The 56,020-nt window shown below is 68.1% G+C and carries 50 protein-coding genes (2 of these 50 cut by a window edge); 24 read left to right on the top strand and 26 right to left on the bottom strand.

The genetic code is table 11. The annotated features are described in order from the left end of the window. A protein-coding gene (locus Q8N10_RS08100; RefSeq protein ID WP_304782239.1) for a methylated-DNA--[protein]-cysteine S-methyltransferase crosses the window boundary here: on the bottom strand, nucleotides 1-239 show its 5' end (the start). Its footprint begins 310 nt before the window's first position; only the first 239 of its 549 coding nucleotides appear in the window; the start codon lies at nucleotides 237-239; its stop codon lies beyond the left edge, outside the window. A gap of 104 nt (nucleotides 240-343) precedes the next feature. On the opposite strand from Q8N10_RS08100, the gene Q8N10_RS08105 reads away from it, so the two are divergent. The 4 genes from Q8N10_RS08105 to Q8N10_RS08120 all read left to right on the top strand — a co-directional run bounded on the left by Q8N10_RS08105 (nucleotide 344) and on the right by Q8N10_RS08120 (nucleotide 3,932). Then, the gene (locus Q8N10_RS08105) at nucleotides 344-712 is read left to right on the top strand and encodes a BlaI/MecI/CopY family transcriptional regulator (protein WP_304782236.1); all 369 of its coding nucleotides are present in this window, start codon (nucleotides 344-346) and stop codon (nucleotides 710-712) included. Then, on the top strand, nucleotides 705-1,655 hold the full coding sequence (locus Q8N10_RS08110) for a M56 family metallopeptidase (protein ID WP_304782233.1): 951 nt from the start codon (nucleotides 705-707) through the stop codon (nucleotides 1,653-1,655). The genes Q8N10_RS08105 and Q8N10_RS08110 overlap by 8 nt, the downstream gene beginning before the upstream one ends. A gap of 139 nt (nucleotides 1,656-1,794) precedes the next feature. Next, complete coding sequence (locus Q8N10_RS08115) at nucleotides 1,795-2,757, top strand: bifunctional enoyl-CoA hydratase/phosphate acetyltransferase (protein ID WP_304782600.1); 963 nt, start codon at nucleotides 1,795-1,797, stop codon at nucleotides 2,755-2,757. After that, entirely contained in the window at nucleotides 2,754-3,932 is a 1,179-nt protein-coding gene (locus Q8N10_RS08120; protein ID WP_304782230.1) for an acetate/propionate family kinase, read from the top strand. Before Q8N10_RS08115 ends, Q8N10_RS08120 begins: the two co-directional genes overlap by 4 nt. Nucleotides 3,933-4,137: 205 nt before the next feature. Here Q8N10_RS08120 and Q8N10_RS08125 read toward each other — a convergent pair whose 3' ends face one another. The 4 genes from Q8N10_RS08125 to Q8N10_RS08140 all read right to left on the bottom strand — a co-directional run bounded on the left by Q8N10_RS08125 (nucleotide 4,138) and on the right by Q8N10_RS08140 (nucleotide 10,298). Beyond that, complete coding sequence (locus Q8N10_RS08125) at nucleotides 4,138-4,860, bottom strand: endonuclease/exonuclease/phosphatase family protein (protein ID WP_305663889.1); 723 nt, start codon at nucleotides 4,858-4,860, stop codon at nucleotides 4,138-4,140. A 26-nt stretch (nucleotides 4,861-4,886) separates the two neighbouring features. Further along, nucleotides 4,887-6,251, bottom strand: coding sequence for a phospholipase D-like domain-containing protein (locus Q8N10_RS08130; protein WP_304782223.1), 1,365 nt, complete (start codon nucleotides 6,249-6,251; stop codon nucleotides 4,887-4,889). 100 nt (nucleotides 6,252-6,351) lie between these two features. Continuing rightward, nucleotides 6,352-8,676, bottom strand: coding sequence for an acylase (locus Q8N10_RS08135; RefSeq protein WP_304782219.1), 2,325 nt, complete (start codon nucleotides 8,674-8,676; stop codon nucleotides 6,352-6,354). A 125-nt stretch (nucleotides 8,677-8,801) separates the two neighbouring features. Continuing rightward, nucleotides 8,802-10,298, bottom strand: a complete 1,497-nt coding sequence (locus Q8N10_RS08140; RefSeq protein ID WP_304782217.1) for a globin-coupled sensor protein — start codon at nucleotides 10,296-10,298, stop codon at nucleotides 8,802-8,804. Nucleotides 10,299-10,521: 223 nt separating this feature from the next. Between Q8N10_RS08140 and purL the strand changes: the two genes are divergently transcribed. After that, nucleotides 10,522-12,720 (top strand): phosphoribosylformylglycinamidine synthase subunit PurL, encoded by a 2,199-nt coding sequence (purL, locus tag Q8N10_RS08145; protein WP_304782213.1) that lies wholly within the window; start codon nucleotides 10,522-10,524, stop codon nucleotides 12,718-12,720. 1 nt (nucleotide 12,721) lies between these two features. Here purL and Q8N10_RS08150 read toward each other — a convergent pair whose 3' ends face one another. Next, nucleotides 12,722-13,204 carry a CinA family protein gene (locus tag Q8N10_RS08150; RefSeq protein WP_304782209.1) on the bottom strand — a complete coding sequence of 161 codons (483 nt, stop codon included), beginning with the start codon at nucleotides 13,202-13,204 and terminating at the stop codon, nucleotides 12,722-12,724. 160 nt (nucleotides 13,205-13,364) lie between these two features. On the opposite strand from Q8N10_RS08150, the gene Q8N10_RS08155 reads away from it, so the two are divergent. Further along, entirely contained in the window at nucleotides 13,365-14,597 is a 1,233-nt protein-coding gene (locus tag Q8N10_RS08155) for a serine hydrolase (protein ID WP_304782206.1), read from the top strand. A gap of 27 nt (nucleotides 14,598-14,624) precedes the next feature. Here the strand turns inward: Q8N10_RS08155 and Q8N10_RS08160 are convergent, their stop codons facing one another. Beyond that, nucleotides 14,625-15,263, bottom strand: coding sequence for a hypothetical protein (locus tag Q8N10_RS08160; protein ID WP_304782203.1), 639 nt, complete (start codon nucleotides 15,261-15,263; stop codon nucleotides 14,625-14,627). Nucleotides 15,264-15,335: 72 nt separating this feature from the next. Here Q8N10_RS08160 and Q8N10_RS08165 point away from each other — a divergent pair, with 72 nt between their 5' ends. The 4 genes from Q8N10_RS08165 (at nucleotide 15,336) to Q8N10_RS08180 (ending at nucleotide 17,323) form a co-directional block, all read left to right on the top strand. Further along, nucleotides 15,336-15,569, top strand: coding sequence for a BolA family protein (locus Q8N10_RS08165; RefSeq protein WP_304782200.1), 234 nt, complete (start codon nucleotides 15,336-15,338; stop codon nucleotides 15,567-15,569). A 6-nt stretch (nucleotides 15,570-15,575) separates the two neighbouring features. Further along, nucleotides 15,576-16,466, top strand: coding sequence for an aldo/keto reductase (locus Q8N10_RS08170; RefSeq protein WP_304782197.1), 891 nt, complete (start codon nucleotides 15,576-15,578; stop codon nucleotides 16,464-16,466). 86 nt (nucleotides 16,467-16,552) lie between these two features. Then, nucleotides 16,553-16,897 (top strand): Grx4 family monothiol glutaredoxin, encoded by a 345-nt coding sequence (gene grxD, locus Q8N10_RS08175; protein ID WP_304782194.1) that lies wholly within the window; start codon nucleotides 16,553-16,555, stop codon nucleotides 16,895-16,897. A gap of 6 nt (nucleotides 16,898-16,903) precedes the next feature. Next, entirely contained in the window at nucleotides 16,904-17,323 is a 420-nt protein-coding gene (locus Q8N10_RS08180) for a thioesterase family protein (protein WP_304782192.1), read from the top strand. Nucleotides 17,324-17,326: 3 nt separating this feature from the next. Here Q8N10_RS08180 and Q8N10_RS08185 read toward each other — a convergent pair whose 3' ends face one another. The 6 genes from Q8N10_RS08185 to Q8N10_RS08210 form a co-directional block, all read right to left on the bottom strand. Further along, nucleotides 17,327-17,704, bottom strand: coding sequence for a hypothetical protein (locus tag Q8N10_RS08185; RefSeq protein ID WP_304782189.1), 378 nt, complete (start codon nucleotides 17,702-17,704; stop codon nucleotides 17,327-17,329). Between the two features lie 85 nt (nucleotides 17,705-17,789). Beyond that, on the bottom strand, nucleotides 17,790-18,407 hold the full coding sequence (gene rpsD, locus Q8N10_RS08190; RefSeq protein ID WP_304782186.1) for a 30S ribosomal protein S4: 618 nt from the start codon (nucleotides 18,405-18,407) through the stop codon (nucleotides 17,790-17,792). A gap of 285 nt (nucleotides 18,408-18,692) precedes the next feature. Continuing rightward, nucleotides 18,693-19,361, bottom strand: coding sequence for a M48 family metallopeptidase (locus Q8N10_RS08195; protein ID WP_304782183.1), 669 nt, complete (start codon nucleotides 19,359-19,361; stop codon nucleotides 18,693-18,695). A 168-nt stretch (nucleotides 19,362-19,529) separates the two neighbouring features. Then, entirely contained in the window at nucleotides 19,530-20,780 is a 1,251-nt protein-coding gene (locus Q8N10_RS08200; protein WP_304782180.1) for a DUF1254 domain-containing protein, read from the bottom strand. 15 nt (nucleotides 20,781-20,795) lie between these two features. Next, on the bottom strand, nucleotides 20,796-21,869 hold the full coding sequence (locus tag Q8N10_RS08205; RefSeq protein WP_304782176.1) for a nitronate monooxygenase family protein: 1,074 nt from the start codon (nucleotides 21,867-21,869) through the stop codon (nucleotides 20,796-20,798). Between the two features lie 5 nt (nucleotides 21,870-21,874). Next, nucleotides 21,875-22,654, bottom strand: coding sequence for an RNA methyltransferase (locus Q8N10_RS08210; protein ID WP_304782173.1), 780 nt, complete (start codon nucleotides 22,652-22,654; stop codon nucleotides 21,875-21,877). Between the two features lie 59 nt (nucleotides 22,655-22,713). On the opposite strand from Q8N10_RS08210, the gene bla reads away from it, so the two are divergent. Together bla and Q8N10_RS08220 are read left to right on the top strand one after the other, a co-directional pair. Continuing rightward, nucleotides 22,714-23,730 carry a class A beta-lactamase gene (bla, locus tag Q8N10_RS08215; RefSeq protein WP_304782170.1) on the top strand — a complete coding sequence of 339 codons (1,017 nt, stop codon included), beginning with the start codon at nucleotides 22,714-22,716 and terminating at the stop codon, nucleotides 23,728-23,730. A gap of 124 nt (nucleotides 23,731-23,854) precedes the next feature. After that, nucleotides 23,855-25,075, top strand: a complete 1,221-nt coding sequence (locus Q8N10_RS08220; protein WP_304782167.1) for an NADP-dependent isocitrate dehydrogenase — start codon at nucleotides 23,855-23,857, stop codon at nucleotides 25,073-25,075. A gap of 46 nt (nucleotides 25,076-25,121) precedes the next feature. Here Q8N10_RS08220 and Q8N10_RS08225 read toward each other — a convergent pair whose 3' ends face one another. From Q8N10_RS08225 to Q8N10_RS08235, 3 genes are all read right to left on the bottom strand, one after another. Next, complete coding sequence (locus Q8N10_RS08225) at nucleotides 25,122-25,943, bottom strand: flagellin (RefSeq protein ID WP_304782164.1); 822 nt, start codon at nucleotides 25,941-25,943, stop codon at nucleotides 25,122-25,124. Nucleotides 25,944-26,327: 384 nt separating this feature from the next. Further along, on the bottom strand, nucleotides 26,328-27,131 hold the full coding sequence (locus tag Q8N10_RS08230) for a pseudouridine synthase (RefSeq protein ID WP_304782161.1): 804 nt from the start codon (nucleotides 27,129-27,131) through the stop codon (nucleotides 26,328-26,330). 94 nt (nucleotides 27,132-27,225) lie between these two features. After that, complete coding sequence (locus Q8N10_RS08235) at nucleotides 27,226-30,204, bottom strand: TonB-dependent receptor (protein ID WP_304782158.1); 2,979 nt, start codon at nucleotides 30,202-30,204, stop codon at nucleotides 27,226-27,228. A gap of 129 nt (nucleotides 30,205-30,333) precedes the next feature. Here Q8N10_RS08235 and Q8N10_RS08240 point away from each other — a divergent pair, with 129 nt between their 5' ends. After that, complete coding sequence (locus tag Q8N10_RS08240) at nucleotides 30,334-31,113, top strand: IclR family transcriptional regulator (RefSeq protein ID WP_304782154.1); 780 nt, start codon at nucleotides 30,334-30,336, stop codon at nucleotides 31,111-31,113. A 157-nt stretch (nucleotides 31,114-31,270) separates the two neighbouring features. Further along, nucleotides 31,271-32,089 (top strand): thioesterase family protein, encoded by an 819-nt coding sequence (locus Q8N10_RS08245; protein ID WP_304782151.1) that lies wholly within the window; start codon nucleotides 31,271-31,273, stop codon nucleotides 32,087-32,089. Between the two features lie 11 nt (nucleotides 32,090-32,100). Here the strand turns inward: Q8N10_RS08245 and Q8N10_RS08250 are convergent, their stop codons facing one another. The 3 genes from Q8N10_RS08250 to Q8N10_RS08260 all read right to left on the bottom strand — a co-directional run bounded on the left by Q8N10_RS08250 (nucleotide 32,101) and on the right by Q8N10_RS08260 (nucleotide 36,099). After that, nucleotides 32,101-34,284 (bottom strand): S9 family peptidase, encoded by a 2,184-nt coding sequence (locus tag Q8N10_RS08250; protein WP_304782148.1) that lies wholly within the window; start codon nucleotides 34,282-34,284, stop codon nucleotides 32,101-32,103. Between the two features lie 100 nt (nucleotides 34,285-34,384). Then, nucleotides 34,385-35,158, bottom strand: a complete 774-nt coding sequence (locus Q8N10_RS08255) for a GNAT family N-acetyltransferase (RefSeq protein ID WP_304782144.1) — start codon at nucleotides 35,156-35,158, stop codon at nucleotides 34,385-34,387. A 125-nt stretch (nucleotides 35,159-35,283) separates the two neighbouring features. Beyond that, nucleotides 35,284-36,099, bottom strand: coding sequence for an SDR family NAD(P)-dependent oxidoreductase (locus Q8N10_RS08260; protein ID WP_304782141.1), 816 nt, complete (start codon nucleotides 36,097-36,099; stop codon nucleotides 35,284-35,286). Between the two features lie 173 nt (nucleotides 36,100-36,272). On the opposite strand from Q8N10_RS08260, the gene Q8N10_RS08265 reads away from it, so the two are divergent. Genes Q8N10_RS08265 through Q8N10_RS08275 form a run of 3 tightly spaced genes read left to right on the top strand, consistent with a single transcriptional unit; the run spans nucleotide 36,273 to nucleotide 38,273 of the window. Beyond that, on the top strand, nucleotides 36,273-36,848 hold the full coding sequence (locus Q8N10_RS08265) for a DUF2939 domain-containing protein (RefSeq protein ID WP_304782138.1): 576 nt from the start codon (nucleotides 36,273-36,275) through the stop codon (nucleotides 36,846-36,848). A 58-nt stretch (nucleotides 36,849-36,906) separates the two neighbouring features. Further along, entirely contained in the window at nucleotides 36,907-37,287 is a 381-nt protein-coding gene (locus tag Q8N10_RS08270; protein ID WP_304782135.1) for a VOC family protein, read from the top strand. A 59-nt stretch (nucleotides 37,288-37,346) separates the two neighbouring features. After that, on the top strand, nucleotides 37,347-38,273 hold the full coding sequence (locus Q8N10_RS08275; protein WP_304782132.1) for a hypothetical protein: 927 nt from the start codon (nucleotides 37,347-37,349) through the stop codon (nucleotides 38,271-38,273). 236 nt (nucleotides 38,274-38,509) lie between these two features. Here Q8N10_RS08275 and Q8N10_RS08280 read toward each other — a convergent pair whose 3' ends face one another. Beyond that, nucleotides 38,510-40,096, bottom strand: coding sequence for a winged helix-turn-helix domain-containing protein (locus tag Q8N10_RS08280; protein ID WP_304782129.1), 1,587 nt, complete (start codon nucleotides 40,094-40,096; stop codon nucleotides 38,510-38,512). Between the two features lie 102 nt (nucleotides 40,097-40,198). Here Q8N10_RS08280 and Q8N10_RS08285 point away from each other — a divergent pair, with 102 nt between their 5' ends. Together Q8N10_RS08285 and Q8N10_RS08290 are read left to right on the top strand one after the other, a co-directional pair. Beyond that, nucleotides 40,199-40,672, top strand: coding sequence for a cupin domain-containing protein (locus Q8N10_RS08285; RefSeq protein ID WP_304782126.1), 474 nt, complete (start codon nucleotides 40,199-40,201; stop codon nucleotides 40,670-40,672). Then, nucleotides 40,669-41,481 (top strand): class I SAM-dependent methyltransferase, encoded by an 813-nt coding sequence (locus tag Q8N10_RS08290; RefSeq protein WP_304782122.1) that lies wholly within the window; start codon nucleotides 40,669-40,671, stop codon nucleotides 41,479-41,481. The genes Q8N10_RS08285 and Q8N10_RS08290 overlap by 4 nt, the downstream gene beginning before the upstream one ends. Before the next feature lie 277 nt (nucleotides 41,482-41,758). Here the strand turns inward: Q8N10_RS08290 and alaS are convergent, their stop codons facing one another. Continuing rightward, nucleotides 41,759-44,398 (bottom strand): alanine--tRNA ligase, encoded by a 2,640-nt coding sequence (gene alaS, locus Q8N10_RS08295; protein WP_304782119.1) that lies wholly within the window; start codon nucleotides 44,396-44,398, stop codon nucleotides 41,759-41,761. A gap of 274 nt (nucleotides 44,399-44,672) precedes the next feature. Then, on the bottom strand, nucleotides 44,673-45,743 hold the full coding sequence (recA, locus tag Q8N10_RS08300) for a recombinase RecA (protein WP_305663890.1): 1,071 nt from the start codon (nucleotides 45,741-45,743) through the stop codon (nucleotides 44,673-44,675). 232 nt (nucleotides 45,744-45,975) lie between these two features. Here recA and Q8N10_RS08305 point away from each other — a divergent pair, with 232 nt between their 5' ends. After that, complete coding sequence (locus Q8N10_RS08305; RefSeq protein WP_293494368.1) at nucleotides 45,976-46,227, top strand: hypothetical protein; 252 nt, start codon at nucleotides 45,976-45,978, stop codon at nucleotides 46,225-46,227. 2 nt (nucleotides 46,228-46,229) lie between these two features. Next, the gene (locus tag Q8N10_RS08310) at nucleotides 46,230-46,631 is read left to right on the top strand and encodes a GFA family protein (protein WP_304782110.1); all 402 of its coding nucleotides are present in this window, start codon (nucleotides 46,230-46,232) and stop codon (nucleotides 46,629-46,631) included. On the opposite strand, the gene Q8N10_RS08315 is transcribed toward Q8N10_RS08310, so the two are convergent. Next, nucleotides 46,632-47,732 carry a phosphatidylinositol-specific phospholipase C1-like protein gene (locus Q8N10_RS08315; RefSeq protein WP_304782106.1) on the bottom strand — a complete coding sequence of 367 codons (1,101 nt, stop codon included), beginning with the start codon at nucleotides 47,730-47,732 and terminating at the stop codon, nucleotides 46,632-46,634. 160 nt (nucleotides 47,733-47,892) lie between these two features. Here Q8N10_RS08315 and Q8N10_RS08320 point away from each other — a divergent pair, with 160 nt between their 5' ends. Then, nucleotides 47,893-49,404 carry an ATP-binding protein gene (locus tag Q8N10_RS08320; protein WP_304782104.1) on the top strand — a complete coding sequence of 504 codons (1,512 nt, stop codon included), beginning with the start codon at nucleotides 47,893-47,895 and terminating at the stop codon, nucleotides 49,402-49,404. Here the strand turns inward: Q8N10_RS08320 and Q8N10_RS08325 are convergent. Then, a complete protein-coding gene (locus Q8N10_RS08325) occupies nucleotides 49,401-49,886 on the bottom strand; it encodes an NUDIX hydrolase (protein ID WP_304782101.1) in 486 nt (161 codons plus the stop codon). The genes Q8N10_RS08320 and Q8N10_RS08325 overlap by 4 nt on opposite strands. 236 nt (nucleotides 49,887-50,122) lie before the next feature. On the opposite strand from Q8N10_RS08325, the gene Q8N10_RS08330 reads away from it, so the two are divergent. Next, entirely contained in the window at nucleotides 50,123-51,745 is a 1,623-nt protein-coding gene (locus tag Q8N10_RS08330) for an EAL domain-containing protein (RefSeq protein WP_304782099.1), read from the top strand. 34 nt (nucleotides 51,746-51,779) lie between these two features. Here the strand turns inward: Q8N10_RS08330 and Q8N10_RS08335 are convergent, their stop codons facing one another. Both Q8N10_RS08335 and Q8N10_RS08340 read right to left on the bottom strand, forming a co-directional pair. Beyond that, a complete protein-coding gene (locus Q8N10_RS08335; protein WP_304782096.1) occupies nucleotides 51,780-53,603 on the bottom strand; it encodes a DUF885 family protein in 1,824 nt (607 codons plus the stop codon). Nucleotides 53,604-53,607: 4 nt separating this feature from the next. Beyond that, nucleotides 53,608-55,461: a DUF885 family protein gene (locus Q8N10_RS08340; protein ID WP_304782093.1), complete on the bottom strand. Its 1,854-nt coding sequence runs from the start codon at nucleotides 55,459-55,461 to the stop codon at nucleotides 53,608-53,610. 151 nt (nucleotides 55,462-55,612) lie between these two features. On the opposite strand from Q8N10_RS08340, the gene Q8N10_RS08345 reads away from it, so the two are divergent. After that, on the top strand, nucleotides 55,613-56,020 hold the 5' portion of the coding sequence (locus tag Q8N10_RS08345) for an SOS response-associated peptidase family protein (protein WP_304782090.1). It continues 282 nt past the right edge of the window; only the first 408 of its 690 coding nucleotides appear in the window; it begins with the start codon at nucleotides 55,613-55,615; its stop codon lies off the right edge, out of view.

The raw sequence follows: 56,020 nt of genomic DNA on the forward strand, positions 1-56,020 counted from the left end.
ACGATGTCGGCCAGGTCGTCCTTGGCGCCGGTGAGCAGACCTCGGATGCGGTCGATGGCGCTGGCGATGTCCGGCGTCGGAGCGCGCGCCTCGATCCCGGGAAAGCGCTGCTCGAAGCGCGCCTGCGCCTTTTCGTCGGAGGCGTCCGGCAGGCGGACGGCGACGATGCCGGCCTCGCCCCAGGCCAGGCCGCAGCGGCCGATGGCGGTGTCGAACAGGGTGTAGCCAAGCTTTGACATAACCGCAGTCTACCAGACCCGGAGAGTCGCGCTGGCGGGATTCGGCCCTGCTTGACTTGGGACGGCAGGGGCGTAGCCTCAGCTCAAATTACAAGCGTAGTCCGATGAACATCACCGAGGCCGAAAGTCAGATCATGCAGGCGTTGTGGCGCAAGACGCCGCTGACCGCCGACGAGATCGTGGCCGATGTCCGCGCCCGCCAGCCCTGGGCCGAAGCGACGGTGAAGACCCTCATCAACCGGTTGCTGAAGAAGAAGGCCATCAAGTCCGAGCGTGTCGATGGCCGCCACCAGTACGTGCCCCTCGTGGACCGCGCCAACTACGTCCAGGACGAGAGCCAGGGCCTGCTGGACCGCCTGTTCGAGGGCCAGTTGGCCCCCCTGGTGGCGCACTTCGCCCAGAACCGGAAGCTGAAACGCGAAGAGATCGCGCGCCTCAAGAAGCTGATCGCGGAGCTGGACGACGATGACTGACCTGATCGCCGACCTGTTGCGCGCCAACCTCGCCGCCAGCCTTGCCATCCTCCTGGTGTTCGCCGTCCGCCTGCCGGCGCGGCGAATGTTCGGCGCCGAGATCGCCTACCGCTTGTGGCTGGTCGTGCCCCTGGCGTTCGGCGCGAGCCTGGTCCCGGCGGCCGAGGCGCCTGCTGGCGCGCCCGGCCCCTCCCTCCCCCTGCCGGTGGCGTTGATGCAGCCGGATGCGGGGCCGGGCGCCGCGCTGATCTGGGCCGCCGGGGCGCTGGCGATCCTGGCGCTGATGAGCCTTGGCCAGTGGCGGTTCCTGCGCCGGGCCAAGGCCGGCGCGGCGGGGCCCGCGGTGGTGGGCGTGATCGCGCCCCGCATCGTCACCCCCGCTGACCATGAGGCGCGCTTCAGCCCCGAGGAACGCGCCCTGGTCCGCGCCCACGAGCGAGCCCACATCGACCGCGGGGATCCAAAGACCAACGCCTGGGTCGCTGTGTTTCAGGGCCTGAACTGGTTCAACCCCCTGGTCCATATCGCCGCCTATCACCTGCGCCTGGATCAGGAGCTGGCCTGCGACGCCACGGTGATGGCGCGGCGGCCGGGCGATCGGCGGCTCTACGCCCAGACCATGCTGAAGACCCAGCTCGCCGCCACGCCCCTGCCCTTCGGCTGCTACTGGCCCGCGCCCTCGCGGCATCCGCTGGAGGCCCGGGTGGCCATGCTGAAACAGGCGCAGCCCTCGCACACACGCGCCATGGCCGGCTTCTGGACCGTCGCGGCGCTGTCGTGCGCGACGGGCCTGGGGGCCTGGGCCGCCCAACCCCCGTCCCCGCCCCATGTGCGCTGGCTCGATCTGCCCGACCAGGCGGCCAAGCGGCAGACGCGCGCCACCGTGGTGGTGATCTCCATGACCTCTGACCAGGTCGCGGCCTTGACCCGGGCGGCACGCTGACGCGGCGCTCGTGAAGGACATTGTCCGGCCTCCACGCGGGATGATGCCAATCAGAGTAAAAGTGTGGAGGCCACCGCTCTGCTGCTAAGTGGTCAGTGGTGGCTACAACCTGTCATCAACTCGATGGAGCAAAGAAGTGGTGATCCGTGAGCCAGACTCGGGCCCCAATGAGCCATCCGCCGGGACGCAGCTGGAGCGCCTCCTGCGGATGGCTGAGGTTCAACCCCCGCTCCGGACGGCCGTGGTTCATCCCGTCGATGCGCTCTCGCTCGCGGGCGCAGTAGAAGCTGCTCGCCGAGGCCTGATCGCGCCGATCTTGATCGGGCCGATAGCGCGGATGCGAGCGACCGCAGAGGCGGCAGGTCTGGACCTCACCGACCTGCCATTGATTGATGTGCAACACAGCCACGAGGCGGCGGCGCGGGCGTGCGAACTAGCTGCGAAGGGCGAGGCGGCGGCGATCATGAAAGGCGCGCTGCACACTGACGAGTTGCTCGATGCTGTCGTTTCGAGCGCTTCCGGCCTTCGAACCGACCGGCGCATGAGTCATGTGTTCGTCTTGGACGTGCCAAGCTACCCGCGGCCGTTGCTGGTCAGCGACGCGGCGCTCAACATCGCACCAGACCTCGAAACCAAGCGGGACATCGTTCAGAACGCCATCGACTGCGCCCACGCGATGGACATTCCCGAGCCAAAGGTCGCCATCCTCTCCGCTGTGGAGACCGTGAATCCGAAGATGATCTCCACCATCGATGCGGCGGCGCTTTGCAAGATGGCGGAGCGCGGCCAGATCGTGGGCGGAAAGCTCGATGGACCGCTCGCTTTCGACAACGCCATCTCCCCGGAATCAGCAAAGACGAAGGGCATAAACTCCATCGTCGCCGGGCAAGCTGACATCCTTATCGTGCCGGACATCGAGTCCGGCAACATGCTCGCCAAGCAACTCTTCTATCTATCCAACGCCCAGTCAGCAGGGATCGTCATGGGGGCCCGCGTCCCCATTATCCTGACCAGCCGGTCTGACCCGGAGGCCTCCCGTCTGGCATCCTGTGCGCTTGCCATCCTGGTGAGCCAGCTCAAGCCCAGCAAGTACGTTCGGTGACGGCGCCTCGAGTCCTGACACTTAACGCCGGGTCATCCAGCCTGAAGTTCGCCATCTACGAGGCCACTGCGGACCTGCCGCTTCGGCTTGTCGGGCAAGTCTCAAAGCTTGGAGCCACGCCCCATCTGCGGGTTCGCGCAGGTACGGATGTGCTCGCCGATGAGACCTGGGCGGACACGCAAGGGTTGGACGCTGTGCTCGAGCGAACGTTTCGCTGGCTAGAGGAGGCCGGGTGGACCGAGGGCGTCTCGGCGGTAGGCCATCGCGTTGTCCACGGCGGGCTCGAGTTCCGGGCCCCGACGATCTTGAACACCGCAGCTCTGCATCGCCTCGAGGTGCTGGCGCCCCTCGCCCCGCTGCATCAGCCTTTCAACCTGCGCGGCGTCGCCATGGCGGCTGCGCATTTCCCGTCGGCGCTACAGGCTGGGGTCTTCGACACGGCGTTCCACGCCAACCAGCCGCAAGTCGCTCGCCTATACGCCCTTCCTCGCGATCTCATCACGGACGGTGTTCTGTCCTATGGCTTTCACGGGCTGTCCTACGAGTACATCGCCAGTGCGCTTCGGGCGCAGGAGGGGCCAGGCGCGGGCGGCCGGACAGTCGTGCTTCACCTGGGCAGCGGGGTCTCTCTTTGCGCCATGTGGGAGGGGCGAAGCGTTGCGACGACCATGGGGTTTTCCGCCCTTGACGGGCCGCCCATGAGCACGCGCAGCGGCGCACTAGACCCCGGCGTGGTCCTGTACCTCTTGCAGGCAAGGGGCATGAGCGTCGATGAGGTGAGCGATCTGCTCTATCACCGGTCAGGTCTCCTGGGACTCTCCGGCCTCAGCGGCGACATGGTGACCCTGCTGGCGAGTTCCGAGCCTTGGGCCCGGGAGGCGCTTGAGGTCTATGTCTATCGGATTGCGCGCGAGATCGGCTCGCTGGCTGCCGCTCTGGGCGGCCTCGACACGATGGTGTTCACCGCCGGCGTCGGCGAGCATGCCGCATCCATCCGCGCACGCATCGCCGAGCTTTGTGGTTGGCTGGGCGTTCGGCTGGATCCAGAGGCCAATCGTGCAGGAGCTCGCCTGATCAGTCGGGCCGAAAGCCCCATTAAGGTGCTCGTGATCCCGACGGACGAGGAAGGCGTCATCGCCCGCGGCGTCGCCGGGCTGATGAGCGCGCGAACCTGACCCATCCGAAGCGCCTCCGTAGCAGCACCTAGGGACGCCTCCGAAGTACCGGGGCCTACCTTCAGGAGATCATCCCACTGATTGGCGAACAGGTCGTCGGCGCGCGCGCTGGCCGCCCGTGTTGTCGGCCAGGGCGATGAGCCAGACGCCGTTCACTCCTGAAGGGTGCGCCACCCAAGGGTCGCTGACAGCCACGCGCCGTCGGTCAGATTGTCACTTCGGCGGACACCGCACGATGATCAGAAAAGGTCGCAGGCTCGCAGGCGTAGTGCGTGACCGAGAGGTCGCCACCGGAGACGATGTGATCGAAGTCCCAGCGTGGTCGCCACGCCGGGAAGGTGGGCAAGGCCGGCCTTTGCATGCGGCCGCCGGTGGCCTCGCAGAACGCCTGCAACGGCGCGCCATGGCCAACGCAGTTGAAGTCACCCATGGCCGCCCACGCGCGAGCGCCGCGCAGCGCCTCGGAGACGGCGGCCAATTGAAGCATCTGGTCAGGTCGGCCGAGGCTCAGATGCAGGCATGCGATCGTGACCGCGTGAGGGCCCGCAACGTCAGCGACGAGGCACCCGCGCCCGGCGACCTGTCCGGGCAGTTTCAGATCGCGCACCTTTGTGATCGGCCAGTGGCTGAGGATGGCGTTCCCATGCCGCGAAATGCCCGGGATCCTACGATTTTCCTGAACGGCCACATGGGCGTGGCCGGAAAGCGCGGCGATGACATCGACCTGCGAGCGATAGCCGGCGCGCCGCCCTCCCAGATCGACCTCTTGCAGACAGACCACGTCATACGGCGAAATCTCCCGTGCGATGTCCTGAAGAATGGCCGTCTTGGACGGCGCGTGCACAAGTTGAAGGTGGGCGCGAAGCAGATAGTCGCGATAGCGGCTTGTGCCGATCCCGGCCTGGACGTTCCAGGTCAGCAACCTCATCGGTGCTGGGTGGAGCTTAGCAGCGGTCACGCGAACGCCTCGGCTCTGCGAAGCCGCCAGTTTTCCGCCACGCACGAGGGGTCGCCCAGCCCGCGGCGAGAGACAATATCCTCCCACCATGTGGGCGGGCCCATGGCCAAGGGCGCCAGCCGACCAGCATCGTTGAGGGCGTCGATGGCGGCCACGACGCCACCGCCGGCGATCCTGACGCGCGCGAACCTGTCGGCGTCGACAGCGAGATAGTGGCTGAGCAGTCGGTCGCGGAACCCAGCGATGGCCGCGCGGTCGGTGCTCGTCCTGGCCTCTATCGCCAGATCACACTCGGTGTCGAAGCCCTCGGAGCGATTGTTGAGATTGGCGGACCCGACCCGCAGAATGCGGTCGTCGAATACGCCCACCTTGGAATGGACGACGATTGGCGCGCCGGCCGATGTCACGGGCGACACCGCCCGGAACCGATCGAATGCGTCCGCGGCCTTCAACCCCCGGACCAGCGGATTGCGCGCATAGTCCATCGTCAGATGATCGAACCAGCTGGGGGCCCGCCCGGTCACCAGCAGCACAACCTCAGGCCCCTCTGGCTCGCGAAGCCGAGCGGCCAGGGCGTGAGCCACGCGGTGGGAGGTGAAGTACTGGTTCTCAAGATAGATCGTGTGACGGGCGCTCGCGATGCTGGCCAGGGTGAGCCGCCGAACTTCCTCCACCAGCGGGCGACCGCGCCAAGCTGGCTGTGTGCGCACGATCCCCACCTCGACGTCTGAGAAGTGCGCGGGCGCGCAGGCTGGCCAGGCCGCCACGAACCTTGACCCGTTCATAGGAAGGTCCTGCGCCGTCGCGTTCTTCCATCGCTCGTGGAAAAGCTCCCCGAGCGCCCCTGCGGCCCGGCCGTCCACCAGCATCATCACCTCGTGGCGCGGGGGATGGGTCGCTCGACTGGGGAGAATTCGGCGGGGCTCGACGTGGCCGTGGGTTTGGCTATCCCACCGGTTTGTGGCGATGTCGCCTCCACCGCAGAACGCCAGCTGATCGTCGATCACCACCACCTTCTGATGGTGGCAGGCCCCGACCGGCAGGTCGCGCACCTCACGAAAGTCGACAGGCGTTCTAGCGAACCGGTGCTTGGCGCGGTGGCCGCGTAGGTCCTGATGCCCCAGGGCGCCGAATGGAGACTTCCAGACGAGTATTCGGACAGCCAGTCCGGGCTTGGCGCGGCATAGTTCCACCAGAATTCGGCCGATCTCGTCGGGGTCATCGGGCCCCTCCATCCCGTCCGGCGCGAGACGGGTGCGAGGATCGAACGCCCAGCCGAGAATATGGATCGAGTGGTTCGCGGTCAGCAGCGCCGCACTGAGCGCGGCGTAGTAGTTTTCATTGTCTATGAGCACGGCCACGCGCTGCGCCTCCTCGGTCCGCCAGCAGGTTTGGCCAGGAATGAGGACCGTCACGTCTCGCGGCCGCCGCCAAAATGCGAGCTCGGGCTCAAGAGACCGGTCACTCCTCGATCGTCGTCACCTTCAGCGCCTTGTCCGCCGCGATCTCGGCTGCGGAGAAGGGCAGGCGCACCCGGCCCTTCGTCGAATGCAGCTTAGACTGGTCCGCATAGTGCGGGGAAGCCGGATCGGTGGATTGGTCGTAGGTCAGGATCGCCTCGGCCACCGGCCCCTTGGCGCCGAAGGTCACCACCTGGATGTAGCTGGAGCCGTGGAAGGGCACGAGCCCCGATCCGACCCACGCCGACTGCTGGGCGTTCAGCACGCCGGCGGTCCCTTCGCCGCCATGCACCGGGATCTTCTGGTCGCCGCGCACCGCGTACTGCACCTCTCCCCACGGCGCGTCGAGGGCGACGTTCTTGGTGGCCAAGAGTTCGACGGTGTCGGCCAGGGCGGTCTTGAGTCTGGACGAAGCGGTCGTGTTCAGGCCGTTGGGCGTATGGACCGGATCGGCGGCGTCGAAGGGCGTGCTCCAGAGGCCGGCGATGCGATCAGCCTTGCGCCAGAACTCCACGAACAGGTGTGCGCCCCGGCTGTCGACGTTCATCCGCCGGTCCCACTGGGCCAGCACCGTGCAGGCGTCCACCAGGCTGACGTCCTTGCCCGCCGTGCTGGTTCCGCTCGGCGCCTCGGCGCACATCTTCAGCAGGTCTGGGATGGCGAGGTCGGCCGCCAGGTTGCGGTTGCGGTAGAGCATCTCCCAGACCGCCGCCGGATCGATGCTCTTTCCCGGCAGGCCGTCAGTTCCGGCGAGCCGCGCCTCAATCTCCATCAGGCCCGAGCGGGTGCGCAGGTTCTGGACGTTGGCGGCCGGGCCCACGATCGGCGGGAAGGCGGCCATGGGCGCACGGCCGTTGGCCAGCCAGTAGCTGTCATTGCTGTTGGCGACATAGTCGGTGCGCACCTGGGCCGGCATCGCATCCCCCGGCATCAGGCCGGGCGAAGGGGTCCCCGCCGCCACCTGCCAGTTGCAGGCCGAGCGTGCGCCATCCAGCACGAAGATCCGCGCTGAGGCCGCCAGGGCTCCCAGTCCGGAGGGCGGCGCGCAGGTCTTGGAAAGCTCGGCGGTCACGTTGGGGGTCGCGGTGATGTCGGCGTAGAGCACGTCGCCCCTGCGGTCGCTGGCGATGGTGTTCACCCACGGGATGCCAAGGGTCTTGGTGATGCCGGCCCTGATCTCCCCGACGGAGCGCGCCCGGGCGATGCCCAGCCAGGTGTCGCCGGAGCGGACATTGTTCTTGTTGGCGTCGCGCAGGGCGTAGGCGGTCTTCGCGGTCCAGGCGACCCCCACCTGGGGCATCACCACCATTGGCCCGTAGATCGACGAATAGGCCATCCGGGTTTGCGCGGGGCCGTCCTTGACCTCCACGGTCACCGCCTTGGTGGCCATCGTCAGGCGCTTGCCGTCGACGTAGTAGGCGGTGGGATCGGCGGGATCGAGGCTGAGTTCGAAGACCGTGAAGTGCCGGTCGGTGGACACGGTGTGGGTCCAGGCCACGTCCTTGTTGAAGCCGATGGACATGCCCGGCGCGCCGCCGATGGTCACCCCCATCACGTCCAGCTTGCCTGGGATGGTCAGGTGGACCTGGTAGAAGCGGTTGGTGGTCTCCCAGGGGAAGTGCGGGTTGCCCAGCAGGACGCCGGACTTGTTGGCGGTCACGTCGCGGCCGAAGGCCCAGCCGTTGCTGCCCAGGCCGAACTGCTCGGGCTCGGTGGGCAGGCCTGGCGCATCGAGGGCCGCCTGCGCCTTGAGGGCCGGGGGCGCCGCCGCATTGACCTGGCGCAGCCAGGCCCCGCCGCTGGCCTGGATCATCCGCTCCTCATTGAGGCGCAGCATGTCGTCGAGAGTGATCGGCCGGAGCCAGACGGCGTCCCGGCACGCAGCCGGCAGGCTGGCCTTGGGCGTATCGCGCAGGAAGCGGTTGTAGCCGGCGACATAGCCCAGGACCATGTTGCGGTAGTCCGCCGACAGCTTGTCGAAATTGGTGTTCAGCGCCGCGACGTCGAGATTGGCGCGGAAGAAGAAGTCGCTCTCGAGGTTCTTGGTCTCGGCGAACGCGATTGTGGTGGCGCCGTCGGGGCCGAAGTACTTCGACCGTTCCCCATTCACCGTGACCACCTTGTCGGCCAGCAGGCAGAGATTGTCCTGGGCGAAGGCATAGGCTTGGCCGTAGCCGATCCCGCGATAGTCGGCGGCCTCCACGTGAGGGATGCCATAGGCGGTGCGCGAGATCTTCGCCTTGTAGGCCGGCGCGGCCTGCGCGCCCCCGGCCAGCACCAGACCCACCAACGCAGCGCCCCACAGCGCCGAAAGCTTACCCGACATCACGCGTCCCTCCGGGCGCGTTCCCCGCGCCGCTTGTGGCGCCAGATGACCGCCTTCCCCGCGCGGCAGTCAACGCCGCGGAGCAGATCCTCCCTCAGGCGCGGCGTGGGGAGGACTCCGAGACGTCAGGCCGCGCGACGCCGCTGGGCCGCGGTGGGCGCGGCGGCTGGGGCGCCGGTGTGGAAGCCGGCGATCAACCGGGTCAGTTCCCCGGCCTCGCCCTTCAGGCTGCTGGCCGCGGCGGTGGTCTCCTCCACCATGGCGGCGTTCTGCTGGGTGACCTGGTCCATCTGGTTCACGGCGGTGTTGACCTGGGCCAGGCCCACCGACTGCTCCTGGGCGGTGGCGGCGATCTCGCCCACCATGCCGTCGATCTCCGCGACCCGGTCAACGATGCGCTGCAGGGCCTCGCCGGTCTGGCCCACCAGCTGGACGCCGGAATTGACCTGCTGGCTGGAGGCCGAAATCAGGGTCTTAATCTCCTTGGCGGCCTCGGCCGAGCGCTGGGCCAGGGCTCGCACCTCAGACGCGACGACGGCGAAGCCGCGCCCGGCTTCGCCCGCACGGGCGGCTTCGACCCCGGCGTTCAGGGCCAGCAGGTTGGTCTGGAAGGCGATCTCGTCGATCACCCCGATGATCTGGCTGATCTGACTGGAGGACTGCTCGATCTGCGCCATGGCGGCGACAGCCTGTTGGACGACATCACCGCTGGTCTGGGCGTCGCCGCGGGCGGCCAGCACCACCGCCGAGGCGGCCCTCGCGCCAGAGGCGGTCTGGCGCACGGTGGCGGTGATCTCGTCGAGGGCCGCAGCGGTTTGCTCCAGGCTGGCGGCCTGATGTTCGGTGCGACGCGACAGGTCGTCGGCCGCCGAGGAGATCTCGTCAGCCCCCCCTCGCACCGCCGAGGTCGAGGTCGAGATCGCCGACATGGCCTCCCGAAGACCGTTCAGGGCGGCGTTGAAGTCGTCCTTGATGTCCTGAAAGCGAGGATCGACCTGCACGCTCATGGCCGCGGTGAGGTCGCCTCCGGCAAGCCGGCGCAGGCCATCGGCCAGGGCCGCCACCATATGAGTCTGCTGCTCCTCGCTTTCACGCCGCGCCTCCTCGGCCGCGACCCGCTTGGTCTCCAGGGCCTCGAGATAGACGGAGACGGCGATGTCCATATCCAGGAAGGTCGCCTTGGTGAGGGCGCCCACTTCGGCGGCCACCGTCTTGACGTCCGGCCCGCGCGCGCCGAAGCCGCCCTTCGGCCAGCGAGCCTCCAGGACCTTGGTCAGGAGGGACTCCAGGACCAGGGCGTAGCCCCCGATGTACCAGCTGGGTTCCAGTCCGATGCGGGCATGAACCTCGCCCACCTTGGTGACCGCCTTGGCGTAGGTATCGTCGAACCGGCCGCTGGCGATCATGTCCCAGTGGCTGAGCTGCCGGTTCTGGGCCGACGTCATGTGCGCGTCGCTCGAGAAATGAGCGCGGGTCTCCGGCGTCGCCCGCACCTGCTCGTAGAAGCCGTCCAGGGCGGCGGGCAGGGCTTTCATCACGACCGGCTTCAGGCTGGCGACGTGCGCCTGAGCCTTCTGATCCAGCTTCATGAAGCGGAGGCGATCGTCGATGGTTCGCGACATGGCGGAATGCACCCAGACTGTGTAATCTGGGCAAGCTGTGCCGCGAGGGTTAAGGCCCCATTAAGGACAGGGATCGGGACCGTGGGCGCGACAATTGGCGCGACGATCGGCGACAGGTGGCGTCAGGCGGCGGGGCAACCCACACGGGCGGCGCCGGCCGCGGAGGCGCAGGGAATCGCCGCCCCCCTCGCATGCGCGCCCGAGTCCGGCTAGAAGGCGCGCCATGAGCGCCCAGCCTGCAAAGACCCTGGCCGAGACGGCCGCCGAATACGGCCTGAAGCCCGAGGAATTCGACCTCATCATCCAACGCCTGAACCGCGAGCCGAATGCGGTGGAGCTGGGGGTGTTCTCGGTGATGTGGAGCGAGCACTGCTCGTACAAGTCCAGCCGCAAGCACCTCGGCAAGTTCCCCACCACCGGGCCGCGCGTGATCTGCGGCCCGGGCGAGAACGCCGGTGTTGTGGACATTGGTGACGGCCAGGCCTGCATCTTCAAGATGGAGAGCCACAACCACCCCTCCTATATCGAGCCCTACCAGGGCGCGGCGACCGGTGTCGGCGGCATCATGCGCGATGTCTTCACCATGGGCGCCCGCCCCATCGCCCTGCTGAACGCCCTGCGCTTCGGCGATCCCAGCCATCCCAAGACCAGGCGCCTGGTGGCCGGCGTGGTCAGCGGCATCGGCGGCTACGGCAACTGCGTGGGCGTGCCCACCGTGGCCGGCGAGACCAACTTCCATAAGGGCTATGACGGCAACATCCTGGTCAACGCCATGTGCGTGGGCCTGGCCGACGCCGACAAGATTTTCTACTCGGCCGCTCCGGCGGCAGGCCTGCCGGTGGTCTATTTCGGCTCCAAGACCGGCCGCGACGGCATCCACGGCGCCACCATGGCCAGCCAGGAATTTGACGACGCCTCCGACGAGAAGCGCCCCACCGTCCAGGTCGGCGACCCCTTCGCCGAGAAGCTGCTGATCGAGGCGACTCTGGAGCTGATGGCCTCGGGCGCCGTGGCCGCGATCCAGGACATGGGGGCGGCGGGCCTCACCTCCTCCTCCGTGGAGATGGCCGGCAAGGGCCAGGTGGGCATCGAGCTGGACCTCGACATGGTGCCCCAGCGCGAAGAGGGCATGAGCGCCTATGAGATGATGCTCTCGGAGAGCCAGGAGCGCATGCTGGCGGTCCTCAAGCCCGGCCGCGAGCACGACGGCCACGCCATCTTCGAGAAGTGGGGCCTGGACGCCGCCGTCATCGGTTGGACCACCGACACCGGCCACATCGTGCTGAAGCACAAGGGCGAGATCGTCTGCGACATCCCGCTGGCGCCCCTGGCCGAGGACGCCCCGCTCTATGACCGCCCCTGGGTGCAGCCGCAGCTGCACCCGCGCCTGGACGCCCGCGACATTCCCGAGCCCGCCGACTACGGCAAGGCCGTGCTGAAGCTGATGAGCGCCCCGGACATGGCCTCCAAGCGCTGGCTCTGGGAACAGTATGACCGTCACGTCATGGCCGACACCCTGGAGGACAGCGCCACCGGCGCCGACGCCGGGATCGTGCGCGTGCACGGGACGAAGAAGGCCCTGGCCGTCACCTCCGACTGCACCCCGCGCTATGTGCAGAACGACCCGTACGAAGGCGGCAAGCAGGCCGTCGCCGAGGCCTGGCGCAACCTGACCTGCGTGGGCGCCGACCCCATCGCCATCACCGACAACCTGAACTTCGGCAACCCCGAGCGCCCCGAGATCATGGGCCAGATCGTCCGCGCCATCGACGGCATGGCCGAGGCCTGCCGGGTGCTGGACTTCCCGGTCGTGAGCGGGAATGTCAGCCTCTACAACGAGACCAATGGCGCGGCCATTCCGCCGACCCCGACCGTGGGGGCTGTCGGCATCCTGGTCGACTCCACGCGTCGCGCCGACTTCTCCAGCATGAAGCCCGGCGACACCCTGGTGCTGTTGGGCGAGACCCGCGGCGAACTCGGGGCCAGCATGTACCTGCGCGAAATCCTGGGCCGCGAGGACGGCGCCCCGCCGCCGGTGGACCTGGCCATGGAGCGCCAGATCGGCGACTTCGTCCGCGCGGAGATCGAGGCCCGCCGCATCACGGTCGTCCACGACCTCTCCGACGGCGGGCTGGTGGCCGCGGCCGCCGATATGGCCCTGGCCTCGGACGTCGGCATCACCCTGGAGCTTCCCTCCAAGCTGCCCGACCACGCCCTGCTGTTCGGCGAAGATCAGGCCCGCTATCTGGTGGCGGTCGCAGACCCCATCCCCCTGCTGAAGGCGGCCCACGCGGCCGGCGTCGCGGGCGAGGTCGTCGGCCATGCGGACGGCAAGGCCCTGGCCTGCGCCGGCATCTTCAGCGTTTCCCTCGCCGATCTGCGGGCCGGCCACGAGGGCTGGATGCCGGGCTATATGGGCTAGGTCATTCCGACAGCGACCGCTCCAGCATCCGCAGCACGGCGGCGGCGAAGGCCTCCATATTGGCCTTGCGGTCGTCGGACTCCGTCTCGATGGTCATGGCCATCTCGATAGGGCCGGAGATGGCGATGCAGGTGTGGCCCGAGGCGTCGCCATAGCCGTTGCCGTTGGGACCCGCAGCGCCGGTCTCCGACACCCCCCAGGTGGCCCCGAAGCGCTCGCGCACCGTGCGGGCCAGGAGCATGGCGTAGGGCTCGCTGGCCGAGCGCATGCCGGCGACGGCCTCGCGCGGCAGGTCCATCAGCACCATGCGGGCCTTGCCGGTATAGACCACCCCACCGCCCAGATAGTAGGCCGAGGCCCCGGCGACGCTGAGCAGGGCCGCCGACACCAGGCCGCCCGACGAGCTTTCGGCGACGGCCACCGTCTGCTTGGCCTCCTTCAGCTTGGCGCCGACGGTTTCGGCCAGGTCGTAGAGCGCTTGCATCGGCGGTTCCTCTTTCCTTGTTTCCACCGTCATCGCCTGCGCGCCGCCGGGGCGCAACCGCCGCTGGCCTGCCGCCGCGTCAGGATTTTCTTGGCGGCATCCGCCTCACGGCTCATGATGCCGACAATTAGAACACCTGAGATTTTCGGAGGAATTATTCATGGACGCCCAATCCCAGTGGACCGGGCTCGACGCCGGTCGGCTCGAACGCATCACCGACCATATCGAGCGCAACTATATCGGCCCGCAGAAGATCGCCGGCTGCCAGATCGCCGTCTCGCGCCACGGCCACCAGGCCTATCTGAAATCCTTCGGGTCCATGGACCTGGAGCGCAACAAGCCGATGATGGATGACGCCATCTTCCGCATCTATTCCATGACCAAGCCGATCACCTCGATCGCCCTGATGACCTTGTACGAAAAAGGCTATTTCCAGCTCAACGACCCGGTCAGCCGCTTTGTCCCGTCCTGGAAGAACCACCGCGTGTGGGTCTCGGGCGAGGGCGACAGCATGGTCACCGAGGCCCCCAAGCGGCCCGTGTCCTTCAAGGACGTGCTCTCCCACACCGGCGGCTTCACCTATGGCGGCGGCCTGCCCGGCGTCGGCGACCAGCACCCGGTCGACAAGATCTATCGTGGCCTGAAGGTGCGTAGCGCCGGCTCCAACGACACCATGATGGAGTTCCTGGACAAGCTCGGCCAGGTGCCGCTGCTGTACCAGCCCGGCGAACGCTGGATGTACTCCCTGGCCACCGACATCTGCGGCGCCCTGGTGGAGGTGGTGTCCGGCAAGCCCTTCGCCCAGTACCTGCAGGAAGAGATCTTCGGCCCGCTGGGCATGAAGGACACCTCCTTCTTCGTCAGCCCCGACAAGATCGACCGCTTCTGCGCCAACTATCAGCGCGGTCCCGACAAGAAGCTGAAGGTGATCGATGATCCGGCCACCAGCGCCTTCGCCAAGGAGCCGGGCTTCAAGTCTGGCGGCGGCGGCCTGACTGGCACGATCGCCGACTACATGCGCTTCTGCGAGATGTTGCGCCGGGGCGGCGAGCTGGACGGTCATCGCGTGATCGGCCCGCGCACCCTGGAAATGATGCACATGAACCACCTGCCGGGCGGCAAGGACCTGACCCAGCTGGCCATCGGCGGCTTCTCCGAGACCGCCAACGAGGGGGTGGGCTTTGGCCTGGGCTTCGCCTCGACCATGAGCCAGACTCAGACCGCCACACTCGGGACCGGCGACTACTATTGGGGCGGGGCCGCCTCCACCATCTTCTGGGTGGATCCCAAGGAAGACCTCTCGGTGGTCTTCATGACCCAGCTCATGCCGTCGGGCACCTTCAACTTCCGCGGCCAGCTGAAGAGCCTGATCTATTCGGCGATCGTCGACTAGACGGCGGGGCCCCTCCTCAGGAGGGGCCTATCTGTCGCCGTCGCGGATCCAGCGGGCGACCAGTCCGAAGTCCTCTCCGCCGCCGCCGAACGCCCAGGCCTCGCTCTGGCGCGCGGCGTTGAGGACAGCGGTCTGGGTGCGGGCCAGACACTCCTCGCGGCCCTTGATGGCGATCAGGCCGGGCGGGAGCTTGGCCGGTCTGGACAGGGTTCCAACGTCCAGCTGCGGCGGCCTGGAACACAGGGCCAGCCAGACCCGGGTCTTGGTGACCCGACCGTCGCCATCGGCGGCCAGGGGCCTGACGCCCAGATAGATCACCTTCGGATCGCCCGGCTCTCGGTCGGCCGGCGCCTCGATCTGCAGGATGGCGGGGTCTCCCATCGCCAGCCGGTAGTTCACGGCTTCGGAGAATGCGCCCGAGGCGTCGCGCTTGCCGCCCACCAGGGCCGATGGTCCGACATAGGCGCCGTTTGCGCAATCGGGCCACTTCAGGGCCGAGCCCCGCATGCTGAACCTGCAATCGCCCACCGGCATGGCCCAGAGGCCCGGCTTCAGGATCGGCGCGCCGGCCGCATCGGACGCCGAAAACAGCGGCCGATCCGAGCTGACCACCGCGCAGGCCGCCAGGCTCAGGGCCGCCCAGACGATCGCGACGATGCGCAGCATGAAACAGACCACCAATCCAAGGCTTGTTAAGCTTTCTAGCGCAGAAACGATGTCCTGAGAGGCGCGATTCCCATGCCAATGCCCATCACCGATCTGGAGGCCGCGCTTCGCGAAGGCTTCCCCGACTCCGAGATCCAGGTCGAGGACCTGGCCGGGGACGGCGATCACTATCGCGCCCGCATCGTCTCGAAGGCCTTTTCGGGCCTGTCGCGGGTCAAGCAGCACCAGCTCGTCTACGCCGCCCTCAAGGGCAAGATGGGCGGCGAGTTGCACGCGCTCGCGCTCGAGACCCAGGCGCCAGGTTAGGCCGCCATGCGCTACCGCCCCTTCGGCTCCAGCGGCAAGGCGGTTTCGGCCATCAGCCTGCTGCTGCGCGAAGCCCCCAACATGACCACCCCGCACGCGTGGCGGACCCTGGTGTTCGGCGCCATGGAGAGCGGGGTCAACTGCTTCGAGATCACCGCCGGCTCCGACATCATGGCGCTGGGCTTCGGCGAGGCGCTGCGCGCGGTGGAGCGGCGGCTGATCGCCATTGGCTGGCGCATCCATGGCGACTCTCGCAAGGTGCTCACCGCCGAGGCCATCTCCAACAGCGTACGTGGCGGCCTGGCCAAGACCGGGGCCGGCTATTTCGACGTCCTGATGCTGGACGAGGCGGCCTTCGAGACCCTGGCCCCCGACGGCCATGGCTACCTCGCCGACCTCCGGGCCGCGGGCCTGGTTCTGCAGATGGGCGTGGTGGGGGACGGCGACAGCATCGAGGCCTGTCTCGAGAGCGGTCTCTTCGACGTCCTGGCCACCCCCTTCAACCTGGTGTCTGACTGGAAGGCTCGCCGGCGGATCAAGGACGCCTCGGCCCGCGACATGACCATGATCGCCTATGACCCCTTCCCGGCCGCCCTGTGCCGGCCGGCGGGTGGTGGCGGTTCGATCAGGACCAGCCTTTTCAAGCGCGCCGAGCCCCTGGCCGGCGCGGGCACCTACGCCTTCCTGCACCAGACCCACGGCTGGTCGGCTGAAGAGATATGCCTGGCCTACGCTCTCACCGAGCCTGCCTTCGCGTCGGTCCAGGTGGAGCAGTTCCGGACCGAGGCGATCGAGCGCCTCGCCCTGATCACCGACAAGGACCTGCCCACCGGGGTCGCCGCCCAGATCGAGATGGCCCGCTTCAGCGCTGACAACAACGAGCAGCGACGCGCCTGACAGGTGCGACCAAGCGCGCTGACGCTTGACCCGAGCGCCCCGGCTCCCTAGCTCTCAGGCGAAGTTTCCGACGAAAGATCCGTCCCATGACCGACGCCGCCACCGCAAACCCCGTCCATGAGTTCATCACCCGGACCGTCACCGACAATCCGGTGGTGCTGTTCATGAAAGGGGTGCCCGAGTCACCCCAGTGCGGCTTCTCCGGCCTTGTGGTCCAGGTGCTCGACCATCTGGGGGTCGACTTCGTGGGCGTGAACGTCCTGCAGGACGCGTCCCTGCGCGACGGCATCAAGACCTTCAGCGACTGGCCGACCATTCCGCAGCTCTATGTGAAGGGCGAATTCGTCGGCGGCGCCGACATCGTCAAGGAAATGTTCCAGTCGGGCGAACTGAAGCCCCTGCTCATCGAGCAAGGCGTCCTCGCGGCCTAAGCGCCGGTGGCGCAGCTCCTCGAACCGCCCGAAGGCCAGCAGGTCTTCGAGACCACTTTCACGCCGCAAGCCTCGGATATCGACGCCAATGGCCACGTCAACAACGTGGTCTATCTGCGCTGGATCCAGGACATGGCCACCGCCCACTGGGCCGCGCGCCAGCCGCCGGCCAACCAGACCGGTTGGGCTTGGATCGTCCTGCGCCATGAGGTGGACTACCGCCGCGCCCTGCTGCCTGGCGAGACGGCCCGCGCCCGCACCTGGGTGGCGAAGAAACCCGAAGGACCCCGCTTCGACCGCTACGTCCGCATCGACGGTCCCGACGGCGCCATGTGCGCCCAGGCGGTCACCGTGTGGTGCCTGATCGACTCCATCACCGGCCGCCCCAAGCGGGTGCCCCAGGACATGGTCGACCGGTTTATCTGAGACTCAGCTTCCCGGCCCCGTCCATGGGTAGAACGGGTTCAGCACGAACAGCGGCGTACGGCCGGCCACCCCCAGCTCCGCATAGGTGAAGGTCAAATCGGTGTGTCCCATGGCGAAGGACCGGCAGGGGTCCAGGCGCTTGCGGCCGAAGGCCAGGGTCACCACGTCCCCCTTCCGCTCCACGAAGAAAGCGAAGTCCTCCTTCTTGGTGCAGCCGTTGGAGGCGACCCGGATGGTCAGGGCCTCCCGGCCGGCGCTGGCTGAATAGAGCGGCTCCAGCTCTCCAAGCGAGGACCCCGCGGGGGCGACGATGGGCGGGGCGGCGGTGGCGCAGCCGGCGAGCAGGCTCAAGGCCCCGATCAGCAGAAGACGACGATGCATGGCCCCACTCCGCCACAGATCGCCCAAAAGCAAAAGGCCCCGGATCGCTCCGGGGCCTTCGCAAACTCGGGTAGGTCGAAACCGATCAGGACGAATAGAATTCGATGACCAGGTTCGGCTCCATCTTCACGGGGTACGGGACCTCGTTGAATTCCGGCGCGCGGATGAACTTCGCGGTCATCGCCTTGGTGTCCATCTCGATGTAGTCGGGGGTGTCGCGCTCGCCCGATTGCAGGGCTTCGAGCACGAGGGCCATGTTCTTGGAGCGCTCACGGACGGAGACGATGTCGCCGGCCTTCACGCGGTAGGAGGCGATGTTGACGCGCTTGCCGTTCACCAGTACGTGGCCGTGGTTCACGAACTGACGGGCGGCGAACACGGTCGGCACGAACTTGGCGCGGTAGACGATGGCGTCCAGACGCGATTCCAGCAGGCCGATCAGGTTCTCGGAGGTGTTACCCTTGCGGCGGTCAGCTTCCTCATAGGTGCGGCTGAACTGCTTTTCGGTCAGGTTGCCGTAGTAGCCCTTCAGCTTCTGCTTGGCGCGCAGCTGCAGGCCGAAATCGGAGACCTTCTGCTTGCGACGCTGCCCGTGCTGGCCGGGGCCGTACTGGCGAGTGTTCACCGGGGACTTCGGACGACCCCAGATGTTTTCGCCCATCCGGCGGTCGATTTTGTACTTCGCGGAATGCCGCTTAGACATAGTAGCTCTTTCAACACGATCCGGGCCGGCGCCTTCATAAGTGAAGGTGCGATTTCAACGGCGGCGTCCAGATCACCCGTCATAGGTGTCCACAGCCGCCAGGGTGACCCGGCGGCGCGAAGGGGCGGTTTATGATGCGACGGGACCCGTAAGTCAATCCGGCTGGTCGGCTAGGCGCCCGAGGGCTCAGTCCTGCGGATTGCTACGTCGCCGCGCGGCCGTCTGGCCATGGCTGCTCTCGACCGGTTGGCTATCATGGGAGGGTCTGGCCGAGCATCGCGCCTCTTACAGTGCCGCGCCCAGTACAGCTCTGAGCTCGTTGAGGCGCCGCGCGTCTGCGGGGTGAGAAGAAAGCGCTTCTGGCGGAGCGCCTTGCGTCTCTCTGCGTTCGATCATCCGCTCCCAAAACCGCAGCGCCGCGAGTGGCTCCATCCCTGCTTTCTTCATGAGTTCCACGCCCACGCGGTCGGCCTCGAGCTCGTGGGTGCGGGAGTAAGGCAGTAGAACGCCGTAGGTGGCGCCAAGGCCAAATATGCCTGCGACCAGTTGGGCGTTCTCGCCGTTCTCGCCTCCGAACGCCATCTGCGCCAACGTCATCCCGACTTCAGCGGCCAACTGCTGACTCACCCGCTCCGCCGGATGGCGCGCCACCACGTGGGCGACTTCGTGTCCTAAAACAGCGCCGAGCTCATCGTCGGTCGTGGCGAACTCCATCATCCCTTTGAACACAGCCACCTTCCCATTCGGCAGCACGAAAGCGTTCAATTCCGGGGAGTCGAAGACGACGAATTCCCAAGTGAGATCGTCGCGCGTCGAGGCGCCGGTGATCCGTGCGGCGACCCTGGCCAAGCGTTCAACCATCGCCGGACTGCTGGAAACCGGCGTCTTGGTAAGCATCTCGGCCCAGGCTTGATCTGCGAGGCCGACCAGCTGTGAATCCGGGACGAAGGCCATCTGGCGGCGGCCCGTCTGGACGTTGTCGCTACAGCTCGCCAGTGGAACGGCGAGAAGCCCCTTTAGCAAGGCGCGGCGACCCAAAGCTGAACAAGAGAAACACATGTCAGGGCTAACGCGCCTCGCCTGGACCTGCTCCCGCCGTTCCGGCGATTCCCGGAAAGGGCCTCACGCCGGAACCACCGGCGGCAAGCGGTAGCCGCCCTCCAGAAGCTCGGTCTTCGGCAGATAGGCCCGCATGAAGAGCGCGAAGGGTCCGGCCGGGGCGGGCAGCCAGTTGGCGGTGCGTTCGCCGCCCGGATCGGCGTGGCTGATCCAGATGTCCAGGGAACCATCGGGCGCTGTGACCAGGCCCTCAGTCCGGTCGCCGATGGCGTAGCGGGCGAGCGGGTTGTCGGTGAAGAAGAACTGCCCGTCCGGGGTCGCCTCATAGAGGCTGAGCGACCAGAAGGAATTGACCGGCAGATGGCCGTCCGCCGGGAAGTGCAGGCGCCAGGCCTTCGTCCCGTCAAACAACGCCCCCTTCAGGTCGCCCTCGGCGCGCATGTACATGGCCTCGGCCGGGGGCAGGGCGGCCAGGCCCGACACCGACACCGAGGCGCGCAGGCCGTAGTCCTGGGCGAAGTCCCCGAGCCGGGCGGAGGGATAGGACCAGCCCTCGGTGAACCCCGCCCCCGACAAGCCGCCCTTGCGCGCGGCGGCGCGGGCCTCGGCGACCCCGGCCTCGATGGCCGCGGCCTCTTCGGGCGAGAACCGGCTAGGGTCGAAGTCGGCGAGGCCCAGGGGCGCCATGCCGGCCAGGAAGGCGCGGTCCTGCACCTGGGGCGGGTTCAGCCCCATCAGCTGGGCGGCGGTCGCGAAATACTCCGCCCAGGGTGCGCCACGCTGCGCGAAGGGACCGGGGGCGTCCGCCGCGGGCCCCTGCATGGAGAGGCCGTGCTGCACGGCCTTGGCGCCCTCCACGTCGTGGGGTCCATCCACCAGGATGCGGGCGAGCGCCCAGACATGGTTGGTCGGCGAACGCACCACATTGGGGCCCTCGGCGGCGTCGGTCGGTCCCACCAGGGTGAAGGTCCCGCCGTCCGGTCCCGTGGTGCGGGTCCCCAGGATCGCGAAGTTGTTGGTGTAGGCGTCCATCAGCGCCAGCGAGAAGTAGCGCTCGCCGGTGGCAGGCACATTGATCGTCACCGGGCCCTGCGACAGGTCCACCTGGGCCGTGGAATAGAAGGTGTCGTTGTTGGGCGTCGTGACCGCCCGCGCATTGTGGTCGGCCAGCCGGCGCATGTGGCCAAAGACGTTCATCGGCGAGCCATTGGCCAGCCCCCGCGCCCGGGTGGTGGCGATCTCCACCAGCGGCAGGGTGAAGAGCCAGGCGTCGCGGGCGGCGGCCTGCAGCGCGGCCAGATCGGTCTTGCCCATCCTCATCGTCTCCCGCTAGCGGCCCACCCGTTCGGCGAGGGCCTGGGAGGCCTGCTTGGCCTCCTCCCACCATTGGCCGACCATCTCGCCCGCATCGCCCGGCTTCGCAAGCCTGACGCCCTGGCCGGCCCACAGGGACAGCATCTGGGCCTCCCCCGCCTTGGCCGCGGCGGCGCGCAAGGGCTGGGTCAGGCGGTTCTGGATCGGATAGGCCGGGACGTCGTCCTCGACCGCGCGCATCTCGCGCATGAAGCGGTTCTCGATCCCTCGCGCGTGGCGGCCGGTGAAGGCCCGGGTCAGGCGAGTGGGGTCGTCGCCGGCCCTCTCCAGGGCGCTCCGCCAAGGCGCGCTCACGGCCGTCTGGTCGGCCAGCAGGAAGGCGGTGCCCATCTGGACGGCGTCGGCGCCCAGCGCCAGCGCGGCGGCGACGCCCTTGCCGTCCATGATCCCGCCCGCGGCGATCACCGGAATGTCGACGGCGGCGCGGATGGTGGCCACCAGGGCCATGGTTCCGACCAGACTTCCCTCCGTCCCCGCCAGGAAGTGGCCGCGATGGCCGCCCGCCTCGGCGCCCTGGGCGCTGATCCCGTCGGCGCCGACGGCGGCCCAGGCGCGCGCCTCGGCCACGGTGGTCGCCGTGCCCACCACGTAGCTGCCCGCCGCGTGTAGGGCGTCGACCTGGGCCTTGGTCAGGATGGAGAAGGTGAAGGAGGCGACGGCGGGCGCGGCCCGCACCAGGGCGGCGAACTGGCCCTCGAAGTCCGGGGCGTAGTCATTGGGCGCGGCCGGCAGGCGCGCGCTGAGTTCGGCGTACCAGGGGGCGAGGCGCGCCAGGGCGGCGTCGATATCGGCGGCTCCAGGCGCGGCCACCAGGTTGATGAACAGGTTCACGCCGAAGGGCCGGTCGGTCGCCGACTTCAGGGCCGCCACCGCCGGCTCGATGTCGGCGGGCGCAAGGGCCCCTGCCCCCAAGGCTCCGAGTCCACCGGCCTCCGACACCGCCACCGCCATCTCCGGAGACGAGGCGCCCACCATCGGCGCCTGCAGGATGGGAACCGGCAAGGCGTACAGGAAGGCCTTGAAGTCCATGGCGCCTACTCCGTGTCTTGCTTGGCCTTCTCGCGGGCCAGCTTGTGCAGGGCGCGGCCGCGGCCCTTGGATAGGGCGGTGACCACGCCGCGGAAGGTGCGCACCTCCTGGTCGGAAAACCGGGCGCGGCCCAGGGCCGAGCGCAGGTTCTGCATCATCGAGGGCTTCTTCTCGGGCGGGTGGAAGAAACCCGCCGCCTCCAGCTCCTGCTCGAAGTGGTCATAGAGGCCCTGCATGGCGGCGGCCTCGGCGGGCGGCGGGGCGTCTCGGAAGATGGCCGGCGCGCCTGTCGCCTGGGTCATGCGCCACTCATAGGCCAGGATGATCACCGCCTGGGCCAGGTTCAGCGAGCGAAAGCGCGGATCGATGGGCAGGGTCACCACCGCCTGGCACAACGCGATGTCGGCGGTCTCCAGGCCCGCCCGCTCGCCGCCGAACAGCAGGCCGACCTTGCGGCCCTCGGCCACCTCGTGGATCAGGTTCCCGGCCGCCTCGCGCGGCGTCAGTATGGGCAGCTGCAACTCACGCGGCCTCGCCGTCGTCGCATAGACCAGGTGAAGGTCGGCGATGGCGGCTTCCACGCTGTCATAGACCCGGGCGGCGTTCAGCGGCCACTCTGCGCCTGAGGCCGACGACCAGGCGCGCTCCTGGGGCCAGCCGTCGCGGGGATTGACCAGGCGCAGGTCGGCCAGGCCAAAATTGGCCATGGCGCGCGCCACCGCCCCGATGTTCTGGGCGAGCTGCGGGGCGTTCAGGATGATGCAGGGCGGGGAACCTGTGGACATGGCGCGTTTTCAATCTCTTGCGCCCCACATGGCAAGCCCGGTGTGCGCTAAGGTGATCCATGCGCATCTCCCTCGCCGTCGCTTTCGTCGCCCTGGCCCTGTCCGCCTGCGGCTCCGGCTCTCCACAGACCGCGTCCGAGACGCCGCAACTGAACCTGGCCCAGCTCTCCACCGAGGTCTCCGCGATCGCCGAGCGCGCGCGGCCCGGCGTACTGGGCGTGGGCCTGATGAACCTGGAGAGCGGCGAGACCTGGGACTTCAACGGCGAACGCCGGTTTCCCATGCAGAGTGTCTTCAAGGCGCCGCTGGGCGCCGCCGTCCTGGCCGAGGTGGACGCCGGCCGGCTGAAGCTGGACGACACCATCACCCTGGCCGAGGAAGACCTTTCCCCGCCGCTCAGCCCCATCGCCGACGCCTATCCGGCCCGGCGCGACTACACGGTGCGCGAACTTCTGACAGCCGCGACCGGGATCTCCGACAACACCGCCGCCGACGTGCTGATGAAGAAGATCGGCGGCCCCGGCGCGGTCACCGCCTGGCTGGTGGGCAAGAAGGTGGAGGAGGTTCGCGTCGACCGCTATGAGCGCCAACTCCAGCCCGACAGCATCGGCATGGCCTCATTCCGCCCGGCCTGGAAGAGCTCGCAGGCCTATATGGCCGCCCTCAACAAGGTTCCGCCGGAGGCCCGGCGCAAGGCCGTGGCCATCTATCTCTCCGATCCGCAGGACACCGCCACCCCGCGCGGGGCCCTGAACTTCCTCGACAAGCTGGATGACGGCGAGCTGCTGTCGCCGGCCTCCAGGAAGCTGCTCCTGCAGATCATGACCGACACCACCACCGGCCAGGACCGGCTGGAGGCGGGCTTCCCCGCCGGGGCCAGCCTCGCCCACAAGACCGGGACTTCGCGGACCGATCAGGGCGTCACCCCGGCCGTCAACGATATCGGCATCGTCACCCTCGCCGATGGGCGCCGCTACGCGGTGGCGGTTTTCCTGTCGGGCTCGACCCTGGACGCCGCCGGCCGCGAGAAAATCCTGGCTGACGTCGCGCGCGCGGTGACCCGGGGCGTGGGTTGATGCTCCCTCGCTGAGAGCGCCTTGCACCTAAACGGCCTTGGCGGGCTGCCCGCCCTTTGCGTCGAGGCCGACGCCTAGTATACGGCCCCAAAGCCAATTTTACGCCCCGGAGCGCATCGCCCTCATGGCCAAGATCAAAGTCGCCAATCCTGTCGTCGATATCGATGGCGATGAGATGACCCGCATCATCTGGCAGTGGATCAAGGACAAGCTGATCCTGCCCAATCTCGATATCGACCTTGCCTATTACGACCTGGGCATGGAGAGCCGCGACGCCACCGACGACAAGATCACCGTCGAGTCGGCCGAGGCGATCCTGAAATACGGCGTCGGCATCAAGTGCGCGACCATCACGCCCGACGAGGCCCGCGTCGAAGAGTTCAAGCTGAAGAAGATGTGGAAGTCGCCCAACGGCACGATCCGCAACATCCTTGGCGGCGTCGTCTTCCGCGAGCCGATCATCTGCCAGAACGTACCCCGGCTGATCCCCGGCTGGACCCAGCCGATCATCATCGGCCGCCACGCCTTCGGTGACCAATACCGCGCCACCGACTTCAAGGTGCCTGGTCCCGGCAAGATGACCATCAAGTGGGAAGGCAAGGACGGCCAGGTCATCGAGCACGAGGTGTTCGACTATCCCGGCTCCGGCGTGGCCATGGCCATGTACAACCTGGACGACTCGATCCGCGACTTCGCCCACGCCTCCTTCGCCTACGCTCTGCAGCGGACCTATCCGCTGTATCTCTCCACGAAGAACACGATCCTCAAGGGCTATGACGGCCGCTTCAAGGACATCTTCGCCGAGATCTTCGCCGCCGAGTACGCGGCGCAGTTCAAGGAAGCCGGCATCACCTACGAACACCGCCTGATCGACGACATGGTGGCCTCGGCGCTGAAGTGGTCGGGCGGCTTCATCTGGGCCTGCAAGAACTACGACGGCGACGTGCAGTCCGACCAGGTGGCCCAGGGCTTCGGCTCGCTGGGCCTGATGACCTCGGTGCTGATCACTCCGGACGGCAAGACCATGGAGGCCGAGGCCGCCCACGGCACCGTCACCCGGCACTACCGCCAGCACCAGAAGGGCGAGAGCACCTCGACCAACTCCATCGCCTCGATCTTCGCCTGGACGCGGGGTCTCGAACACCGCGCCAAGCTGGACGGCAACGCCGAACTGGACCGCTTCGCCCGCACCCTGGAGCGCGTCTGCGTCGAGACCGTCGAAAGCGGCTCGATGACCAAGGACCTGGCCCTGCTGGTGGGCGACAGCCAGGGCTGGCTGACCACCGAAGGCTTCATCGACAAGGTCGCCGTGAACCTCGACAAGGCCCTGGCCCAACCGGCCTGAGCCGACAGCGCGGACCGCGCCTTGCGGCGCGGTCCGGCAATCTGATCTATCTGAACAGGTTCAGCACCGTCGCCGACGAGGTGTTGGCGATCGACAGCGCCTGCACGCCCAGCTGCTGCTTGGTCTGCAGCGAGGTCAGCCTGGCGCTCTCGCGCGCGAGGTCGGCGTCCACCAGGTTGCCCACGCCGGCGTCGATGGAGTCCTGCAGCTTGCCGACGAAGGTCAGGTGGGCGGAAATCGCCTTGGACCCGGTGCCCAGTTTCGACAGCGCCGTTGAGACATTGCCGATGGCCGTTCCGACGTCGGTCACCATCTGCTCGGCCAGGGCCTGGGTCCCGACCGACGAGGTGTTGGCCAGGCCGATGCCACTGAGCGAGAGGTCCTGGGCCAGGACCGTGATCTTCGACGTTCCGTCGTCATTGGCCAGGGCCGCGACCGTCGTGCCACCGGAACTGATCATGTTCACACCGTTGAAGGTTGCGTTGGAAACCGACTTCGCGACCTGATCCCGCAGGGCCTTGAAGTCCTCGTTGAGGGCCGTGCGGGAGGCTGTGTCGAGACTGGAGTCAGACGCGGCCAGCGCCTTCTCCTTCATCTGCAGCAAGAGGTCGGAGACCGCCTCGCCGCCGGCGATCGCCACATCGACGGTCGATTGCGAACGCTGGAGGGAGTCGCGGACCGCGTTCAGGGACGAGGAGGTGGCGCGCTGATTCTGGGCGATGGCCCAGATGGCGCCGTTGTCCTTGGCCGAGGCGATCTTCTTGCCCGTGTTGATACGGGCCTGGACTTCCATCAGCTCGCTACTGGTTTGATTGAGATTCTGCAGGGCGATCATCGCCCCTATGTTGGTATTGACGCTATTTGGCATCTTACAAACCCCACGTTCTTTAGGTTTCATCCATTATTTTTAATGGACGTGAGCATTTTTGCTCTACCTTATCTATAGCATGTGAGTCTTTCGGGCCGACTAAGAGAGTATTGAGGATTCGTGAATCGAAATTCGATTGACGATGATGCGGACGAAGTGTCGCATCCAGCAGTCCGATCGCCCCATCACCCGGGCAAACCGAGGCCACGCTTGGCGTAACGGCGTTTTGGGGGGCGAAGACTCCCGGCCGGACTCGCCCCCGGCCGCGCCGACTCGTCGGCCAATCAATTCAAGCGTTCGAAATCTTTGGTCTGCTCAATTCAAGTCTTCGAAAGCTTTGCGAGAGGGGCGGCGGCGGCCCGCCAGGCCCCGGAGCGCGGTCGGTCAGGACGATTTCTTGCCGGTCTTCAGTCGTTCGGGATGGGCCGGCGGGTGGATCAGCTCGGCCCGCTCCTGGGCGGTGACCGGACGCCAGCGACCCTCCGGCAGGTCCCCCAGCTTCAGCGAGCCGATCCGCACCCGCAGCAGGTCGACCACGTGCAGGTCGACCAGTTCGCACATCCGCCGGATCTGGCGGTTGCGGCCCTCCTTCAGGACAAAGCGCAGCAGCTGATCGCCGATCAGGGTGACCTTGGCGTGCCGCAGCTGCCGCCGGTCCAGCTGCAGGCCGTGGCGCAGCATGGCCAGCTTCTTGTCGGTGATCGCGCCGCTGACCTTGACCCGGTATTCCTTCTCCAGGTCCGACTCCGGGCCGATGACCGCCTTGGCCACCACCCCGTCTTCCGAGAGGATCAGCAGGCCCCGGCTATCCATGTCCAGGCGGCCGACCGGGGCCAGCCGGTTCTCCAGGCTGGGGATCACCGCGTCCGCGCCGAACAGGGCGCCAGCGGTCAGCAGCCGCACGGCCGGGATCTGGTTGGGCTCGGCATGGGCCGAGACGATCCCCACCGGCTTGTTGATCACCACCGTCAGGGTGGATTCCAGCTTCGACTGGGCGCTATCGCTCAGCACCAGGGTCTGGCCCGGCTCGATCTTGCGCCCGGCGTCCTCGACCGTCTGGCCGTCGATGCTCACCAGGCCCTGCAGGATCAGCCCCTCGGCCTCGCGCCGCGAACACACCCCGCTCTGGGCCAGCCAGCGGTTGACCCGCTGCGGCTCGGCTTCGTCATAGGTCTTGGTCCAGGCCATGGCGGCTCTCTAGCAGCCGGCGCCGGGCCGCGCCAAAAAAAGAGGGCCGCCCCTGAAGGAGGCGGCCCAGTTGATGCTCGACTTGGAAGGACGTCTAGAAGCGCTTGGTGACGCTGAGCTTGTAGGTGCGGCCCAGCGGGTTGGCCGTGGCGGGATCGTAGCTCAGGTCCCGGCGGGCGAAGGGCGGATCGGCGTCGAACAGGTTGGCCACCGTCACCGTCGCCGTGGTGTCCCACGGCAGATGGACGCGGTAGGTCACGTCGGTGGTCACGAAGGCGTCCAGCTTGGCGCCCTCCGGCAGGATGTAGCCAGAGACCGCGCCGTTGGGTCCGAAGATGTTGGTGCCCCCGAACCGGCCGTCGCGGGTGTCCTGCATCGAGTCGATGTAGCGCAGCGTCGCCCGCACGTTGTGGATGTCGCGGCTGTACTCGGCGAACAGGCTCCCGCGCAACTCGGGGAAGGAGCTGCCGCCCGCCGTGCCGCCATGGGCGCCGGCCAGTTCCTGGGCGCCCTGAACCTGGATGCCCTCGATGAAGGAGGCGCCGTTTTCGTAGGCCAACAGGTAGGAGCCACCGAGGCCGAAGTTCATGTCCCCGCCCAGGACGTCGTCGACCCGGTAGGTGGCCGCGAAGTCGACGCCGGAGGTCTTGGTCCCCGTGCCGTTGATGGTGGTCAGCCGCACCCGCTGGATGTTGTTGGGCGCGCAGACGCCCGACTGGAAGGTGAAGCGCGCCACCAGGGCCGCGAGACCCGGCGTGGTGCAGCCGTTGGGCAGGGTCGTCGAGGCGCCGTTCGGGAAGATGGTGGACAGCAGGCCCGCGCCGGATTCCGCCTCGATGGTGTCCTTGAAGTCGAAGGACCAGTAGTCGAGCGTGGCGTTAAAGGCGCCGAACCGGAAGATGGCCCCAAGGTTCAGGGTGTCTGCGGTCTCCGGCTTCAGGTTCGGGTTGCCGCGGGTGTCGAAGGCCCGATACCCGCTGGTCTGGGTGATGAAGGCCTGGGTGGTGTTGGCGTCCGGCAGCAGGTTGGACTGGGTCGGCGCGCGGAAGGTGGTGCCGGCCGAGGCCCGGAAGGCCAGCCAGTCGGTGGCCTGCCAGCGGACCGCCAGCTTCGGGTTGGTGGTGGAGCCGACATCGCCGCTGTGCTGCTCGTGGCGCACAGCCAGCTGGAATGACAGGTCATCGGTGATAGGAACCTGCAGCTCGCCGAAGGCGGCATAGACGTCGCCCTCGAGGTCCTGCTGCGAGAGCGGGCCCAGGAAGCCGAACACGCCGTTGCCGAAGCCGGTGGTGCAGACGGTGACGTTCTCCTCCGGGCAAGGGTTCAGCGCGATGTTGTTGATCGCGTTGACCTCGCGGCTGAAACCGTTGCCACGGTACTGGGCGCCCGCCGCCCAGCCGATCTTGCCGGCGCCGAAGTCGATGCCCAACTGGCCGTTGAGCACCGCGTCCACCACCGTCAGCGTCGTCTCCGACTGGTAGCCATAGGGCTGGAACAGCCACTGGCCGATGGCCTTGCTGTTGGCGTTGGCGGCCGCTGAGCCGGGGACGTAGTTCGGGTTGACCTCGCCGCTGGCCGCATTGGCCGCGATGCCGGTGGAGAAGGGGTTGTAATAGAGGCAGTTGCCCACCCCGGCGACGCCGCCCTGGACGCCAGGCGCGATCGGATCGGTGTCGCAGCCGGGGCCGCCCAGGCCGTTCAAGGCGTAGTACAGCCGCGCGACGGGGATGTCGTAGGTGACGATGTCGCTGCGGTTGATCATGTGGGTGGCGGCCACATCCCAGCCGATGCCGCCCGCGAACTCTCCACTCAGCCCCGCCGAGACGCGAATGCCGTCGAAGAACCGCTGGTCGGGCTTGGAGTCGCCGGTCAGCGGGTTGCCGCCGACGCCGTAGGGCCGCCAGAGCAGGATGTTGGCGGCGGTGAAGCCAGAGGTGTTGACTGACGTCTGCTGGGCGGTGGTCAGCTGGCCGAACAGGCTGCCCGGCAGGCAGGCCGCGACGCCCGCCGTGCCGCAGAGGCCGGGATTGCTGCGCGAGATCAGGAACGAGCCCGAGGCCGCGCCGGGACCGAAGGCCTGGGTTGGGCCATAGGAGGGGGAGGTGCCCTCATGCGGCACGTCGTGGCTCGCGTAGAGGGCCTCGGCGTGGAACTTGGTGGTCTCGGTCAGGTCCCAGTTGAACTGCGCGTAGAGCTGATAGTGCTCCTCGGTCTCCACCAGGTTGTTGAACCGGCCGAACTGGAAGTAGCAGCTCTGGGTGCCCGCCGCCGAGGTGACCAGGGTGTTGCCAAGCGCCGTGCAGCCCGGATCGACGATGCGGCTGGTCCCAGAGATATAGGTCCCCGGATTGCCGAAGCCCGACCAGCTGCCGTTGGGGTTTTCCAGATAGGAGTTCACCGCCCAGTCGCGCTCGAGGGTGTCGAGCTCAGACCGGTGCCGGTAGCCTGCCGAGATCAGGGCGTCCCCCCGGTCGCCGACCCAGCCGTAGTTGGCGCTGATGCTGTAATCACCGTCCGAGCCGTCGATGGCCGTGTAGCTGCCGGTGACTTCCAGGCCGTTCAGGTCGGTGCGGGTGATGAAGTTCACCACCCCGCCGATGGCGTCGGAGCCATAGGTGGCTGCGGCGCCGTCCTTCAGCACCTCGATCCGGCCGATGGCGGCGCTGGGTAGCAGGTTGGTGTCGACGCCGGACCCGCCGGGAGAGCCGGCCAGCCGGCGGCCGTTCATCAGCACCAGGGTGCGGATGGCGCCCAGCCCGCGCAGGTTGATGTTGCCCGAGCCGGTGGTGGCCTGGCTGGCGAACTGGTTGGCCTCACCAAGCACGCTCTGCACGCCGGGGATCGACTTGATGATGTCGACCATGGCGGGGGAGCCCTGCTTCTGCAGGTCCTGGGCCGACAGCACGTCGACGGGAAGGGCGGCGTCTTCAGGGGTGCCACGGATATAGGAGCCGGTGACGATGACCTCGGCCACCTCGTTGGCGTCCTGCGCCTGGGCCGCTCCGGCGGCGAGACCCGCCCCCAGCAGAATCGCAACGGCAGACGCGCCGCGCAGGCTGTCCAATCTCAGCATGGTCTTCCCCTAATGACTTTCGGTCGCCTCTCACTGGGCGCCGATTGGGAACAGTGTTGTCACTGCTTGAACTGAGAGTCCATATCCTGGATTTATGGTCCATTATTTAGAATATGAGGCCGTTTCACTATGTGGAACAGCCTGCTAGGCTTCAAGGAGTCGGAGGGGACGATGGACACCACGGTGGCCAAGGGGATGGCGGTTCTGGAGGCCTTGGCGCGCGCCAAGCGCCCCATGCGGCTGGCCGCCCTGACCGAGCAGCTCGGCTTGCAGAAGAGCAATGTCCACCGGCTGCTGAACACCTTCATGGAGCTGGGCTACGTCCAGCAGGACCCGGAGACCTCCCGCTACTTCGCCTCCCTGAAGACCTGGGAGCTAGGCGCTGGGATCATCTCCACCAACAGCCTGCGGCGCAGCGTGGCGCCCCACCTCCAGGCGATGCAGGAGAAGACCCGCGAGACGGTGATGCTGACCGTGCCCGTCGATGACGAGGTGCTGTTCCTTGACCGCGCGGCCCAGGTCCGCGCCCTTCGCTACGTGCCGCTGAACGGCACCCGGGCGCCCATGGTCTTCACCGCCGCCGGCCGCGCCATACTCAGCCGCCGGCCAGACCCGCGAGACGCTGTGGCGCGCAGCATCGCGGCCTGCCCCCCCGAAGCCGGATTTGTGCTGTCCCAGGTTCTCGAGGACCTCGAGAAGGCCCGGCGGGACGGCTATGCGAGCCTGGTGGGCGGCTTCACCCCCTGGGCGCGGGTGGTGGCGGTGGCCCTGCCCGGCCCCGGCGGCGCCCCGGCCGCGGCCATCGCCATCTCCGGCCCGGAGGAACGCATGGCTGGAGACCACCTGGCCGAGGTTCTCGACGTCCTGCTCGCCACCGCCGCCGAGATCGGCGAGGTCAGCCCGGCCTAGACCCTTTCCGGATCAGGTTGCATCAATCTGATCGGATAAAATGGGTCTATCTTCTTGAATCTAGAGCATGTCCGGGCGGCGAACCGGCGCCCACTTGCGCCTGACATGCTCTAGCGAGGTCTTCCCTGACCTTGCGGCGGCGGGTTAGAGACCGGGCATGACCCAGTCCGACTCCATCTCGCTCACCCCCGTCTCCGCCGGACGCTGGACCACCTTCGCCGGACCGGAGTGGCAGAACCCCGGCGGCGGCCTGTGGGGCGGCTACGCCATCGGCCTGTTCATCCGGGTGCTGGAAGCCGAGCCAGACGCGGTGGGCGAGGCCCTGTCCCTGACCCTCACCTACGCCGCCGCCCTGCCCTCGGGCCAGGTGGACATCCGCACGCGGCGGCTGCGCCAGGGCGGGTCGATCGGTGTCTGGGAGGTGGAGCTGCTGGGCGCCGGCTCCGACCAGGTCGCCGTGCACGGCATGGTGACCATGGCCCGGCGGCCCGAGACCCCGCCCTTCGCCTTCGCCGTCATGCCCGAGGCCCCGACGCCGGAAAGCCTCTCCAGCCCCGACCACCCCGGCACGCCCCTGCACTACGGGGCCATGGCCTTCGAACGCCGCGGCCAGGACATCTTCCCGCCGCAGGTCAGCGGCGATTCCCGCAGCCTCGTCTGGGTCCGCTCGCGCCGCGGGCCGTGGGACAAGGCCCTGCTGGGCATGGTCACCGACAATTCGGCGCCGCGCGCCATGTACGCACTCGGCCGCACCATCAACAACACCACCCTGTCCCTGACCGTCTATCTGCACGCCACCGTCGAGGAGCTCGCCAAGGTGGGCGACGACTTCATCCTGATCGAGTGCGAGGGCCGGGTCGGCGGCGGCGGCGCCTCGGACGAACGCTCCAGCTACTGGAGCCGCGATGGCAAGCTCCTCGCCACCAGCGAGCAACTGACCTGGTACCGCCCGGTGCAGAGGCGTTCGCCGGAGTAGTCGCCGCCCCCCTACTCCGCCGCCACCGGCGCCAGCTTCCGCCCGAAGAAGTCCAGCGTCGTGCGCATCCGGTGCAGCAGGTGGGTCTGGGTCCAGCCGGCGCGGTGGCGCAGGCCCGGATACATCATGGTCTCGAAGGTGGTCCCCTGGGCCTGCAGCGCCGCCATCAGCCGGGTGGAGTTGTCGAAGGTGACGTTGTCGTCGGCCATGCCGTGCATCAGCAGCAGGCTGCCGGACTTCAGCCGGGCGACGCGGTTCAGCACGTCGGAATCGGCGTAGCTGGCCGGATCGGTCTTGGGCGTGCCCATGTAGCGCTCGGTGTAGTGGGTGTCGTACAGCGTCCACTCGGTCGGCGGGGCCCCGGCCACCGTGGCGGCATAGGGGCTGTTTTCCGCCGTCATCAGCAGCAGGCTCATATAACCGCCATAGGACCAGCCGGTGACCCCGATCCGGGCGGGGTCCACATAGGGCAGCGATTTCAGATAGGTCACGCCGGCCATCTGGTCCTCCACCTCCAGCTTGCCCAGCCGCCGGTCGATGGCGGTCTTGAAGGCCGTTGACCGGTTGGGCGTCCCGCGGTTGTCGAGGGAGAACAGGATGTAGCCCGCCTCCAGGAACAGCTGGTCGGCCGGGTTGTGCCAGATCTTGCGCACCGTGGCGCTGCCCGGCCCGCCATAGACCTGGACGATCACCGGATAGCGCTTGGCCGGATCGAAGCCGGGCGGCGTGCGCAGCGACCACCAGAGGTCCTGGCCGTCGGCCGCCTTCACCGTCCCATAGGTCGGGGTCCGCAGGCGCGCCGCATAGGGGGCGTAGGGGTGGCCGGGCTTGAGGCTGTTCTCCTCGATCCAGCGCACCAGGGTCCCGTCGGCGCGATAGAGCCCGGTGCGCGGGGGCGTGGCGGGGTCCTCATAGGCGCCGACGAAGGCGCCGCCGGCCTTGGCCATCTTCACGGTCCACCAGCCGCCGGCCGGGGTCAGGGCCCTGGGCTCGGCCGGGCTTCGGAAGGCGACTTCGTACAGCCGCCGCTCGATGGGGTTGTCCTTGAACGCCGTGAAGGTGACCACGCCGCGCGCCTCGTCGACGCCGGCGATCGCGTCCACCGGCCAGTCGCCCTGGGTGACCGCCCCAACCGCCTTGCCGTCGGCGCCGTGCAGGTAGAGGTGGCGCCAGCCGCTCTTCTCCGACGACCACAGGAAACCGCCGTCCTTCAGCGGCCGGAAATCGTCGGTCAGCTCCACCCAGTGGGGGCTGGTCTCGGTCAGCAGGACCCGGGTCTTGCCGGTGGCCGGGTCGGCGGCCAGCAGGTCCAGGCGGCGCTGGTCGCGGCTCTGGCGCTGGACATAGAGGGTCTTGCCGTCCTTGGACCAGTCGACGCGGGCCAGGTAGATGTCCGTCTCCGCCCCCAGGTCGATCTTCACCCGCTTGCCGGTGGCGACATCGGCGACATGCAGGGTGACCACCGAATTGGGCCGGCCCACTCGGGGATAGCGCTGGTTGACGATGGTGGCGCCCGTCGCCCCGATATCCAACCGCTCCACCACGTCCACCCCGGTCTGGTCGACGTGGGTCAGGGCGATGCGGGTTTCGTCGGGGCTCCACCAGTAGCCGGTCTGCCGGGCCATTTCCTCCTGGGCGATGTAGTCGGCCGTGCCCCAGGACGTCAGCTCGCTCCCATCGGCGGTGAGCGCCCGCTCGGCGCCGCCCTGGGAGGGAAGGACGAAGAGGTTGTCGTCACGCACGAAGGAGACGAAGCCGCCCCTGGGGGACACCTTGGCGTCGATCTCGTCGGCGGCGGAGTTGGTCAGGCGGCTGACCTTGCCGCCGGCCATGGTGTAGAGCCACAGATCGCCCTCCACCGGGACCAGGATGAACCGCCCCTCCTCGTCCCAGTCATAGGCCACCACGCCCCGGGTCTGGACGCCCTGGCGTTCGCGGCGGCTCTTCTCGGCCTCGGAAAGCTCCCGGTCCTTGGGGATCAGATCCCGCGCATCCAGCAGCAGGCGCGGCTCGCCCCCCGCGACGTCGGCGGCCCACAGGTCGGTCATCCGCACGTCGTCGGTCTTGGCCTTCAGATAGCTCACCATCAACCCATCCGGCGAGAGGGTCACCCCCCGCGCCCGAGGCCCCGTCAGATCCGGCGCCGCATAGACGCGCTCCGCCGTCAGTTTCTCCGCGTTCGCCGCACCGACCATCAGACCCGCCTACCCAGAAAAAGCATCATCGCCCGCGCCACAAGGCCGGGGATGAAAGGCGTGGTCGGGGGGATTGGCAAGGGTGAAGGCCCAGGCGACCCTAGCCCTGCCCCGCGCTCGGGCCGGGCAGGATCCAGGCCGAGAGGTGGGCGACGGTCTCGAAGCCCAGGCTCTCATAGAGCGGCAGGCCCGCCTCGGTGGCGCCCAGGTGGAAGCGCGCCATGCCGCGGCGACGATAGTCGTCGATCACCTGGGTCAGCAGGGCGCGGCCCATGCCCTTGCGCTGGTGTTCCGGCGGCGTGGCCATCAGCGATATCCCCGCCGTGTCTCCGGTCGGCGTCACGGTGACGGTGCTCATCGGCCTGTCGCCGTCCCAGGCGATCCAGGTCTCCACCCCGGCGGTCTTCGTCACACAGACATCGATACACCGGGCGATGGCGTCGCGCGGCGTGTCGAAGGCGGCCGCGGCGAGGTCGCCGGCGATCGTCACCAGCTCCGGGCCGAGCGCGCGGGTGATCCCTACCGGCCGGCTCGGCGCGACCGGCGTCCCGGCCCGCAGCACCATCAGCGGCGAGGTCCCCACCGCCGTTAGTCCCAGCCGCCGCGCCACCGGCGTGAGGGCCTCCAACACCCCCGGGCACATCACCGCCTGCAGCGGCAATCCCCGCTCTTTCGCCCGCGCCACCGACGAGATCAGGAACCCCTCGGCGTCGGGGTCCGCGCCCAGGGTCAGCCTGTTGAAATCGGCCGAGGGCTCGCCGGTCAGGCCCAGGACGCAGTCCCGCGTCAGGCGCATCTCCACCCCTGGCACGTCGCCCATCTGGGCGACCAGCGCGCGCACGCACAGCCGCAACAGCTCGTCGGTTTCATCCATCGCCATCATCCGCCTGCGCGCGACGGGCGGCTGGCGACCTCTCCGCCCGGCGCCGCCAGATGGGTCTTCAGCCGCTCGGCCACCTGGGCGATCGGCTTCACGACTGAAGACCTGTCCTTCCCGGCCTAGACCAGTTCGGACGGCTTGAGGTTCAGTTCCTTCAGCAGCGGCTCGGCATAGTCTACCCGGCCGGTGAGGGTCTTGGGGTCGCCGCTGGCCAGCTGGTAGACCGCCTCGGCGATGTACTCGATGGGCTGCACCCGGTCCTTGGACTGCTCGTTGATCAGGCCGTGCACCGCCACGCCGGGGGTGTCGACGAGGCCCGGCGACACCACGTTCACCGCGATGTTGTCGGCATAGACCTCCGAGGCCAGGCCGGTCGAGAACCGCTCCAGGGCCGCCTTGCACAGGCCATAGACGGTGCCGCCGCGGCCGCCGCGATAGGGCTTGGCCGGGTGGATGCCGGCGGGCGAGGAGATGTTGACGATGTGGCCGGTCTTGCGCTCGATCATCGAGGGCAGGACCAGTTGCGACAGGTGGAAGGGCGCATAGACCTGCACCTCCATCATCAGCTTGAAGCGCTTCTCGGTGAACTCCACCACCGGGGTGAAATAGGTGATGGCGGCGTTGTTGATCAGGATGTCGATGGGGCCGTAGGTCGCCACCGCTTCCTCCACCAGACGCTCGCGCTCGATGGATTGCGCCAGGTCGGCCTTGATGAAGGTGGCTTCGCCGCCGGCCTTCTTGATGCGCTCGACGGTCTCCATCAGGGTGCCGGGCAGGCGGCTCTCGCCGTCCTGGGCGGTGCGGGCCGAGACGACGACCTTGGCGCCCTCCATGGCCAGGCGGGCGGCGATGGCCTCGCCGATGCCGCGGCTGGCGCCGGTGACCAGGGCGACCTTGCCCTTGAGATTTCCATTGGGGTTGATGCTGGCCGACATGAAATGGCGCCCTCCCTGGGCTTCGTTATGGTTCAAACAATCCGCAAACCTCGCGCTCTTGAGCGCCGGGCGCAAGCGCCGCAATGCCCATCGGGCTCGCCTCCTGGGAGGAACCGCTAGGAAGCCGGGCCACACATGTTAATCATCCTGCGACTTCAGAGAGGCTTCAGCCCATGTGGCGGACCATCTTCAACCTGATCCTGGTGCTGCTGCTGGGGGCCTGTGTGGCCTTCGTCGCCGCGCCCTGGTTCGCGTTCCGTGCGCTTAAGGCCAACGCCCGCGACGGCGACGTCCAGGGCCTGGCCGAGCTGGTGGACTATGACGCCGTGCGGGGAACCCTGAAGGGCCAGCTTGGTCCCACGCCCAACGCCACCACCGCCCCGGCGCCGACGATCTGGACCGATCCGCTCGGCGCCATGAAACGCGCCCTGGAGCCCCTGACCCCGCCGCCGCCCGCCGTGGAGCGCTATGTCAGCGTCCAGGGCCTGCATGACCTCACCCGGGGCTACGAGCCGGGCAAGGCGCCGCCCGAGCCTCCGGCGCCCCAGGGCCTCGGCGACCAGGCCCTCACCCTGGTGCAGGAGCCCTGGCCCTCCCTGCGCTACTGGGGACCCAATCGCTCGCGCTTCGTGGTGCGCGGTCCCGACCAGCCGGCTCGCGAGACGGTGTTCACCTTCCAGCGTCGCGGCTGGTTTGAGTGGAAGCTGGTGCAGATCCGCCTGCCGACCGAGGCCAAGGCTCAACCATAGTTCTTGTTTTGTTCTCTTCCCCTGCTAGGCTGCGCGCCAGCAAGAGAGGAAGAGTTCCATGTCCATCGGATACGTCACCATCGGGGCGCTGGACGTCCCGGCCGCCCTGCCGTTCTACGACGCCGTGCTCGGCGCCATCGGCTACCATCGCGCCTTCCTGGACGGCGGCTGGGCCGGATACGGCCCCAAGGACGGCGAGGCCAACACCTTCATCTGCCCGCCTTTCGATGGCGAGCCCGCCCGGCCCGGCAACGGGATCATGGTGGCCTTCCTGGCCCCCTCCGAGGCGGCGGTCGCCGCCGCCCACGCCGCGGCCATCGCCCACGGCGGCGCCGATGAAGGCGCGCCGGGCCCAAGGCCCGCCGACTCCACCAGCTTCTACGGCGCCTATGTCCGCGACCCGACCGGCAACAAGCTCTGCATCTTCATGAAGCCTTAGCTTGACCCGCGCGAGGCGGGACGGGATCGTCCCGCCTCGTCCCCTAGCTGGAGCTGCGAATGCGCGCCCTTTTCCTCGCCTCGGCCCTGATGGCCGCGACGCCCCTGAGCGCCCAGGCCCAGGTCTGCAAGGCCTGGAGTTCGCCGGTCCTGGCGGCCTCCATCCCCTCCAAGCCCATCAATGAGGCGAGCGGCCTGGAGGCCTCGCGGGCCTATCCGGGTCGGATCTATCACAACAACGACTCCGGCGACGGTCTGCGCTTCTACATCACCAACATGGCCGGCGGCGGTCTCCAGACCGTCAATCTCAAGGGACCCAAACCCGCCGATATCGAGGAGCTGTCGCTCGGCCCCTGCGGGTCCAGGACCTGCCTCTATCTGGGCGATGTCGGCGACAACGCCGGCGCGCGTGCAGAGGTCAGCTTCACCCTCCTGGCCGAGAAGAAGACCTACGCCGAGACCGAGACGCCGCTACGGGTGGTCCGCGCCCGCTACCCGGACGGCCCCCGCAACGTCGAGGCCTTCGCCCTGCATCCCAATGGCGACCTGTTCGTGGTGACCAAGCCGGTGGACGCCAAGGTGACCAACCCGGGACCCGCCTCGGTGTACCGGCTATCGGCCAACCAGCTTGCGCAGACGCAGGGCGTCCAGGTCTTCGCCAAGCTGGGGGAGCTGGACCTGCCGAAGCTGCTCTCCGACCTGCCGTTCTACGGCTGGATCCCCACCGGCCTGGACATCAGCCGCGACGGCAAGCGCGCCGTTCTGCTGACCTATATGGCGGTGGTGGAGCTGGGCTTCGACCTGGCCAAGGGCGTGCCCGCCAAGTTGACCGCCGGCGACAATGTCTCGGTGTTCCGGGCCCCGCCCCTGGCCCAGCAGGAGGCCATCACCCTGCTGCCCGACGACAGCGGCTTCCTCTACGACAGCGAGGCCGCGCGAAAGGCCGAGACCTTCCCGTTGCACAAGGTGATCTGTCAGGGCCGGTAAGAAGAAGGTCGTCCACGAACAACACGAACGACACGAACAACGCCCTCCGGCCGAGGCCGCTTCCAGCCTGGAGGCCAACGTCGCCGTTCGACCTAGGCTGACGGCGGCGCTCTTTTGGGCTGAGAATTCGGCAGTTCCGGGCCTAGACCAATCGGAAATGGGCCGACGCGGTCGCAGGGGCGCGATGCTGCGCCCGGCGGGGCTGCGGCTCAGCGAGTTGAGGTGTCATCTCCCTGCTAGAAGCCGAGCTTTCCCAGCATCCCGGTCACGCGAGCACGCGTCGGTAGGTCGCGAAATGGAAAGGCGCGAAGGAAGTCGGCCTTGTCGAGGTGAGCGGCCCGAGCGCGTACTGAGCCAGCCCAGGCGCGGGCCTTGCCCACATCGCCGTTGAGGCCATGGGCGGTCGCCGCGATCATCTCGATCAGCGCGTGGGCGCCGGGCGCTTTCGCCGCACGCTCGGCCCAGAGCGCCGCCTGCGCCGGGTCTTCGAGGACGAGATAGGACATCGCCCGCACCCCCAGCATGCCATAGACCAGCGGATCGAGCGGGCTGAGGACCAGCGCCGAGTCGATATTCAGGTGGCTGGCCTCAGCGCTGCCCAGCAGGGCCTCGGCCCAGCCCCGGGAGTATCGGGCCTGCGCATAGTTGGGATTGAGGGCGTTGGCTCGCTCCAGCCAGGGCAGACTCGCCTCAAGATCATCGTTCAACCACTGCGCCCGTCCCATGGTGAAGTGACCGAACGGATCCAGCGGATCCCGCTCCAGGCATTGGGACGCGAAACGCTGCGCGAGCCTCACGCAGGCGGGGTCATCAGAATAGCGCAGGAACGCGTTCTGGAAGTGGGTGAAGGACAACCCGGCATAGGCGCGTGCAAAGTCTGGCTCTATGGCCGCTGCGCGTTCGAACAGGCCCGTCGCGATGTCGTTGTCCGCCTTGTTGAAGCGGTACATGTGGTGCAGGCCGAGGTGATAGGCCGACCAAGCGTCGAGATTTTCCGGCGACTTCGACAACGCTCGCCGCGCCTCATTGAAGGGGATCCGTACTTCCACGGCGCTGGTCACCGCGGCGATAATCTGGTTGCGGACTTCGTGGATGGCGCCCACGTCAGCCCGGAACCTTTCACTCCAGACGACGCCGCCGGTCTGGGTGTCCCCGAGTTCCACCGAAACCGACAGGACCGGGCCCGACATCTCGACGACGCCGGACAGACAATACCGCACGTTCAGCTTCTGGCGCACCGCTTCGAGGCTCGTGTCCGAACTTCTGAACTGGAAGGACGAGCCACGCGCAATCACAAGCAACCAGTGCAGCCGTGACAGCTCCGTGATGAGGTCCTGCGGCAGCGCGTCGGCGATCGGCAACTGCGGCTTTGCCGCGCCCACCATCCGAAACGGCAGCACCGCAAGGCTGGGCCGCGACGGCAGGGGACCCTCCCCTGGGACGGGTTCCCGCGCCGGGGCGAAGGAGACGGTCGATCGCTGGACGACCTCGGCCACAAACCGGAAGCCGATTCCGTGTGCCGTGCGGATCAGGGCCTGCGCCTGTCCATCGTCGCCGATCACCTGCCGGGCCGACTTGACCCGGCTCGAAATCGCCGAGTCCGAAACGATCCGGCCCTTCCAGATCTGCGCGACAATCTCGTCCTTGCTCACAACGCGACTGCGGTTCTCGATGAGCAGTCGTAGCAACGCAAAGACCTGGGGCTCAACCGGCAGGGCGACCCCGTCTGCGCGTAGCTCAATGCGGTCGATATCCAGCTCGAAATGGGCAAACTGAAAGATCATCGCGCGGAACAATAGCGCAAATCTCCGGGCGATCTCCACACGATCTCCGGACCGTCTTCAAGCCCTCGCACCGGATAACGATCAAGTCTGCTGCCACGCCTCGGGCGATTCCCGAGCTCGCGACAGATCGGAAGACACGTGATGAGCAAGACCCTGAGATCTGGCGTCCGCATCGCTACGGCGATTTCCGCCGTTTGCCTTGCGGCCAGCGGTGGAAATGTCCAGGCCGGCCCGGCTGCGCGACCGGTCACCGCCACGGTAAACTCGGCGCTACAGTGGGGACCCTGCCCCTCGATCTTCCCGGCCGGATGCCAGATCGCCGTCCTGAACGGCGACCCGGCCAAGCCCAACGCCGACGTCTTCCTGCGCGTGCCGGGCGGCTACACGATCCCCCCCCATTCCCACACGTCGCCCGAGCGCATCGTTCTCGTCGAGGGCCAGCTTGTGGTTCGTTACCAGGGCAGCCCCGCAGAGGACTTGACCCCGGGCGAGTACGCTTACGGTCCGGCCGGGCTAGCCCATGTCGCCACCTGCAAGGGAGCCGGGCCTTGCACGCTGTTTATCGCCTTCGAGAGTGCTGTGGACGCAATAGCTTTCACAGGGTCGCTCAAGTGAATCCCAACAAAGCGCTCTGGGAGAAGGGCGACTTCACGCGGATCGCCCGCGGCATGCGAGCCAGTGGTGAGGCCTTGGTCCGTGAACTGGGCGTCATACCCGGGCTCAGAGTTCTCGATCTCGGATGCGGCGACGGCACCACGGCACTCCCAGCGGCCAGACTCGGCGCCGACGTGCTGGGCGTCGATATTGCAGCCAATCTCGTCGCGGCCGGAAACCTGCGCGCCCGCGCCGAAAGCCTAGATAATTGTCGGTTCCAGGAGGGCGACGCTTCTGACCTGCAGGGCCTCGCCGACGACGCCTTTGACCTGGTGGTCAGCATCTTCGGCGCCATGTTCGCGCCGCAGCCCGACGCCGTCGCGCGCGAAATGGTCCGGGTCACCCGGCCCGGCGGGCGGATCGTCATGGGCAACTGGATTCCTAACGATCCGACCCTGGTCGCCCAGATCCTGAAGATAAGCGCGGCCTATTCTCCACCACCCGCTGCGGGCTTCGTCAGCCCCATGACCTGGGGCCTGGAAGACATGGTGATTGCCCGCTTTGCCGGCGCCGGCGTTCCAAAGGACCACATCACCTTTGCCCGAAGCACCTATGTCTTTGAGCATCCTGGCGCGCCGTCCGAATTGCTGGATGACTTCTCGACGTACTACGGCCCCACGATGAATGCCTTCGCCGCGGCGGAGGCGGAAGGACGCGTGCACGCGCTTCGCCAGGAATTGGACGACCTGTTCCAGGCTCAGAATCGCAGCGCTGAGCCTAACCGCACACAGATTCCCGCCGCCTTTCTGAAGGTGACGATCTCAGTCTGAGTGATACCCGACATGGGCGAAACCAGGCGTGCTCGGTAACCTGCGGCATGGCGCAAAGGCGACAGCTGAGGGTCCGCTTCTCGGTGGGGGCTTTTGTAAAGCCCCCACAAGCCCGACGTCATGTCGGCGGGCCCACGGACAGAGTCTGGCTCCCGGACGCGCCGGAGGGAGCGGTGGGTCGCGCACGTTCGCGCTTCGCGCGCCATGCAGGATGACCCTGTGGCGTGGCCCCCTGTTCGTGTCGTTCGTGAGGTTCGTGGTTCCTCTCTTTGGAACCCTACCCCAACGCCGCCTTCACCGCCGCCACGCCCTCGGCCGCCTTCGACCCGTCAGGAGCGCCGCCCTGGGCGAAGTCGGGGCGGCCGCCGGCGCCTTGACCGCCCATGGCGATCACGGCGGCCTTGGCCAGTTCGGCGGCGTTGAACTTGCCCGCCGCCGCGCCCATCACCGCCACGGCGATGGCCGCCTTGCCGTCGGCCACGCCGACCATGGCGATGACGCCGTCGGGCACCTGCTTGCGGTATTCCTCGACGATGGGACGCAGGTCCTTGCCGCCGACCCCGTCCATGACGCGAGCCATGAGCTTGGTGCCGGCGATGTCCTCGATGGCCGCGGCCTCCCCCCCCGAACCGCCGCCGCCCATGGCCAGCTGACGCCTGGCGTCGGCCAGGTCCTTCTCCAGCTTGCGGCGTTGGGCGTCCAGCGCATCGACCCGCGCCAGGACCTCGGCGACCGGGGTCTTGAACTGATCGGCCAGAGCCTTGGCGACGGCCGCCTGGTCGTTGAGATAGCGCCGCGCGGCCTCGCCGGTCAGGGCCTCGATGCGGCGGATGCCGGCGGCGACGCCGGTCTCCGAGACGATCTTGAACAGGGCGATGTCGCCGGTGCGCGCCACATGGGTGCCCCCGCAGAGCTCGACCGAATAGTCGCCCTCGCCCTCCAGCGCCTTGCCCAGCGCCAGCACGCGCACGCTGTCGCCGTACTTCTCACCGAACAGGGCCATGGCGCCGGCCTCGATGGCCTCTTCCGGGGCCATCTCCTTGGTCACCGCCGGCTGGTTCTGGCGGATCACCGCATTGACCTCGGCTTCGATGGCGTCGAGTTCAACGGGCGTCAGCGGACCGCCGTGGCTGAAGTCAAAGCGCAGGCGCTCGCCGTCCACCATCTGGCCCTTTTGCGAGACGTGGGGACCCAGCACATTGCGCAGGGCGGCGTGCAGCAGGTGCGCGCCCGAATGGTTGGACCGCGTGGTCAGCCGCCGTTCGGCGTCCACAGCCAGGCGCACGCGGGCGCCGGGGGTCAGCGCCCCCTGCGTGATCTCCAGGACGTGGACGTGCAGATCCCCGGCCTGCTTCTGGGTGTCGGTGATGCGGCCCTTGCCGCCCTCCCACTCGGCCTCGCCCGTGTCGCCGGCCTGGCCGCCGCTCTCGGCGTAGAAGGGGGTGCGGTCGAACAGGGCCTGGACGGTCTGGCCGGCCTGCGCCCTGTCGATCTCCGCGCCGTCGGCCACCAGGACCAGCAGTTCGGCCGTGGTCTCAACCGCGTCGTAGCCCAGGAAGACCGTCGCCCCCAGGCGCTCGCGAATGGCGAACCACTCGCCGGCGGCCGAGGCCTGGCCCGAGCCTGTCCAGGCCTCGCGGGCCTGGGCGCGCTGCTGGTTCATGGCGGCTTCGAAGCCCTCCATGTCGACGGTCATGCCCTTGCCGCGCACCGCGTCCTGGGTCAGGTCCACGGGGAAACCGTAGGTGTCGTAGAGCTTGAAGGCGGTCTCGCCCGAGAGCACGCCGCCCTCGCTCATCTTGGCGGTGGCCTCGTCCAGCAGGGCCATGCCGCGGCCCAGGGTGCGGCGGAAGCGTTCCTCCTCCTGGCGCAGGGTCTCGATGATCACCGGTTCGGCGCGGCGCAGCTCGGGATAGGCGGTCCCCATCTCGGCGATCAGCACGGGCGCCAGGCGGTGCATCAGGGGCTCCTCGGCCCCCAGCAGGTGGGCGTGGCGCATGGCCCGGCGCATGATGCGGCGCAGGACGTAGCCGCGGCCCTCGTTGGAGGGGGACACGCCGTCGGCGATCAGGAAGCTGGTGGAGCGCAGGTGGTCGGCGATCACCCGGTGCGAGGGGCCGTTGGAGCCGCCGGCCACCAGGGACTTGGACGCCGCGATCAGGGTGCGGAACAGGTCGATGTCGTAGTTGTCGTGCACGCCCTGCAGGACCGCGGCGACGCGTTCCAGGCCCATGCCGGTGTCGATCTGCGGCTTGGGCAGGGGCCGGCGCGAGCCGTCGGCCAACTGCTCGAACTGCATGAAGACCAGGTTCCAGATCTCCACGAACCGGTCGCCGTCCTCATCGGGGCTGCCGGGGGGGCCGCCGGGGATGTGGGCGCCGTGGTCGTAGAAGATTTCCGAGCACGGGCCGCAGGGGCCGGTGTCGCCCATCGACCAGAAATTGTCGCTGGTGGAGATGCGGATGATCTTCTCGTCGGGCAGGCCCGCGATCTTCTTCCACAGCTCGGCCGCCTCGGTGTCGGTGTGGTAGACCGTGACCAGCAGCTTCTCGGCCGGGAGACCGAAGTCCTTGGTCAGCAGTCTCCAGGCGTGCTCGATCGCGCCTTCCTTGAAATAGTCGCCGAAGGAGAAGTTCCCCAGCATCTCGAAGAAGGTGTGGTGGCGGGCGGTATAGCCGACATTGTCCAGGTCGTTGTGCTTGCCGCCGGCGCGCACCGACTTCTGCGACGAGGCCGCGCGCGGCGCGGGCGGGGTCTCGGCGCCGGTGAAGTAGTTCTTGAACGGCACCATGCCCGCATTGACGAACAGCAGGCTCGGGTCGTTTTGCGGCACGAGCGGAGCCGATGGAATGATCAGGTGATCATTCTTCTCGAAATAGCCCAGGAAGGCGCTGCGGATCTCGTTCAGGCTCGGCATGGCTCTAGACGCTAGACTTCAAAATGGGGCGCGTATTGCGCTGCGACATTGGCGTCCGTTTACGAGACTTGGAGGCCCCCGCAAAGAAAAAGGACGCCCGGACCGAAGTCCGAGCGCCCTTCTCTTGCGTGAACGACCGTGCGGGGTTCGGCCCTCCGCCGCCAGCCGCGCGGTTGGCGGGGGCGCGGCGACAGGTTTCGAGGGCCAAGGCGGCCGTCCACGTTAACCGGTGGGCGTTGGCGGCGGCGAGGGACAAGCCCGCCGCCGGAGCCGCCTATTCCTCGTCTTCGCCCGGGGTGGGACCGACCAGCAGCTCTTCCTGGATGGTCTCCTTGGCGCCACGCACCTGCTTTTCGATGGCGTCGGCGATGTCGGGATTGTTCTTCAGGAACTCACGGACATTGTCGCGGCCCTGGCCGATGCGCTGGCTGTTCCAGGAGAACCACGAGCCGGACTTCTCGATGACCCCGGCCTTGACCCCCAGGTCGATGATCTCGCCCAGCTTGGAGATGCCCTCGCCGTACATGATGTCGAACTCGACCTCGCGGAACGGCGGGGCCACCTTGTTCTTCACCACCTTCACGCGGACGTTGTTGCCCATGATCTCGTCGCGGATCTTCACAGACCCGGTGCGGCGGATGTCCAGGCGGACCGAGGCGTAGAACTTCAGCGCGTTGCCGCCGGTGGTGGTCTCCGGGCTGCCGTACATCACCCCGATCTTCATGCGGATCTGGTTGATGAAGATCACCAGGGTGTGGGTCTTGGAGATCGAGGCCGTCAGCTTGCGCAGGGCCTGGCTCATCAGGCGGGCCTGGAGGCCGGGCAGGCTGTCGCCCATCTCGCCTTCGATTTCCGCCCGCGGGGTCAGGGCCGCCACCGAGTCGATGACGATGACGTCCACGGCGCCGGAGCGCACCAGGGTGTCGGTGATCTCGAGGGCCTGTTCGCCGGGGTCGGGCTGGGAGACCAGCAGTTCATCCAGGTTCACGCCCAGCTTGTTGGCGTAGGAGGGGTCGAGCGCGTGCTCGGCGTCCACGAAGGCTGCGGTGCCGCCGGCCTTCTGGACCTCGGCCACCACGTGCAGGGCCAGCGTCGTCTTGCCCGAGCTTTCCGGCCCGTAGATCTCCACGATCCGCCCCTTGGGCAGGCCGCCGATGCCGAGCGCGATATCCAGGCCGAGAGACCCCGTGGAGACCGACTCGATCTCCATGTGGCTCTTGTCGCCCAGCTTCATCACCGAGCCCTTGCCGAAGGCCCGATCGATCTGCGCCATCGCTGCTTCCAGCGCGCGCTGCTTGTCACCGTCTTCTCGTGCCACGAGCTTCAATGCCGATTGAGACGCCATAACCAAGCACTTCCTATTCCATGATTCCGCCAACCCGGTGGGGTAGATCGCTCTCCCCGCCGCCGGACTCAGGTGTACTTAATTTGTTCTCTGTTCACAAGATGTTCTTTTCCTCTGATGCGTCCGTAATTGACGTATCGATTCTACTTTCGGTACGGCCAAGCTGATTAAGGTCCTGGTCACCGAGTCACCTGCAACTCCACGTTTTGGCGTTCCCAATGACAGAGTTTCGATGAGGCCATCTCCTTCCCCCGCCTTCGACCACGGCGCCGCCCTGCGCGTGCCGCCGGCCCATGACGGCCGAAGCTGGACCAAGCTGCTCTATTGGCTCGGCGCCGATGGCCACGCCCTCGACGAGACCGGCCTGGTTCAGGTCTCCACCCCCAATGGCTGGATGGTGGCCCGCCCGGGTGACTGGATCGTGCTGTCGGTGGGGGGGCAGTTCCATGTGGCCCACGCCGGGCCCCGGACCCTGGACGCCTGAGAATGCGCCGGGGCGCCTGTCTTTGCGGCGGGGTCCGGTTCGAGGTCGCAGGCGACCTCCCCGACATCCAGGCCTGTCACTGCCGTTCGTGCCAGAAGGCCCAGGGGGCGGCCTTCGTGGCCGTCCTGCCCATCGCCAAGGCTGACCTGCGCTTCACCGCCGGCGAAGACCTGCTGGCCGCCTTCGAGTCCTCGCCGGGCAAGCAGCGCCTGTTCTGCAAGGTCTGCGGGTCGCCCATTCTCAGCCGCGCCGCCGCCCTGCCCGACCGTGTCCGCCTGCGGGCCGGCGCCGTCGAGGGCCCGCTCGGCGTCAAGATCGCCTCCCACGCCTATACCGGCGAGGCCGTGGACTGGTGCGCGGTGGCGCAGGACGCGCCCCACTATCCCGGGGCCCGTCCCGCCTAGCTACTTCCCGGTCTTCGGGTTCAGCCGTGCGATCCCGCCGCCCGGCAGGCGGGCCTCATAAGGCCCGAACCTCGTGTCGGGAGTCATGTAGTCCGTCGAGACGTACTGCGCGCCCGAGGCGAAGGCGGCCTCCTGCCGGGTCCGGTCATTGGCGCGAGCCTCGGCGGTGTCGGCGTCGGCCCGCGTGCGCACGATCAGGCCGTTCGCCAGGGCCGCGTCGATGCGGGTTTTCAGCTCCGTGGGCTCATTCAGGGTGACGTAACCGGCCGCCGGCCCCTCATCGGTGTTGATGAACATCGCCCGGCCCTCCAGGGAGGTGCGGGCTCCGCGATAGAGGGCGGGCTTGGCGCCGCTCTCGTCCATGGCGAACATCACCGTGCCCCGCGCCGCCTTCAGCCTTGGCCAGCCGCCGGCCTTCACGCCCGCGGCCAGGGTAGGCGCCTTGCCCTGCACCCTGTCGGGGGTGATCAGGGCGCTCTCGGGAAAGACCGAGCGGATGTCGGCGTCGATCTGGTCCATGGCCTTGAGGTCGAAGGCGAGCGCGCTGACGGCCCCGGGCACGCCCTCCAGCCCGCCCTCCTTCAGGTTCATGATCACCAGGATCGGCAGGTGGTCGGGGTGGGCCTTTGACCAGGCGCGGATCTCGTTCAGGCAGCCGATGAAGGTGGGGCAGCTGGACCGGTAGTCCAGGTCCTGCACGTGCATCACCTTGAGCCCCGGCGCTTTCAGGGGCGCGAGGTCATAGGGCGCGACCGTGGCGCTGTTGGCCATCTTCATCGCCAGGGGCGCGGCGTAACGGCCGCCCTCGGGGTCGTTCAGCACATCCAGCTCCAGCTGACGGGCGCCGGCGTCCAGCTGCACCCTCAGCGGCGGGTGGGCGTAGTCGAGGCCGTCGGCCTGCTTGGGCCTGACCCTGCGGATGAGCGCCATCTCGGTCGGCGCGATGGCCAGCTTGTAGCTGTTGTGGGTGCCGACCGCCTGGAGGGCGTTCATCGGCAGGGCGTCGACGGCCGCCCGCGTACAGCCGGCCGCACTGGATGGACGCTCCAGATCGCAGTTGGCGGCGACGGCGAGACCGGCGGCAAGGACCAGATGAAGCATCGTCGTTTTCCCTCAGGCCGCCCCATGTCGGCCATCCGACGGAGCCTATTCTCAATTTGCGCGGCCATTCCAGCCAACCCTTGTCTTGCAAAGGATTTTTCAAGACTTGGCGTGCCATGCCTGACTCTCTGGTTACCACGACGACGGCCTCGGGGGCGACATGGACGCGGTCACAGATCAGGTTACGCATACGGCGACGAACGTCGCTGGGCAAAGGGCTGGCGCCGCCTATCGCGCCACCCTCGCCGCCCATAGCCTGGCCATAGGCCCGCGCCTGATCTTCGGGATCACCGCAGCCTCGCTCCTCGCCATCGTCGGTCATCCGGGGCTGGCGCTCGCCCTGGCCGGCCTGGGCCTTGGCATCGCTCTCCTGGTGGGCCGCACGGCGCTGCGCGCTCACGTCGACCTCCTGGCCCGGCAGGACGAGAAGAACCGCCTGATCGCGACCCTGACCGAGGCCCGCGACGAGGCCATGCGCCAGACCGGCCAGGCCGAGGCCGCCCGCGAGGAGGCCCGCCGCGCCAGCCTGGCCAAGTCCACCTTCCTGGCCACCATGAGCCACGAGATTCGCACGCCGATGAACGGCGTGCTGGGCATGGCCCAGCTCCTTCAGCGCTCCGACCTGTCGGGTCTCCAGCGCAGCCAGGTCCACACCCTGATCAAGAGCGGCGAGCTCCTCATGGTGATCCTCAACGACATCCTGGACCTGTCGAAGATCGACGCCGGCCAGATGGAGATCGCCAAGAGCCCCTGCGACCTGCGTGCCCTGCTGTCGGAGATGGAGACCTTCTGGGCCCCCACCGCCGCCGAGCGCGGCCTGACCCTGGCCGTCGACGTCCACGACGCCGTGCCGGCCTTCGTGGCTCTGGATCCGCGCCGCATCCGCCAGGTGCTGTTCAACCTGGTGGGCAATGCGCTGAAGTTCACCAAGGAGGGGGCGGTCACCATCACGGTGGACCGCGACCGTACGACAGACGCCCTGACCTTCGCCGTGTCTGACACCGGTGTCGGCATCGCCGCCGACGACCTGCCGCATCTGTTCCAGAAATTCAGCCAGGGCGACGCCTCCGACGTTCGCCGGTTCGCCGGTGCGGGCCTCGGCCTGGCCATCTGCCGCGAGCTCTCGGCCCTGATGGGCGGCGACGTGGTCGTGGAGAGCCAACTGGGCGTCGGCTCGACCTTCCGGCTCAGCCTGCCCCTGGAAGAGACCGACGCACCGGCCGCCGAAGACATCGCCGCCCAGGCGATCGCGCAGGACGAGGCGCCCGTCCTTTCCATCCTCTGCGCCGACGACAACCCCACCAACCTGTTGGTGCTGGAGCAGCTGCTGGGCGCCATGGGCTTCCGTATCCGGGTGGCCAACGGCGGCCGCGAGGCCCTGGAGGCCATGACCACCGAGACCTTCGACCTGGTGCTGATGGACATCCAGATGCCGGAGATGACCGGGATCGACGTGCTCCAGGCCCTGCGCGCCCAGGCCGGCCCGAACCGCGAGACCCCGCTGATCGCGGTGACCGCCGACGCCATGACCCTGGGCGCCGACCGCTATCTCGACCTCGGCTTCGCGGGCTTCGTCACCAAGCCTGTCCAGGTCCAGAGCCTGGTCTCGGCCATGATGGCCGCCGTCGCCAATCCCGATGACGACCACAGCGACCTGGCCGCCACAGCCTAGCCGGGGACCGAAATCTCCAGCGGCGTCGTGGGCAGACGGCCCGCGGCGATGTCCGGCAGAAGGTCGCGCAGGCGCTCGGGATAGATCATCTCGTCGACGGCGGCGATCTCCGCCAGGCTCCACCAGCGCATGTCGTCCATCAGCACAACCTCGTGCGGCTCCCACGCCGCGCGGCTGGGCTCGCCGCCTGGGCAGCGGGCGACGAAGTAACTCTCCTTCAGGATCACCGTCTCGCCGTCGGCCAGGGTGAAGACACTGGCCCGCAACCAGACCGCGGGACCAAGCTCCACCTGCGTGAAGCCGGTTTCCTCGGCGATCTCCCGCCGCGCGGCCTGCTCCAGGCTCTCACCCGGATCGGCGCCGCCGCCCACCGTGAACCAGAAGCTTGGCGCGTCGGCGGCGGTGTTGGCCCGGCCGCGCACCAGCAGGATGCGGTCTTGTGGGTCAAACAACAGGACCCTGGCCGTCAAACGCTCACGCACGAACAACTCACCTCCGGCAGAAGACCCTCGAAGACTAGTCTACGGCGCCCAAGGTGTCGCTTCAGAAACCCGGCGCGGGCGCGCGGGCATGGTCTTGGCCAGGGCCCCTTCCGACCGGCTGTCTCCAGAATGCTGCGCCAGAAGGCCGCACCATCGGCGGGAGGGAAGAACGCCGTTTTCACAAGGCGTTAAGCTGCGCGGGGCGAGGGTTTGTGCCGATCATGAGGATCCGCGCCTTGTCTGTCGCTTCACATCGGTTGCTCGGCTTCGCCTTCGCGAATGCGGACCTGCTTCTCGAGATCGCCGCTGATGGCGCGATCGCCTTTGCGATCGGCGCCAGCGAAGCCTTGTCCGGCTCTCGGGAGACCGCCCTCGTCGGCCGCGCCTGGCGCGACTTCATCGACGGCCGCGACCGCGCCATGGTCCAGGCCCTGCTGGACGGCCTGAGCGACGGCAAGCGCGGCGGCCCCCTTGTGGTCACCTTGGCCGGCAACGGCGCCATCGAGCGCGCGGCGGCCATGTCGGTCTTCCGCCTGCCCGGCAACGATGGCGCCATCTCCTGCACCTTCAGCCGCGCCGCGCCCAACACAAACCATGGCCTGCACGACAAGGCGGGCCTCGAGGCGGTGACAGCGGCCCTCTTCGAAACCGGGAAGGCCACTGGCCTCGACCTGGAGCTCGCCTTCATCGAAATGGGCGGCCTCACCTCCCTGCGCAAAGTCCTGGGGCCTGCGGCGGCCAAGGACATGGAGCTGCGGCTGGCCGGCGCCCTGCGCGCCCAGTCCCACGGTGGTGGCGCGGCGGCCGACCTCGGCGGCGACCGCTACGCCCTTGTCCGCCACCACGGCGAAAGTGGCGAGGCCCTTGCCCAGCGTCTGATGCGCCTGCTGGCCGTCGATCCGGCCCACGGCGTCAAGGCCATGGCCAAGACCCTGTCGCTCAAGGGCGACGCCTCTCCTGGCCAGCTGCTGCGCGCGATCCGCTATTCCCTCGACAACTTCATCAAGGATGGCCTGGACGCCGCCGCCCCCGCCTCGCTGAACGAGGCGGTGAGTCGCTCGGTGCGCCGGACCCTGGTGGAGGTCGGCGCCTTGGGCCAGGCCGTGGCCGACCGCAACTTCCGCCTCGTCTACCAGCCGGTGGTCGACCTCAAGAAGTCCTGCGCGGTGCACCACCACGAGGTCCTGGTCCGCTTCGGCGACAACGCCAGCCCCTTCCCCATGATCCGCATGGCCGAGGAACTGGACCTCATCGAGCCCCTCGACATCGCCGTCATCGACCGCACCATCGCCAAGCTGGTGCAGGACCCGACGCTGAGGCTGGCCGCCAATATCTCGGGTCGCACCATCACCAGCCCGGCCTTCGTCGAGGCGGTCCGCACGATGCTGGCCGACAATCCCAAGGCCCAGGGCCGGCTGCTGCTCGAGCTCACCGAGAGCGCCGCCATCGAGGACCTGGCGCTCGCCGACCGCCACCTCCAGGCGCTGCGGGCCGAAGGCATCCTGATCTGCCTGGACGACTTCGGGGCCGGCGCGGCGTCGCTGGCCTACCTGCAGCAGCTCTCCCTGGACATCGTGAAGATCGACGGCCGCTACATCCGCGAACTGCAGCACGGCGGACGCGAGAGCACCTTCATCCGCCACCTGGTGACCATGTGCGGCGAACTGGGTGTCCGCACCCTGGCCGAGATGGTGGAGACCCCCCAGGCCGAGGAAGCCGTGCGCCGCGCCGGGGTCGACTACGCCCAGGGCTGGCTTTACGGCGCGCCGACCGAGGTCGCCTCCACCACCGCGGGTCTCGCCAACGCCAACGTCAAACCCGCCGCCCGCCGCGTCGGGTCAGTCGACAGCTGGGGCTGACTTCCAGCGGTGATCGCCGCGGGGATTGGCTGACCTAGGCCTGCGTCGCCAGCCACTCAGCCATATGGCGCTCCAGCACGGTCATCGGCATGGACCCCGAGAGCAGGGCTGCGTCGTGATAGGCCTTCAGATTAAACCTGGCGCCCAGCTTGGCCTTCGCCCCGTCGCGGATCTGCATCCAGCGGGTGTGGCCAACCTTGTAGCTGCAGGCCTGGCCGGGCGCGACGCAGTAGCGTTCCACCTCTCGCTGGGCCCGGCTCTTCGGATAGCCGGTGACCGCGACCATGTAGTCGGTGGCCTTCTCGCGGCTCCAGCCCTTGGAATGCAGGCCCGTGTCGATCACCAGGCGTGAGGCGCGGAACAGCAGGCTCTGAAGAAAACCAGCCTCACCCAGCGGATCGCCCGTATAGGAGCCCGTCTCGGCCGCCAGCTGTTCGGCATACAGCGCCCATCCCTCGGAGAAGGCCGAGAAGCTGCCGCCGGTGCGCCGGATGATGGGGATCCGGGTGCTCTCCTGGGCGAGCGCGATCTGCAGGTGATGGCCTGGCGCTGTCTCATGATAGACCAGGGTCGGCAGGTTGTATTTCGGCCACTCGTGGGTGTCCTTCAGGTTGATGAAGAACGCCGCCGGGCGCGAGCCGTCCAGGGCCGCGCTCTGATAATAGCCGTTTGACGCCCCGTCCTGGATGAAGGCCGGCACCCGCTTCACCTCCACCTTGGCCTTGGGCAGGGTGTCGAAGGCGAGCGGCAGGGTCTTGTAGACCTCCGCGATCTGCACGTTCAGGGCGGCGATCAACTCGGCGCGGCCCGCGTCAGTGTTGGCATAGACCTGGCTCGGATCGTTGTTCAGGCCGTTCAGGCGGTCGGCCACGGTCCCCTTGGTCATCCCCTGGCTCTTGAGGATGGTGTCCAGGCGCGCGGTGATGTCGGCCACCTGGTCGAGACCCAGCTGGTGAATCTCCTGCGGCGTCATGGTGGTGGTGGTCGAGGCCTCGCAGGCGTCGGCATAGTAGGCCTCGGCGTCCTTCAGGCGGCCGACGCCGGCCTCCGAGGTGGCGATGGCGCGGTTGGCCGCGACGGCGGCGATCTGACGGTCAAGGGCCGGGTAGATTTCCTGCGCCACGATCTTCGTGGCCGCGGTCCCATAGTCGGCGGTCAGGCCGGCGGCCTTGGCCTTGGCGACCAGGGAGGTCACCAGCACGGTCTTCTCCGGCGGCTGGTCGCGCAGGGCCTTGAGCTGGGCCAGCGTCAGGTCGCAGATGAAGTCCGGCGGCACAACGCCGGCGGCCACATCAGCCTTCATCCGCGCCAGGTCCTGATCCAGCACCTTGCCGAAGTCGTGCAGGCGCGAAATCCACGCGTCGGCGTCGGCGCTGGTGGTCACCCGGTGCTGGTTGTCCAGGAAGTCGGGGATGTCCTGATAGGCCCCGTTCTGCTGGCTGATCACATAGGGCGAGAACCGGCCGCCCACCGCGCCGAACCTGTATTTCTCGCCGTTCGAAAGCGCGTGGCTGTTCTGGTAGAGCACCACATCGAGATCGACCTTCGACGCCGGCGACAGGGCGTTGCGGTCGATGGCGTTCAGGGCCGTGACCCGGTTGCGCACCCTGGCCAGCCGGGCGTCCCGCGCCGCTGTCGAGCGCTCGTCCAGCTGCCCTTTCAGAGCCGCCCGCGCGCCCTTGTCGAGGCCCAGCGAGGTGGCGCGCTGGGGGCTTTCGTCCACCTGGTCCTCGAAGATTTGGTCAAGGAGGGTCTTGAGCTTGGCGTCCTCCGGGCCCTGGGCCAGGGCGGGCGCCGCGGCCATGAGGGCCGCGCTCGCGGTGGTCAGGAGGAAGCCGCGGCGATCAAGAACGGTCATGGGGTCAGGCCTTGTTGGTGGCGATGTAGGTGTCGATGACGGCTTCCAGCACCGTCAGCGGCATGGCGCCGGAGAGCAGGCCGGCGTCGTGGAACTTGCGGATGTCGAACCGGGGCCCAAGCGCCGCGCGGGCCTTGTCCCGCAGCCGCAGCCAGGTGAGCTTGCCCACCATGTAGCTGCAGGCCTGGCCGGGCCACACCGAGTAGCGCTCGATCTCGGTGGCCGCCGCGCTGGTGGGCGAGCCGTCGATCGAGGTCATGGTGGCGATGGCCTTCTCGCGGCTCCATCCCATGGCGTGCATGCCGGTATCCACCACCAGCCGCCCCGAGCGGAACAGCGACGATTGCAGATAGCCGATCTCGGCGATGGGATCCTCGGCATAGACCCCCATCTCCTGGGCCAGCTTCTCGGCGTAGAGGGCCCAGCCCTCGCCATAGGCCGACAGGAAGGAGGCCCGCCGCAGCATCGGAAGGTCGGCCTCCTGCTGCAGGGTCAGCTGCAGGTGATGGCCTGGAAGCCCCTCGTGATAGGTCAGGGTCGGCAGGCTCCCGGTCGGATACTCGGCGGTGTCGCGCAGGTTGATCCAGTAAATGCCTGGCCGGGACCCATCCAGGGTGGCCTGGTTGTAGTAGCCACCCGGCGCCCCGGCCTCGATGAACTTGGGCACCCGCTTGATGTCCAGCGGCGCCTTGGGCAGGGCTCCGAAATACTCCGGCAGACGCTTGGCCATCGCCTGGACCTGCAGGTTCAGGTCGGCGATCAGCTTCTCCTTGGCCGGGTCGGTGTTGGCGTAGTGGTATTTCTTGTCCTTGTAGAGGGCCTGGATCCGCGCGCCGACGCTGCCCTTGCTGTAGCCCTGGGCCTTCAGGATGGTGTCGGCCCGCTCCGACAGCTCCCTGGCCTGCTCCAGGCCGATCTGATGGATCTCCGCCGCCGACAGGGTCGTGGTGGTCGAGTTGCGCAGGGCCAGGGCGTAATAGGCCTCGCCATCGGGCCGCCCGCCGACGCCGGCGTCATGGACCGCCCGGGGCCGGATCTCCGTCATGACAGCGATCTGCCGCTCCAGGGCCGGCCGCACCTTCTCCAGGTAGATCTTCGAGGCGAAGGCGCCGTAGTCCCCGGCGATCTGCTTGTCCTTCACCTTGGCCACCAGCTGGCTCACCAGGGGTGAGCGGTCGGGCGTGGTCCGCAGGTTGTTCATCTGCGCGAGCGCCCCGTCGATGGCGAAGTCCGGCGGGATCATCCCCAGACCCACGTCGCGGCGGGCCCGTTCGGTCTCCTGGTCCATCTGGACCGCATAGGCCTCCAGCCGCGACAGATAGGCGTCGGCGTCATCCTTGGTCTCGATGACATGCTGGTTGCCCAGAAAGTCCGGGGTCGAGCGGTAGGACCCGCTGAGCTGCGACAGGACATAGGGGAAGCCCGCGCTTTCGGAGCCGTACTTGAAGCGTCGGTTGGCCTCATCGGTGTTGGCGATCCCGAAGATCACCGCGTCGTAGTTGATGGCGCTCATGCCGGTCAGCTGCGCGCGGTCGATGGCCTTCATCCGGGCCAGTTGATCGGCGGTGCGGGCGCGGTCGCGTTCGAGATCGGCGACGGAGGCGTCCGACAGGCGGCGCTTGGCGTCAGCCCGCGCGCCCTTGTCGAGGCCCAGCTGGGTGACCAGCTCCGGGGAATCGTCCAGCGCCTCCTCGAAGAAGGCGTCCAGCAACTTTGCCAACTTCTCGTTGGCGCTGGGGCCCGGCGGCGGCGCGGGTGGCGGCGGAGCAGGTGGGAGCGGAGCAGGCGTCGCTGTGGCGCATCCGGCCAGGGCCAGGGCGGCGCCGGCGGTGAGCAGAAGTTGGCGGCGGCTATGCATCGCGCCCTCCCCGGTCTGTTACAAATGTTACGCGGGACCCTAGGGGTCCGCCCGCCAGGGCGAAAGCCGTGCCGCAGGTTAAATCGTCGTAATCCGGACAGCGATCGCACGCGGTCTTGCCCGGCGCCGGGGCCGCGCGCATAGCACCTCCATGACCATCGAGTTCCATCTTCGGGTCCATCCGGGCGAGGATCTGCGCCGGTTCGAGACCACGCCGGTCTTCTGGGCGGACACGCCGCCGCCCCGGGCCTGGGACGTCCCCGTTAGGCCCACCGACAGCGCCTTCCTGATCCGCCAGGGCGCCGAGGGCCTGGAGGCGGTGGTCCGCCGCTGGTGGCTGGTCCCGGCCTTCCACAAGGGGCCGCTCCTGGCCTGGAAGACCCTTTGCGCCAATGCGGAAATTGAGAGCCTGGAGACCTCCCCGATCTTCCGGGAGGCCTATGCGAGCCGCCGCGCCCTGGTCCCGCTCACCTCCTTCGTCGTCTATGAAGAGCCGCCCGGCTGGCGCAAGGGTCAGCCCAAGCGCCGCTGGGAGGCGACCTGGACCCCCACGGCTCCC

Source organism: Phenylobacterium sp. (assembly GCF_030693625.1).
In the GTDB taxonomy this organism is placed as follows: Bacteria; Pseudomonadota; Alphaproteobacteria; order Caulobacterales; family Caulobacteraceae; genus Phenylobacterium; species Phenylobacterium ferrooxidans.

Coding starts and splice junctions, on each gene's coding strand:
- Q8N10_RS08105 (WP_304782236.1), top strand. CDS start 344: ATGAACATCACCGAGGCCGAAAGTCAGATCATGCAGGCGTTGTGGCGC.
- Q8N10_RS08110 (WP_304782233.1), top strand. CDS start 705: ATGACTGACCTGATCGCCGACCTGTTGCGCGCCAACCTCGCCGCCAGC.
- Q8N10_RS08125 (WP_305663889.1), bottom strand. CDS start 4,860: ATGAGGTTGCTGACCTGGAACGTCCAGGCCGGGATCGGCACAAGCCGC.
- Q8N10_RS08135 (WP_304782219.1), bottom strand. CDS start 8,676: ATGTCGGGTAAGCTTTCGGCGCTGTGGGGCGCTGCGTTGGTGGGTCTG.
- Q8N10_RS08140 (WP_304782217.1), bottom strand. CDS start 10,298: ATGTCGCGAACCATCGACGATCGCCTCCGCTTCATGAAGCTGGATCAG.
- purL (WP_304782213.1), top strand. CDS start 10,522: ATGAGCGCCCAGCCTGCAAAGACCCTGGCCGAGACGGCCGCCGAATAC.
- Q8N10_RS08150 (WP_304782209.1), bottom strand. CDS start 13,204: ATGCAAGCGCTCTACGACCTGGCCGAAACCGTCGGCGCCAAGCTGAAG.
- Q8N10_RS08155 (WP_304782206.1), top strand. CDS start 13,365: ATGGACGCCCAATCCCAGTGGACCGGGCTCGACGCCGGTCGGCTCGAA.
- Q8N10_RS08160 (WP_304782203.1), bottom strand. CDS start 15,263: ATGCTGCGCATCGTCGCGATCGTCTGGGCGGCCCTGAGCCTGGCGGCC.
- Q8N10_RS08165 (WP_304782200.1), top strand. CDS start 15,336: ATGCCAATGCCCATCACCGATCTGGAGGCCGCGCTTCGCGAAGGCTTC.
- Q8N10_RS08170 (WP_304782197.1), top strand. CDS start 15,576: ATGCGCTACCGCCCCTTCGGCTCCAGCGGCAAGGCGGTTTCGGCCATC.
- grxD (WP_304782194.1), top strand. CDS start 16,553: ATGACCGACGCCGCCACCGCAAACCCCGTCCATGAGTTCATCACCCGG.
- Q8N10_RS08185 (WP_304782189.1), bottom strand. CDS start 17,704: ATGCATCGTCGTCTTCTGCTGATCGGGGCCTTGAGCCTGCTCGCCGGC.
- rpsD (WP_304782186.1), bottom strand. CDS start 18,407: ATGTCTAAGCGGCATTCCGCGAAGTACAAAATCGACCGCCGGATGGGC.
- Q8N10_RS08195 (WP_304782183.1), bottom strand. CDS start 19,361: ATGGCCTTCGTCCCGGATTCACAGCTGGTCGGCCTCGCAGATCAAGCC.
- Q8N10_RS08200 (WP_304782180.1), bottom strand. CDS start 20,780: ATGGGCAAGACCGATCTGGCCGCGCTGCAGGCCGCCGCCCGCGACGCC.
- Q8N10_RS08205 (WP_304782176.1), bottom strand. CDS start 21,869: ATGGACTTCAAGGCCTTCCTGTACGCCTTGCCGGTTCCCATCCTGCAG.
- Q8N10_RS08210 (WP_304782173.1), bottom strand. CDS start 22,654: ATGTCCACAGGTTCCCCGCCCTGCATCATCCTGAACGCCCCGCAGCTC.
- bla (WP_304782170.1), top strand. CDS start 22,714: ATGCGCATCTCCCTCGCCGTCGCTTTCGTCGCCCTGGCCCTGTCCGCC.
- Q8N10_RS08220 (WP_304782167.1), top strand. CDS start 23,855: ATGGCCAAGATCAAAGTCGCCAATCCTGTCGTCGATATCGATGGCGAT.
- Q8N10_RS08225 (WP_304782164.1), bottom strand. CDS start 25,943: ATGCCAAATAGCGTCAATACCAACATAGGGGCGATGATCGCCCTGCAG.
- Q8N10_RS08230 (WP_304782161.1), bottom strand. CDS start 27,131: ATGGCCTGGACCAAGACCTATGACGAAGCCGAGCCGCAGCGGGTCAAC.
- Q8N10_RS08235 (WP_304782158.1), bottom strand. CDS start 30,204: ATGCTGAGATTGGACAGCCTGCGCGGCGCGTCTGCCGTTGCGATTCTG.
- Q8N10_RS08240 (WP_304782154.1), top strand. CDS start 30,334: ATGTGGAACAGCCTGCTAGGCTTCAAGGAGTCGGAGGGGACGATGGAC.
- Q8N10_RS08245 (WP_304782151.1), top strand. CDS start 31,271: ATGACCCAGTCCGACTCCATCTCGCTCACCCCCGTCTCCGCCGGACGC.
- Q8N10_RS08250 (WP_304782148.1), bottom strand. CDS start 34,284: ATGGTCGGTGCGGCGAACGCGGAGAAACTGACGGCGGAGCGCGTCTAT.
- Q8N10_RS08255 (WP_304782144.1), bottom strand. CDS start 35,158: ATGGATGAAACCGACGAGCTGTTGCGGCTGTGCGTGCGCGCGCTGGTC.
- Q8N10_RS08260 (WP_304782141.1), bottom strand. CDS start 36,099: ATGTCGGCCAGCATCAACCCCAATGGAAATCTCAAGGGCAAGGTCGCC.
- Q8N10_RS08265 (WP_304782138.1), top strand. CDS start 36,273: ATGTGGCGGACCATCTTCAACCTGATCCTGGTGCTGCTGCTGGGGGCC.
- Q8N10_RS08270 (WP_304782135.1), top strand. CDS start 36,907: ATGTCCATCGGATACGTCACCATCGGGGCGCTGGACGTCCCGGCCGCC.
- Q8N10_RS08275 (WP_304782132.1), top strand. CDS start 37,347: ATGCGCGCCCTTTTCCTCGCCTCGGCCCTGATGGCCGCGACGCCCCTG.
- Q8N10_RS08285 (WP_304782126.1), top strand. CDS start 40,199: ATGAGCAAGACCCTGAGATCTGGCGTCCGCATCGCTACGGCGATTTCC.
- alaS (WP_304782119.1), bottom strand. CDS start 44,398: ATGCCGAGCCTGAACGAGATCCGCAGCGCCTTCCTGGGCTATTTCGAG.
- recA (WP_305663890.1), bottom strand. CDS start 45,743: ATGGCGTCTCAATCGGCATTGAAGCTCGTGGCACGAGAAGACGGTGAC.
- Q8N10_RS08305 (WP_293494368.1), top strand. CDS start 45,976: ATGAGGCCATCTCCTTCCCCCGCCTTCGACCACGGCGCCGCCCTGCGC.
- Q8N10_RS08310 (WP_304782110.1), top strand. CDS start 46,230: ATGCGCCGGGGCGCCTGTCTTTGCGGCGGGGTCCGGTTCGAGGTCGCA.
- Q8N10_RS08315 (WP_304782106.1), bottom strand. CDS start 47,732: ATGCTTCATCTGGTCCTTGCCGCCGGTCTCGCCGTCGCCGCCAACTGC.
- Q8N10_RS08320 (WP_304782104.1), top strand. CDS start 47,893: ATGGACGCGGTCACAGATCAGGTTACGCATACGGCGACGAACGTCGCT.
- Q8N10_RS08335 (WP_304782096.1), bottom strand. CDS start 53,603: ATGACCGTTCTTGATCGCCGCGGCTTCCTCCTGACCACCGCGAGCGCG.
- Q8N10_RS08340 (WP_304782093.1), bottom strand. CDS start 55,461: ATGCATAGCCGCCGCCAACTTCTGCTCACCGCCGGCGCCGCCCTGGCC.